This is a genomic window from Stenotrophomonas rhizophila (assembly GCF_007667275.1).
Classification (GTDB): Bacteria; Pseudomonadota; Gammaproteobacteria; order Xanthomonadales; family Xanthomonadaceae; genus Stenotrophomonas; species Stenotrophomonas maltophilia_AE.
In genome coordinates, this window is record NZ_VDQT01000001.1 from 1,359,784 (window position 1) to 1,415,220 (window position 55,437).

A 55,437-nucleotide genomic window follows, 5' to 3' on the forward strand; every position below is an offset into this window, starting at 1 on the left:
CAGTGCGTCGCGGCCGGCATCGTCGGCCTGGCGCAGGCACGTGTTGAAGGAGCGGCCGTTGTCGCCCAGGACCAGCGAGGCATGGCCGCTGCCGATCACGTGCGGCACGTTTACTCCCTGGGCCTGCAGCTCGGCCAGGCGCCGCGCTTCGGTCTCACGGGCGGCATCGCCGCCGCGATGCGGCGGTGGGCGCAGGGCGTCCAGCTGGAAACGGTTGGCCACGAACCTGAGCAGGCCCAGCGCGACCGCGCGGCTGCTCTCGCCGTACTGCTTCAGCCAGGCGCGCTGGCCTTCGATGACGATGGGTTCGACCATGACACATCTCCAGAAATGCAGAACGGCCCCATCGGGGCCGTTTCGTGTGAACCGATTAACGCATTAATAACGCAGCAGCGCCGAACCCCAGGTGAAGCCGCCACCGAAGGCTTCCAGCAGCAGCAGCTGGCCGCGCTGGACCCTGCCGGAGCGCACTGCGACGTCCAGCGCCATCGGCACCGACGCCGACGAGGTGTTGCCGTGCCTGTCGACGGTGACCACGACCTGGTCCATCGACATGTCCAGGCGCTTGGCGGTGGCTTCGATGATGCGCAGGTTGGCCTGGTGCGGGATCAGCCAGTCCAGGTCGGCCTTGCTCAGGCCGTTGGCATCGAGGGTTTCATCAACGACCGAGTCCAGCGCCTTGACCGCGTACTTGAACACGTCGTTGCCCTTCATCAGGATCGCGCCGCGGGCCTGCTCGCCTTCGCCGAAGCCGGCCGAGACGCCCACCGGGTTCCACAGCAGTTCCTTCTTGCTGCCATCCGAATGCAGGTGGGTGCTGAGGATGCCGGTGTCTTCATCGGCCTTCAGCACCACCGCGCCCGCGCCATCGCCGAACAGCACGCAGGTGGTGCGGTCGTTCCAGTCGACGATGCGGGTGAGGGTTTCCGCACCGATGACCAGCACATGGCGGGCATCACCGGAACGGATGAATTTGTCGGCCACGCCCAGCGCGAACACGAAGCCCGAACAGGCGGCGTTGACGTCGAAGGCAGGGCAGCCGCTCGCACCGAGCTTGGCCTGGATCAGGCACGCGGTGGAGGGAAAGATCAGATCGGGGGTGGTGGTACCCACCACGATCATGTCGAGCTGGGACGCATCGATACCGGCCGCTTCCAGCGCACGCACCGCGGCGTGGTAGCCGAGGTCGCTGGTGGTTTCCGTGTCGGCGGCAATATGCCGTTCACGGATGCCGGTACGCGTCTGGATCCACTCATCGCTGGTGTCGACCATTTTCTCCAGATCCTGGTTGGTCAACACTTTTTCGGGCAAATAACTACCAGTGCCCGCGATCCTCGAGTAGATCCGCTTGCTCATTGCATTTCCTGTAAAAGGTAAAGGCCGCTGTCCGGCGGACAGCGGCCCTCACGAATCAATCTTCTTCGACGGCCGAGTTCGACTTGGTCGCGATCACCTTCTTGCCACGGTAGAAACCGTCGGCGGTGATGTGGTGACGCAGATGCACTTCACCGGTGGTCGGATCGGTGGACAGCTGCTTGGCGCTCAGGGCGTCATGCGAACGGCGCTGGCCGCGGCGGGACGGGGTAACACGGGATTTCTGCACAGCCATGGGATTGCTCCAAACTCGGTTCGATTTGCTTCGTCGTATCGTCGCGCAGGACGCCAGCGCCCAGCACATTCTTCGCTTTCGCCGCAGCCGCCGACGACAATCCGGCTGCTATTGTTTCTTCAACGCCGCCAATGCCGCGAACGGATTGGCCTTGCTCTGTTCTTCTTCGGTCGGTGCCCAGTCCCGGTTCACCGCCTCGCCCTCGGGCGACAGCGGTACCACGGGGACGGCCAGGACCAGTTCGTCCTCGACCAGGTCCAGCGGACGCAGGTTGCCGTGTTCCGGCACCAGCATCGCCTCGTACTCCTCCGGCAGCGCGGACTCCTCGTCTTCGCTGCGGATCAGGCCGAGACGCTGCTTCACCGACACCGGCAGCAGGAAGCGCTGCAGGCTGCGCTGACAGATCAGCGGCAGCGCGGTTTCGATGGACAGGTCCACATAGGATACCTTCAGCACCTCGTCGTGACCGAACTCCAGCGCAAAGCTGCACTTTCCTTCGGTATCGGCAACAAGGCCCTGCAGGCGGGTCATTTCAGCCAGTTCTACCTGACCGTCGAAGCACCTTCGTGCTGCGACCATGCGCCAGGCATCCAGCGTTTCGGGCACGTTCGCGGACATAAGCCGCTGAATGTTAAGGACGCTTTGGGCCGTTGTCAAATGCCTCCGCCCCAAGGCGCACGCCCGGTGCGGTAGAGTGCGCCCCACTCTCCCTGCTGCCCGGTATTGTCGCATGCTTCCCCTGCTGTTGGCGTCCACCTCCCGCTATCGCCGTGAACTGCTGGAACGGCTGGGCCTGCCGCTGGAGACGGCGCGGCCGGACGTGGACGAGTCCCCTGCCCCCGGCGAGGCGCCGCGGGCCCTGGCAGTGCGGCTGGCGCGGGCCAAGGCGGCCGAGGTGGCAGCGCGGCACCCGGACCGCTGGGTGATCGGCTCGGATCAGGTCGCCGACCTGAATGGAACCCCGCTGGGCAAGCCCGGCGATGTCGCCGGCGCCGAGGCCCAGCTGGCTGCCATGTCGGGCCAGACCGTAGCCTTCCACACCGCGATCTGCCTGGTCCGCGACCAGCAGGTGCTGGAGGCCTGCGACCTGACCCAGGTAAGGTTCCGCGCCTTGGAGCGCGACGAGATCGCCCGCTATGTCGCTGCTGAACGACCGCTGGACTGCGCCGGCAGCTTCAAGTGCGAGGGGCTGGGCATCACCCTGTTCGAGGCAATCGAGAACCGCGATCCCACCGCGCTGATCGGCCTGCCGCTGATCGCGCTGGCCGGGCTGCTGCGCGAGGCCGGCTACCGGCTGCCCTGAGCCGGGCGACGCCGCCGGCTCAGCGGGACGGGACGGTGAACGCCTGTTCCTGCCACTGCTCCACGCTGCCGTCGTTGCCGTACAGCGTCATGCCCAACCAGTGTCGGCCCGGTGCGAGTGCGCGGGTGTCGAGCGTGGCATCGAAGGCCACGTTCGGGTGCTGCGGATCGGTGGAGATCTTCCACGCGGGGGTGATGTCGTAGGCACGCCCGTAGGCGGCATCGCCCACCGGCGCGCCGTCGATCAACAGCTCGACCCGCGACAGCCCCACCCCGTCCTTGAATGCCCAGCCGCGCACGTCCATGCGCTCGCCGACGCGGGCGTCCTGCACCGGCGCGTCGATCCAGGCCATCGCCGGGGTCACGCAGGGGCCCTCGACGCGCTGCGCGGGCAGCTTGAACAACAGGAAGCGCTGGTAGCCGTGGTCCTGGCTGACCACGCGCGGCGGCGGCAACGGACCGACCTGCCGGCAGATGTCGTGGTAACGCTCGAGCAGGTCGCGGTAGCGCTGGTCGCTGGGCGACAGCACCAGCAGCATCGGCGCATCGCGCTGCCCATCGTGCAGCAACCCCCACAGCCCGAGCTGCGCGGTGCGGCCGTGCTTGTCGTTGAGCGGGTGGCGCAGCACTTCGATGCGCGGATCGCGCAGCTGGAAGCCGAGCTCGGCCCCCACTTTGAAGTTCCCCGCCAGCACCCGCGTGCCTTCCGGCATGCCGGCCAGCTCCGCACGCACTTCATCGGCCAGTGGTGCCCAGCCGGCGAAATTTCGCGGGTAATACTTGTCGCCCGCCAGCTGCGCGCGCAGGGTCGGGCTGGACGCCATCAGGTAATAGCCGAAGGCCAGTGCCAGTCCCGTGCCGGCCAGCCACCAGCCGGTGCGGCGCAACCAGCGCGGCCAGCCGTTGAGCACGACCGGCACCGCCACCAGCAGGGCCAGGTAGCCGGGCAGCGGCCAATGGAAACTGATGCGTTCGACGTCGGTGAAGAAGCCCAGCGCGAAGATCGCCAGCGTGGACACCGCCCCGACCAGGCCGAAGTAGCGCCACTGCTCGCGGGCACCGCCGCCCGGACGGGTGCCGGCCAACGCCACCTTCCACATCGCCACGCACAGGATCGGCGTGACCAGCATCGGCTGGATCACCAGGAACCACAGGCCACTCCATTGGAAGGCCCACGGATGCCGTTCCACCACCTGGAATTTCAGCCCGGCGTCCTGGTTGTCGGCATTCCAGGCCAGCAGCGGCAGCCAAGCCATCACGCCCACCGCCAACGCCACCCACACGCGCGGATCGCGCAGGCTGCGCCGCCCCTGTGGCAGCAACAGCAGGGCGACGAAGCCGACCACGATCACGCCGATGAAGCGGTAATGGCTGAGCGCACCGATCGCCAGGCCCAGCGACAACTTCACCGCTGCGGCAGCGTCGACGTTGCGCAGCAGGCGCGCGCCGGCATCCAGGCACAGCACGGCGGCCAATGCCATCGGCACGTCGGGCACGGCCAGCATGCCCAGCGTCGCGGACAACGGCATCAGCAGGGTCAGGCTGCCGGCCTGCCAGCCGGCCACCGCGCCGAACCAGCGCGTGGCGATGCGCGATACCAGCCATGGCAGGGTGGCGCCGATCGCCAGGAACGGCAGGCGCAGTGCCAGCACGTGATTGCCGCCCAGCTCAACGCCCAGCCGGGCCAGCCAGGCAGTCAGTCCAGGAAGATCCGAATAGGCTGCGGCCAGGTGCTGGCCTTCCTGCCAGTAAAACGCTTCGTCCACGAACAGGGGCAGACGCGCGGCCACCACCAGCTTGACCGCGGTGATGAGCGTCCACAACATCAGAAAAATCGTGCGTGCGCGTTGTTCGCCCTGCATTGCTCTATAGAATCGAAGGAATCATCGAGACGAGACGGACATGGAAAATTCGCCCCGCGTGCCCGCCATGCTACCCGAAGAACTGCGACAGGCTTTGCAGAATGCCCAGCAACAGGTCAACGGACTGGTGCTCGGCAAGGCCCATGAAGTCCGCCTGGCGTTCGTTGCGCTGCTCTCCGGCGGCCACCTGCTGATCGAAGACCTGCCCGGCCTGGGCAAGACCACGCTCGCCCACGCGCTGGCATCCAGCCTGGGGCTCGGCTTCCAGCGCGTGCAGTTCACCTCGGATCTGTTGCCGGCAGATGTGCTCGGCGTCTCGGTTTACGAAGCGAGCAGCCGACAGTTCCAGTTCCATCCCGGCCCGGTCTTCACCCACGTGCTGCTGGCCGATGAAATCAACCGCGCACCGCCGCGCACGCAGAGCGCGCTGCTGGAAGCGATGGCCGAACAGCAGGTCACCCTGGACGGAGTGACCCATCCACTGCCGGATCCGTTCTTCGTCATCGCCACGCAGAACCCGGTGGACCTGTCCGGCACCTTCCCCCTGCCTGATTCGCAGCTGGACCGGTTCCTGCTGCGGCTGGCGCTGGGTTACCCGAACCCGGAATCCGAACGCGAGCTGCTGCGCGGCACCGATCGCCGCCACCTGATCGCGCAGGCCACCGCGTGCCTGGACGATCACCAGGTGCGCGCGCTGCGCGATGCCGTCAACCAGGTGCATGCCAGCGAAGCGCTCATCCAGTACGTGCAATCGCTGCTGGCACGCAGCCGCCAGCACGCCGGGGTACGGGTCGGATTGTCGCCACGTGCCGGCCTGGCGCTGCTGCGCGCGGCCAAGGCGCACGCGCTGCTGCTGGGCCGCGGCCATGTAGTACCCGAAGACATACAGACCCTGTTCGTGGCGGTAGCCGGGCACCGCCTGGTGCCCGAGGCCGAAGCCAGCAGCGGGCCGGCGCTGGCCCGCGCGATCCTGCAGACGGTTGCGGTGGACTGAGTGCGCAGCGGCTGGGGAGACCGCCTGAAGCACACGCTTGCGGCCAGTGGCCGGGCCTTTACGCGGCCGCGGCAACCAGAAAGCCTGCCGCAGCGGTTGGGCCGACGCCGCATCTACGTGCTGCCGACCCGCTTCGGCATGTTCGTCACCGTGTTGCTGGTGGTGATGCTGCTGGGCGCGCTGAACTACAACAACAATCCCGCGCTGCTGCTGGCGCTGCTGCTCGCGACGGTGGCGATCGCCAGCACTTTCAGCGCGCACCTGCAGTTGTCCGGACTGCAGGTCGATGCCGTGTCCGCCGAGCCGGTGATAGCCGGGGCAACAATGCGCCTGCGCATCAACCTCTCCCGCGCCGATACGCGCGTGCGCCGTGGCCTGGCGGTGTCGCTTGGCGATGTCGTGGCCCATGGCCACCTGGTCGATACCGACCGGATCGAAGTCGACCTGCCGCTGCCCACCGAGCGCCGCGGCTGGATGGACCTGGACCGCATCCGCCTGTCCACGACGCAACCGTTGGGACTGGTGCGGGCGTGGTCGTGGGTATGGCCGGACGCACCGCTGCTGGTCTACGCCGCGCCCGAACCGCAGGCACCGCCGCTGCCCGAAGGCGACGGCGATCCCCTGCATACCCGCGTGCATGCCAGCGGCGACGAGCTGCACCAGCTGCGGCCCTACCGTGCCGGCGATGCGCCGCGCAGCATTTCCTGGAAGCACTCGGCGCGCCGCGACACGCTGCTGGTCCGCGAGTATGAGAAGCCGGTCGGCGTGGACATCCTGCTCGACTGGCGGCAGCTGGCGCCGCTGCCGGGCGAAGCGCGCATCGCGCGGCTGGCGCGCTGGGTCGACCTGGCCGAGCGCGAAGGCCGCCGCTACACGTTGCACCTGCCGGGACAACCGGCGCTGGGCCCGTCCCAGGGCAGCAGCCACCACCATCTCTGCCAACGCGCACTGGCGCTGATGCCGCATGGCTGACCGTCCCACCGCCCTGCTTTCCCCTGTGGCCCGGCGCTGGACGCTGGCCAGCGGCGCGCTGGCGCTGCTGCCGCTGCTGCTGCAGTTGCCGCCACTACTGGCAGGCGTGTTCGCGCTGGTCGCGGTGCTCACCGCGCTCGCCTCCGGTCAGCGCGTGCTGGCCGCGCCGGTACGCGTGCTGATGGTGCTGGCCATGCTGGTGGCGGTCTATTGGCAACTCGGCGCGCGGCCGGGCCGCGATACCGGCTGCGCGCTGCTGGCGGCCATGCTGGCCCTCAAGTCGAGCGAGCTGCGCAGCCTGCGCGACGCGCGCAGCCTGCTGGGGTTCGCACTGTTCGCGCCGTTCGCCGCCTTCCTGCTCGACCAGGGCCCGGTCACCATGGGCCTGGCGGTGCTGGCCGCGCTGGCCATCCTGCTCACCCTGCAACGCCTGGCGCATGCCGAAGGCGAAGCGCCCGATGCGGCATTGGGCGGCCAGCTGCGCGGGATCGGCAGGTTGCTGGCCCTGGGCCTGCCGCTGGCGCTGGCCGCGTTCTGGCTGTTCCCGCGCCTGAGCGAGCCGCTGTGGGGCCTGCCCGACCGTGCCGTGGGCAAACCCGGCCTGTCCGACCAGATGGACCCCTCCGAATGGCTGGACCTGATGGCCGACGATGCCACCGCATTGCGGGTGACCTTCTTCGGCGCCGTGCCCGCGCCGGAACAACGCTACTGGCGTGGCCCGGTCATGACCCATTTCGACGGTCGTCGCTGGGAACGCCAGCCTTTCAGCGACCGCCGGCCACCCGCCGCAATACCCCGCGCCGGGCAGGGGTGGGACTACCAGATCGATTACGAGCCCACCGACCGGCGCCAGCTGGTCGCACTGGACCTGCCGCTGCGCGCCCCGGCCGGCGCCACCCTCGGCGGCGACTACAGCCTGCGCAGCGACCAGAACCTGTCATCGCTGACCCGCTGGCGCCTGCAATCGGCAGCGCCTGCGGCCCATGTCGAACCGCTCGACCGGTTCCAGCGCCGCGAGGCGCTGCAGCTGCCGGAAGGCTTCAACCCGCGCACGGCGGCGCTGGGCCGGCAGTGGCGGCAGGAGGCGGGCGACAACGACGCGGCAATCGTGTCGCGTGCTCTTGAATGGGTGCGCTCGTCCTTTGCCTACACCCTGGAAACCGAGGAACCCGGCCGCGACAGCGTGGATGAATTCCTGTTCGACCAGCAGGCCGGCTACTGCCAGCACTTCAGCTCCTCATTCGTGGTGCTGATGCGCAACGCCGGCATCCCCGCCCGGGTGGTGACCGGCTTTGCCGGCGGCCAGCGCAACCCGTACGGCGACTACTTCGTGGTGCGCCGGATGGACGCGCATGCCTGGGCCGAAGTGTGGTTGCCGCAACGCGGCTGGGTGCGGGTGGACCCGACCGCCGCCGTGGCGCCCGAGCGCATCTACGACACCCTGGAAGACCGCCTAGGCGCCGGCGCCGGCACTGCCCTCGAGGACCGCTGGGTGCAGCTGGGCCAGGTCAGCGATCTGCTGCGCCGTGGCTGGAACGACCTGGTGCTTTCGTTCGACGCTACCCGGCAGCGCCAGCTGCTGCGGCCCTTGGGCATCGACAACCTGCAGCCGGCGCAGCTGGTGGGCATTTTCATTGCCTTCGCAGGCGGTGCGCTAGGGTGGATGGCATGGCTGCTGGCCCGCGGGGAACGCGAACGCGATCCGCTGCTGCGGGCCTGGCACCGGCTGGGGCGGCGTTACGCGCGGCATGGCCTGGCCAGGGATACCGCGGAGACCGCCACGGACTGGGCGCAGCGCGTCCATCGGCAGCGCCCCGACCCGGCGCTGATTTCGCTCAGCCACCGTTTCGTCCAGGCGCGCTACGCTGGCGCTGAGCTCGACCCTTCACTCGTGCGCGACCTGCACAGGCATCGCCCGTCCACCGGAGCAACCTCATGAACGTCAAGATCCTGCTTCCCCTTGCCGCGTCGCTGGCGCTGGCCGCCTGTGCCACCGCGCCCAAACCACTGCAGGGACAGTTCAGCGTGGTCAGCCCGCGCGATTCGGTCGCCACCCAGCAGGTCGGCACCCCGGTCCGCTGGGGCGGCCGCATCATCGAAACCACCCCGGGCCAGGGCCAGACCTGCTTCCAGCTGCTGTCGCGCCCGCTCAATGGCAGCGGCCGACCCAACACCTCCTCCAACGACGCCAGCGACGGCCGCTTCGTGGCCTGCCGCGCCGGGTTCTACGACCCGGCGGTGTTCGAAGCCGGGCGTGACGTGACCTTCATCGGCAAGATCGCCGGCTATGAGAACACCCGTATCGGTGACTATGACTACCGCCTGCCGAAGCTGGAAGCGGACGTGGTCTACCTGTGGCCGGAACAGCGCGAAGTCGATGTGGTGCCGGTCTACCCGTACGGCCCGTGGGGCCCGGGCTGGGGTCCGGGCTGGGGCTACCGCGGCTGGGGCTGGTGGTAGTACAAGCCCTGGTAGGTGCCGACCGTTGGTCGGCACGCGATGAAAAAGCCGCCCCGAAGGGCGGCTTTTTCATGCGCCGAAATGCCCCAGCGGCGCACCCGCCAACAGATGCATATGGATATGGAACACCGTCTGCCCGGCATGCTCGCGGCAGTTCATGACGATCCGGTAGCCGTCTTGGGCAAAGCCCTCGCGGCGCGCGTACTCCGCCGCGGCCAGCGCCAGCTTGCCGATCAGGTGCGCCTGCCCGGGCTGCACGTCGTCCAGCGTGGGAATGGCGTCGTTCTTCGGAATGAACAACACGTGCACCGGCGCCTGCGGCGCGATGTCCTTGAACCCCAGCACCTCATCGTCTTCGTAGACGATGGTGGCGGGAATCTCGCGGCGGATGATCTTTCCGAACAGGGTGTCCTGGGTCATTGCGTCACCTGATGTGTGCGTGCGCCGGCCAACGGCCGGCGCTACCGGTTAGGTTGCTTCGGTCCGGGTGCCGAACGCGTGCGACAGCGTGCCGCGATCGACGTACTCGAGTTCGCCGCCGAGCGGCAGCCCCTGCGCCAGCCGGCTGGGCCGCACCTTGTGCGCGCGCGCCAGCTGCGCCAGGTAATGCGCGGTCGCCTCGCCTTCCACCGTCGCGCTGGTGGCGATGATCAGCTCCTGCACCTCACCCTGCCCCAGCCGCGCTTCCAGCTGGTCCAGGCCAAGTTCGCGCGGGCCGACGCCATCCAGCGGCGACAAGCGCCCCTGCAGCACGAAGTACACGCCGCGGAAGCCGGTGGCGGTTTCAATCGCCAGCCGGTCGGCGGGCGATTCCACCGCGCACAGTTGCTGGCGCTCGCGGCTGCCATTGGCGCACACCGCGCAGACCTCGGTTTCGCTGAAGTCGCGGCACTGCGCGCAGTGGCCGATGCGTTCGATCGCCTTGGCCAGCACCTCGGCCAGCTTCTGGCCACCGGCGCGTTCGCGTTCGAGCACGTGGTACGCCATGCGCTGGGCGGTCTTCTGGCCCACCCCCGGCAGCACCCGGAAGGCCTCGATCAGCTGTTCGAGCAGGGGCAGGCTCACGCTTAGAACGGCAGCTTCATGCCGGGCGGCAGCTGCATGCCGGCGGTTGCCGAACCCATGCGGTTCTTCGACTCGGCGTCGATCTTGTTGGACGCGTCGTTGAACGCGGCCGCCACCAGGTCTTCGGTCATTTCCGCATCGGACAGGATCGACGGGTCGATGCGTACCTTGCGGCACTCCTTGGCGCCGGTCAGGGTCACGCTGACCATGCCGCCACCGGCACTGCCGGTCACTTCCAGCTTGGCGAGTTCTTCCTGGGCCTTCTGCAGGTTTTCCTGCATCTTCTGGGCCTGCTGCATCAGTTGGGCGATGTTGCCGCGCATGTCGTATTACTCTTCAAAAGGACGGATGGAATCGGTCACGACCCGGGCGCCATGCTGCTGGATCAGCAGCTGCACCGATGGGTCGGCCATGAAAGCAGCTTCGGCCGCCTGCTGGCGTTCGCCGCGCTGGCGGTCGGACCGCTGGTGCAGCGTTTCTGCCTCGGCACTGCCGTGTTCGATCACGATCCGCAGGGTCATCCCGAGCGGGCCGGACAGCGCCTCGGTCAGCGCCGCCAGCGAACGATCCGAACACAGGTACTCAAATCCGGGCGATACGGCCAGTTTCAAGACGCCGCGCTCGAATCCGACGAACGCCGCATGCGCGGCCAGCTGCCGCGATGGGCCGTTCAGCTGGCTCTGCGCGACCAGCTCCAGCCAGGTTTCGGCGGACTGCAGCGTGACCGTGCCGGTGGCCGCAGCGGCGACCGCCGGCGGCGGCGGCACCGCGAAGCCCTGCGGACGCTGTGGCGGCGCGGGCGCCGGGCGCACCGGCGGCGCTTCCCACGGTGCGGCCATGGCCGCGTCCGGGGTGGCCAGCTCCACCGCCAGCGCTTCGTCACGCTCATCCGCGCCGGCCTGGTGCCAGGGCGGCAGGTCGTCGTCGGTGGACGGTTCGGCGACCGGCGCAGGTGTCGGTGCGGACTTGGCGGGTGCGACCGGGGCGACCGGTGCAACGGCGGCGCGGATCGGCGACGACACCGCCGCCGCAGCGACGACGGGGGCGGCCACGGCAGCCGGCGCGGCGGCCATGCCGCCCTGCCCGGCCCCGTGCGATTCCGTGCCCCGCTCGGTGCCGGTGCCCGGGTCGCGCGGCACCGGCGGGACGGCAGCGGCCGGACGGAACGCCAGCATGCGCAGCACGGCCATTTCGAAGCCGGCGCGCGGGCTGGGCGCCAGGTGCAGGTCGCGGCGGCCACTGAGCGCCATCTGGTACCAGAGCTGCACCACTTCCGGGCGCAGGCGCTGGGCAAATGCGGCGGCGTCGATGCCGTCGCCATCGGCCTGGGCGCCGGGCACCAGCTGCTGCACCTGGATGCGGTGCAGCGCTTCGGCGAGCGCTTCGAGGACCCCGCTCCAATCGGGCGAGAACTCGGCCAGCGCGGCCACCACCTGCAGCAGGCGCACGCCATCGCCGTCGGCCAGGGCCTCGAGCATGGCCGCGACCTGGGTGCGGTCGACGGTGCCCAGCATGGTGCGCACCACGTCTTCGCGCAGTGCACCGCCGGCGTAGGCGATGGCCTGGTCGAGCAGCGACAGGCCGTCACGCAGGCTGCCGTCGGCCGCCTTGGCCAGCTGCACGATCGCGGTCGGATCCGATTCGATCTCCTCGGCGGCCAGGATCCGGGTCATCTGGCCCTGGATCTGGTCCTCGTCCAGCCGCTTGAGGTTGAACTGCAGGCAGCGCGACAGCACCGTGACCGGCAGCTTCTGCGGGTCGGTGGTGGCGAGCAGGAACTTCACGTGTTCCGGCGGTTCTTCCAGCGTCTTCAGCAGCGCGTTGAACGCGGCCTTGGACAGCATGTGCACTTCGTCGATCAGGTAGACCTTGTACTTGCCACGCGAGGGCATGTACTGGGCGTTCTCGATCACCTCGCGGACATCGTCCACGCCGGTATTGGACGCGGCGTCGATTTCCAGCAGGTCGATGTAACGCCCGGAATCGATGTCCAGGCAGGCCGGGCACTGGCCGCAGGGATCGGCACTGGTGCCCTGCTCGCAGTTGAGCGACTTGGCGAAAATACGCGCGATGGTGGTCTTGCCGACCCCGCGGGTGCCGGTAAACAGGAACGCATGGTGCACCCGGCCGCTGTCCAGCGCATTGCTGAGCGCACGGACCACGTGTTCCTGGCCCACCAGCTCGGCAAAACGCTTCGGACGCCACTTGCGGGCAAGGACGAGATAGGACATCAGGCCACCGTCTTCATCGGGACGTCCATTGTGCCACGCCTGTCCAGCCCCCCTGCCCCTGCGTGAAGGCGCTTGTGCACGGCGCGTTACCCAGCTAGAATCTGCGCCCCTGCAGCGGGTTCGCAGCAGGTCCGGAGAGGTGTCCGAGTGGTTGAAGGAGCACGCCTGGAAAGTGTGTAAGCGTCTAAACCGCGCTTCGGGGGTTCGAATCCCCCTCTCTCCGCCAGACAAACGCAAAAGGCCGCCCAATGGGCGGCCTTTTTTAACTGCGGTTACGCGCTCGACACCTTCATCAACACCAGCCCGCTCACGATCAACACCGCCGCGCCAATCCGCATCGCGCTCACCTGTTCCCCAAGGAACACGATGCCGACGATGAACGCGCCGACCGCGCCGATGCCGGTCCAGATCGTATAGGCGGTGCCCAGCGGCAAGGTGCGCATGGCCAGGGCGAGCAGCCAGAAGCTGGCGGCCATGGCGGCGAAGGTGATGAGCGACGGGGTGAGCCGGGTGAAGCCCTCGGATTGTTTCATCGAGAACGCCCAGACGATTTCCAGTACACCGGCAACGAGTAGATATATCCAGGCCATGGTGGCCCTCCTTATGGGGCCAGGTCGTCCTGGTCATTGTTGCCCGATATGGGGGAGGCCGTTCCTCCTGGGGTGCGTGCAGCGGGGCAGAGCCCCGCTCTACGTTGGGGGGATTTTAGGTGATGGATGGCCTTGGATGGGGCTGTAGGTGCATTGGGGTTATGCGATGGTCAGGGTGGTCGGGGACACGCGTGGCGTGTCGCTGCTCGGGAGGTTTTGCGCCAAAGGCCGAATCCGACTAACAGTCGGATCTACCGCGCTTGCGGATCTACGGCGCTTGCGGATCTACCGCGCTTGGCTGCGCCGCGCTATACTGGGTGACTGCACTTCGGTGCAACGTCTCTATGGCGGCCCCGTCGGCCCCTCGCGACGCTAGGTCGAAAATCCCGCCAGGGCCGGAAGGCAGCAACGGTATCGATCGACGCGGGCGCCGAGGTCAGCCGGCGGGGCCGTCACCCGTTTTGGGGTCTGCGAACAAGTTCGGGTCCGCGCAGCCACGCACTGAACCACGCTACGTCGCGATGCGATCAGCACAATGGCGCGTGGCGACGCGTTCCTGGGACTGGCGCGCACCGTTCAAGGGGCGCGGCGTGGCTCTACGTCGGCATTCCCGTTGGCGCCGAGAGAGTTACGCACTCGCCCGGCGTCGCTACGCGGTGACCACGTTGGCGCAAGGCGTCGCCGTCGGCTTCGCTCGCGTAGTGATACAGCATCATGCGCGCCTGCAGTTCGGGCGAATACTCCCGCTCGAGATCCTCCACGCCGGTATGCGACGGGTTGCCGTGCAGGCCGCAGTCGTGGGCGATCAGTTCGTTGTCGCTGGCGTAGCGGGCCAGCATTTCCGGAATCGGACGGGTGTCGCCACTCCACACCAGCGCGCCCTGCAGGCGCAGGCCGTACGCGGTTTCCGGCCAGTGATGGCGTACCGGGAACACTTCCAGGCGCACGCCGTCATGCCAGAACGCATCGCCGACCACGATCAGCTGGAATGCATCCCAGAAATTGGCGCCGCCCTCGGCCAGGACGTTCGGGTAGTCGGCCACCCGCCGATGCAGCAGCGGTACCACGGTCGCAGGGACGTACACGCGGATGCGGCCCCGGCGCTGCGGCGAGAAATAGGCGTCCACGAACAGGCGCTCGAATCCGGCCACGTGGTCCAGGTGCACATGGGTGACGAACAGGGCCTCGGGCATGCGCCCGTACTGGGCCAGGAACGCGGTGAGGCCTTCGCCGCCACAGTCGATGGTCAGCCAGGGCTGGCCCTCGCGCTCGATCACCGCCATCGGCGAACCCAGCTGTACGGCCGACGCATTGCCGACCCCCATGAAACGCAGCGACCAGGTCATCAGTACCCCCGGTTCCAGGCCAGGTCGTAGGCGCGGCGCAGGCGCGCGAAATCCTTCTCGACCTCGTCATGGCTGCGCTCGCCGCGCAGCTTGACCAGCGAACGGTGCAGGCGCTTGAGGTTGCGCTCGCGCCAGGCGGTGGCCGGGATGCGCTGGACGCCGCGGTCGAAATCGATCAGCCAGCCATGGCCATTGGCGTCGAACAGGATGTTGTGGGCGTTGAGGTCGGCATGGTCCAGCCCGGCGCGGTGGAAGCGCGCGATCAGCCGGCCGGTCTCTTCCCACGGCGCACCGCGCCCGGCGACCAGCGCGCGGTCGGCCAGCGAGCGCACGCCTTCCAGGCGTTCCATCAGCAGCGCGGCACGATAGCGCATGCCGTCGCGCATGTAGAACGCGGCAATCGGGCGCGGCACCGGCAGCTTGAGCGCGCGCAGCGCGCGCATCAGGCGGAATTCGGCGAAACTGCGGGTGCGGTTGGCGCCGCGCCAGAGGTACTGGTCGTGGCTGAGCTTGGCCGCCATGCCACCGCGCAGGTACTGGCGCAGCACGCAATGCCCGAACGGCGCATCGACGAACCAGGCGCCGCCGCGGCCGCCCTCGCCCACCGGCCGCGCCCGCTCGCCCCAGTGGACCGGGGAGAACAGGCTCATGTCGGCTTGCCGCAGCCGTTCGCGGTCGAACAGAATGGCACCCATGCCACGTCCATCGCGGCAGGGCGTCAGCGCTTCAGTGGCGTCGAATGCGACCATTCCTTCGAGTCTAACAACACCATGGCATCAGCGTCCTCTTCCTTGTGTCTTTTGCGTTTGTCCGCGCTGGGCGACGTCACCCACGTGGTGCCGCTGGTGCGGACCCTGCAGCAGGCGCGCCCGGGCGTTGAACTGCACTGGATCATCGACAAGGCCGGGCACAAGCTGCTGGACGGACTGCCCGGCGTGGTCTTCCACGCCTACGACAAGAGGACCGGCCTGGCCGGCATGCGCGCCCTGCGCGCCGAGCTGCCGCCGGGTCGGTTCGAGGCGCTGCTGCAGATGCAGGTGGCCTTCCGCGCCAACGTGCTCTCGGCCTTCGTCCCGGCGCAGCGCCGGATCGGTTACGACAAGGCGCGTTCGAAGGACCTGCACGGGCTTTTCATCAACGAGCGCATCCCCGACCGCCCGGGCATCCACGTGCTGGACGCGATCGGCAGCTTCGGCGAACCGCTGGGGATCCGCCAGACCGAGGTCAGCTGGGACCTGGCGGTGCCAGCGGCAGCGGTGGAATGGGCGCAGGCGCAGTGGCAGGACGATGGCCGGCCGGTGCTGATGATTTCGCCCTGCTCCAGCCACGTGCGTCGCAACTGGTACGCCGAGCGCTATGCGGCGGTGGCCAACCATGCCGTCTCGCGCGGCTGGCGGGTGGTGCTCTGCGGCGGCCGCAGCGAACTGGAGCGTGGCATGGCCGACGCCATCCAGGCCCAGCTGGCCACCCCGGCGCTGGACCTGGTGGGCAAGGACACGCTGAAACAGCTGCCGGCCCTGCTGGCGCGCGCGGCGCTGGTGATGACCCCCGATTCGGGACCGATGCACATCGCCAACGCGATGGGCGTAAAGGTGCTGGGCCTGCATGCAGCCAGCAACCCGCACCGCAGCGGCCCCTACTCGGACCGCCGCTACTGCGTGGACCGGTACGACGATGCGGCGCGGAAGTTCCTGGGCAAGCCGGGCAGCGAACTGAAGTGGGGCACCAAGATCGAGTTCGACGACGTGATGCAGCTGATCACGGTCGAGGACGGCATCGCCGCGTTCGAGCGGTATGTGGCCGATCAGGCGTGAGCACCGCTGCGATTGCGCCGGTAACGCCGGGCGCGCGCGGCCAGATACGCCGGATGCGCTGGATGCGCCGATCGCGCCGATCGCGCCGATCGCGCCGATTGGTAGCGCCGACTGTTAGTCGGCTGCTTGCCCCGGCCAGCCGACTAACAGTCGGCGCTACCGGTCGGCGCTACCGGTACAGCCGTTCGCCCCGGCGTTTCTCAACCGCGGCCGCTGTAGTCCTTGTACGACTTCTCTTCGACGTAGACCGAGCCCAGCGCCAGGTTGATGTCCTTCTTGATCCGCGCGCGCTGGTCGTTCTTCTGGTAGACGCTGCGCGCCAGCGCGATGAACGCGTCGTCGAACTCGCCGGCCTTGTCCTTCAGGCGCACGTTGTCTTCGATGTCCCAGAGCTGCTCGTTGATATCCTTGAGCTCGGCGCGCAGCTTCGCGATGTCCTTGACCCCGGCCGGATGCGCCATCCAGGTCTTTTCAAGCGCGCTCAGCTCGGCGCGGATGTTGACCAGCTTGGCCCGATCGCTGATCCGCTCGGACTTGATCTGCAGGATGGAGATCTTGTCCAGCAGCTCGCCAAACGAGACGGGAACGGAGATTTCTGCGGTCATGGAAGACTTCCGTAGTGGAGGCAGACAGTTTAAGCGTAGAGACACGCCATGCGTGTCCCAGGAACGCCGTGGTTCAGCCAGTAGAGCCACGCCCTGCGTGGCTGCGCGGTGCCCGACGAAGAGCAGCCACGCAGGGCGTGGCTCTACGCGCCGTTGCCCCCCCCCCCTCTCCGCCAGACACGCAAAAAAGGCCACCCGAAGGGCAGCCTTTTTTGCGTGTCTGGCGGAGAGGGGGGGATTCGAACCCCCGAGGCGCTATAAACGCCTGCCTGATTTCGAGTCAGGTACATTCAACCGCTCTGCCACCTCTCCAGATGGTCCCCGGCGAACCGGGGAGCGAATAATACGGTGAGGCGGCGCTGACGGCAAGCCATTCCGGGGATGCCGATGAATTTTTTCTGTATCAACGCCTTGCCGGATGTCCGCAGCGCCGCGATCATGCCGTTATCCCTCAGCAACACACTCCCTGGCCTGCGCGCGACCATGATCGAATTCGGACACCTGACCCACCCTGGCCTGCGCCGTGACCTCAACGAGGACACCTACTACGGGGACGGCGAACTGGCATTGTGGCTGGTGGCCGATGGCATGGGCGGGCACGCCTGCGGCGAGGTGGCCAGCGCGCTGGCGCGCGAAACCATCGTGCGCGAGATCCGCCAGGGCGCGTCGCTGGCCCACGCGATCCGGGTGGCGGACGAGGAAATCATCCGCACCTCGCGCCGTCGCAACGACAGCCTGCCGATGGGCACCACCGTGGTGGCGGCCCGGGTCCAGGGCAACCGCTATGAAGTAGCCTGGGTCGGCGACAGCCGCGCCTACCTGTGGCGCGACGGTGCGCTGGCCCAGTTGAGCCAGGACCACAGCGTGGTCCAGGAGCTGGTGGCCCAGGGCAACCTGACCGCTGAACAGGCGCGCGCGCATCCGCACCGCAATGTGGTGACGCAGGCGCTGGGGGTGACCGATCCGGCGCACCTGAACGTGGCCACCACCACCGGCGAGCTGCGCCCGGGCATGCAGCTGCTGCTGTGCAGCGACGGGCTCACCGAGGAGGTCGAGGACACCGGCATCGCGCGGACGCTGGCCTATGACGATGCGAGTGCGCAGGAATGCGTGGATACGCTGGTGGCGGCCGCGCTGGATGGGGGCGGCTCCGACAACATCACGGTGATCCTGGTGCGTTGCCATTGATGGCAGCGGTCACGACCAACGGTCGTGACCTACCGGGATAGGCGTCACGACCAACGGTCGTCAACCACCCCCATTCGTCCGTCCATGCCGGGCGGTAGATCACGACCGTTGGTCGTGATGCATCTACGCCACCGCCTCTTCCACCTTCGGGCCGTCCCAGATCGCGTGGCCGGCCTTCTTGCGCAGCTTGGCCAGGCGCGCTTCGTGCGCCTCGCGCTCCGAGGCGGTGGCGACCACGCGTGGGCGCGGCAACAGGCGGCTGGTATCGAAGGCCTGGACCTGCGCCGTGCCGGGACGGGCAGCGTCGGCCGAACCGAAGCCGATTTCCTCCTGGCCGGAGGTCAGCGCGATATAGACATCGCCCAGGATCTGGGCGTCCAGCAGGCCGCCGTGCAGCTGGCGGTGCGCGTTGTCCACGCCCAGCCGCTTGCACAGCGCATCGAGTGAATTGCGCTGCCCCGGATACCGCTCGCGCGCCATCTTCAAGGTATCGATCACCGTGCAGCGGTCGGTGATCTTTCCGTACTGGTCGCCCAGCAACGACAGTTCGTAGTCCAGGAAGCCCAGGTCGAACGCGGCGTTGTGGATGATCAGCTCGGCGCCGTCGATATACGCCAGGAACTCCTCGGCGACCTGCGCGAAGGTCGGCTTGTCGGCCAGGAACTCCAGGGTCAGGCCAGTGACTTCCTGCGCGCCCTGTTCGAATTCGCAGTCGGGCTTCAGGTACTGGTGGTAGTTGTTGCCGCTCGGGCGGCGCTCAAGCAGCTCCACGCAGCCGATTTCGACGATGCGGTTGCCCTTGCGCCATTCCAGGCCGGTGGTTTCGGTGTCGAGGATGATCTGACGCATGCGCTCAGTGTACCGGGCCGCCAGCACGGATGCGGATCGCGGCGTCGCGCGCCAGCGTGTCCACGCGTTCGTTGTCGGGGTCGCCGGAATGGCCCTTCACCCAACGCCAGTCGATCTGGTGCTTCTGCGTCGCCGCATGCAGCCGCTCCCACAGGTCGCGGTTCTTGACCGGGTCGCCGCCGGCGGTCTTCCAGTTCTTGCGGATCCAGCCCGGCAGCCACTGGGTCAGGCCCTGGCGTACGTACTGGGAATCGGTGAACAGCACGATCTCGCACGGCTCGGTCAGCGCTTCCAGGCCCGAGATCGCGGCCATCAGCTCCATCCGGTTGTTGGTGGTGTGCGCTTCGCCGCCGCTGAGCTCGCGCTCGTGGCCCTTGTAGCGCATCAACGCGGCCCAGCCGCCCGGTCCGGGGTTGCCCAGGCAGGAACCGTCGGTGTGGATTTCAATGGTTTTCAATACAGCTCCAGATCAGGTCGCCACGGTACCGTGCCAGCGGCGTACCGGCAGTGGCTTGGGTCCCGGCAGGGCCAGGGTGCGTTTTTCGGCGGAGAACAGGCAGGCCGCGCGCAGGGCCGCCACGCTGGCGCGCCCGGGTGCGCGGTCGCCCCACATCGGGCCCAGCCAGGCCAGGTCGTCGCAGGCCAGCCCGGAGCGCTCCAGGGTGTGGCGCAGTCGCTGCGGAGTACGGACCAGCAGCCCGTGCTGCCGCCATTGGCGCCGGAACGGACTGAATGGATTGAGCGTGGACAGCCACAGGCGCCCCCCCGGCATCAGCACGCGTTCGCACTCGGCGATGAGCAGCTCGGCATCGCGCGCGGTCACGTGCTGCAGCACGATCGCGTTGAGGCTTTCGCTGGGGAACGGCAACGGCAGTGCACAGGTCACATCGCCGGTATACCCGCGCGGGGTGCGGTACAGCCGCAGTCCCTGCCCCGGCAGGGTCACCGCATCGAGCCAGGACGCGGTCGGTGCGATCCAAAGCCACGGATTGACCGGGTGCGACGCCAGCAGCGGCTCCAGCGCCTGCCGCTCGAGTTCACGCAGCAGACGCGCCGGTTCAGTATCAAACCAGGATGCGACGGAAGCTTGACGGCGGCTCGGCACGGCGGGCATGGTCCAATTCTATGCGACTGACTGCCCTACCCGCATTCGCGGACAACTACATCTGGGCGCTGGTCGCCGACGACGGCCACGCCATCGTGGTCGACCCCGGCAAGGCCACACCGGTACTGGCTGCGGCGGCGCAGCAGAACTGGCGCCCGCACACGATCCTGCTGACCCACCACCACGACGACCATATCGGCGGGGTGGAACAGTTGCAGGCCCGGTTCTCCGGGCTCGAGGTGGTCGCGCCGGACGATCCACGCATCCCGATGGCCACCCGGCGCGTCACCGGGGGTGAACGCGTTCAGGCATTGGGGCTGGAGATCGACGTAGTATCCGTGCCCGGACACACCCGATCGCATGTCGCGTTTCACACGGCTGAACATCTTTTCAGTGGAGATGCGCTGTTCAGCCTGGGCTGTGGCCGCATGTTCGAAGGTACGCCACCCCAGCTCCTGGCATCCCTGCACAGGCTGGCGTCCCTGCCGCCGCACCTGCTGTTGTGCTGCGGTCATGAGTACACCGTGACAAATGCCGTCTTCGCGCGGCATGTCGACCCCGCCAACGTTGCGCTTGCGCGACGCCAAGAGGAGGCCCTGGCCATGCGCCGCGATGAACGACCCACGCTGCCGGTTGCACTGGCCAGCGAGCTGGAATGCAATCCATTCCTGCGTACCAATACCCCCGCTGTGCGTGCTGCGGTAAGCAAGCACCTCGGCCGCCCCGTCACCGATGAAGTCGATGTGCTGGCGGGTCTGCGGCGCTGGAAAGACGGATTCCGAACATGAGGCGGCGATTGCTGCCGCTCGCGGCGGGCCTGGCGATGGCGCTGGCCGGCACCGCGGGCGCCCAGTCGTTGAGTGCAGGCATGTCGCAGAACGTGGCCGGGCTTTCCCAGCTGCCGCTGGACGCTGCCGCCCTGCCCCCTGCCTCGGTCCGCAACGGCCAGGACATTTTCGCCAGCTTCCGGGACGGCCTGGCCGAACCCACCTGCGACGCCGAGGCCACCAGTCCACGCTGGCAGAAGCAGTTCGCGCATGCGCCCTCGCGCCTGGCTAACCAGGATGACGACGCGCTGGTGCTGTTCGGCTACGTGGTCGAAGAGCTGCGCAAGGCCGACCTGCCGACCGAATTCGCGCTGATCCCGTTCGTGGAAAGCGGCTACCGGCCCAATGCCCGCAACGGCAGTGGCCCCGCCGGTCTGTGGCAGTTCATCGCCAGCACCGCCCGGAACCACCGCGTGCAGATGACCGCCGGTTACGACGGCCGGCTGTCGGCCGCCGACTCGACCCAGGCCGCCGTGCGCTACCTGAAGACGCTGCACGGCATGTTCGGCGGCGACTGGCGCCTGGCCACCATGGCCTACAACGCCGGCGAGTACCGGGTCCTGCAGTCGCTGCGCAAGGCCGGCATGAACGCGCAGAACGCGCGCCCGTCGGCATTGCCGGGGCTGTCGCCGGTCACCTACTCCTATGTCGAGAAGCTGCACGCGCTGGCCTGCGTGCTGGAAAACGCCGAAACCTCGCCCGGGGTGATGGCGTCGCTGGATCGCAGCGTCCCGGTGCTCAAGACCCACACCCTGCCGGCCGGCACCAGCGTGCAGCAGTGGGCCGCACAGCGCGCCCTGGACCCCGCCCGCATCGCCCGGCTCAATCCGGCCCTGGCCGGCGGCAAGGGCCGCCCCAGCGGCCAGGTGTCTCTGCTGGCGCCAGCCACCCATGCGCCGGTCGACGCCACGGCGATGCTGGCCAAGGCCGAGCCGCCGGTTACCGCGACCGTGGCCCCGGGTAACGACGCACCTGCAGCCCGCCGCGCCGTGGCCAGCGCCGATCGTCCGCGTGCGCGCCGCCACACCGTGCGCAATGGCGAATCGGCCTGGACCATCGCCAAGCGCTACGGCATGCCGTTGAAGGCGCTGCTGTCGTTGAACAACATGACCGGCAGCAGCGTGCTGAAGCCCGGCGCCGTACTGCGGGTGGAAGACTGACGTACTGCCGGGCCCTGCCCGGCACCGTGTACAAACAAAAGGGCCCGGCATTGCCGGGCCCTTTTTCGTACAGCCGCCGGGCAGGGCCCGGCGCCGTGCGATCGGTTACAGGTTCGCTTCTTCCACCTGCACCCGGTACGACTTGCGCAGGGACTGCACGAAGTCCTTGGCGGCGGCCATGCCGTCGACCTGGTCCAGCTGCTGGCGGAACTGCTTCTGCTGCTCGGCCGGCACCTCGGCCAGGTTCGGCGGGTTCACCTTGTTGACCGCGAACACCACGTAACGGCCCTGCACGGCGACCTTGCCATGGCTCGGCTTGCCTTCGGCCGGCGCCGGGGCGGCAAACACCGCACGGTTGATTTCCGGGGTCGGCACCGGCTGGGTGCGCGGCAGGCCCGGCAGCGGGGTGAGCTGCAGCTTCTCTTCAGCGGCCAGCGCCTGCAGGCTCTGACCGGCCTTGAGCTTGGCCAGCAGCGCATCGGCGGCCTTTTCCGAGGCCTGGCGGCTGCGGTCGGCGCGGATCGCGGCGATCACCTGCTCTCGTGCCTTGTCCAGCGGCAGGGCCTGCTCCGGGCTGTGGTCGGCAACGCGGATCAGCACGCTGTGGTCCGGGGCCAGGGTGATCGGGTCGCTCACGGTGCCATCCTGGACCAGCACGTCGGAGAACGCGGCGCGCTGCACGGCCGGATTGGCGGCGATGCCGCTGGCAGTGGCGCGGCTGAACGGACCGAGGGTCTGCATCGGCAGCTTAAGTGCGTCGGCAGCGCTCTTGAGCGAGGTCGGGTTCTTGTAGACCTCATCGACCAGGCGGCCGCTCAGTTCCGAGAACGCACCTTCGGTGTCGGCCTTGAGCTGTTCGGCGGCGAGCTGGTCGCGCACCTCTTCGAACGGACGCTCCTGGCCACCCTTGACCTCGCGCAGCTGCAGCACGTGGTAGCCGAACTCGGTCTTGACCGGTGCACTGACGTCGCCGGCCTTCATCGCGAACAGCGCGTCTTCGAACGGCTTGACCATCGAACCGCGCTCGACCCAGCCAAGGTCGCCACCGTTGCCCTTCGAACCGGTGTCGTCCGAATTGGCCTTGGCCAGGGCGGCGAAGTCGGCACCCGCGGCCTTGGCCTGCGTGGCAAGCGCTGCCGCCTTCTGTTCGGCGGCCTTCAGCTTGGCCGGATCGCTGCCGTCGGCGGCAATCAGGATGTGCGCGGCCAGGCGTGCTTCGGGCGTGGCGAAGCGTGCCTTCTCGTCGGCATAGCGCTTACGCAGCGCAGCCTCGTCGGCCGGGGTGGCCGGCGGCAGGGTGGCCGCGTTGAGCTCCACGTACTCCAGCGTGACCGTTTCCGGCTGGCGGAAATCCTTGCCGTGGCTGTCGTACCACTGCTTGATCTGCGCGTCGGTGACCTCGGCGGTGTCGGCCGGCAGTTCCGGCAGCGCGGCGATCTCCACGTCGCGGGTTTCGCCGAGCAGGTTCATCATGCGCGTGGCTTCGGCACTGGTGACGAAGCCGGAGTTCTGCAGCGCGGTCGGGATGACCGACTGCTGCAGGCTGTCGCGCACCAGCGTCTCGAACTGTGCCGGGGTCCGCGGCGGCGTGCCGGTGCTCAGCGCCAGGCGGTACTGGTCCTGGTTGAACTTGCCGTCGGCGCCGACGAAGGCCGGAATGGACGCGATGGTCTCGCGCACCAGGCCGTCGCCGATGACGATGCCGGACTGCTCGCCGGCCAGGCGCACGACCTGTTCGTCGATCATCTGGTCGAGCACGGCGCGCTTGTTTTCGGTGCTTTCGAACTGGCGGGGATCGAAGTCCTCACCCTGCTGCTGGCGGGCCTGCTGGCGCGCCTGTTCGAAGCGGGTACGGAAATCCTGGGCGCTGATCTCGTGGTGCTGCCACAGGAACGACATCGGCCACCACGACGGCGCCGAGCGCCACCAGGTCGGCGGTGCCGCCACCTTGGCCACGTTCTGCGCACCGACACCGCCCAGGTAGCTGGAGTCGATCACGAACAGGAACGGAATCATCAGCAGCCCCAGGATCACGGTAACGATCCAGCCCGAGGTCTTGTCGCGAAGTTTCTGCAGCATGGGAAAAATCAAGGCCCGATTGGCGAATCCGGCAGTGTACCCCGCTTCGCTCCGCTCCCCAACAGGGGCGGGCGACAGGCCAAAAGAAAAGCCCCTGGTTCGCACCAGGGGCCTTCAATGATTGGCGGAGCGGACGGGACTCGAACCCGCGACCTCCGGCGTGACAGGCCAGCATTCTAACCAGCTGAACTACCGCTCCGCGCTTGAAACGTTGCAGGCGATCATTATATCCGAAGATATTCAGAAAACCCACCTCGAAGTACTGCTTTTCGAGGACTTTTTTAAAACTGGCGGAGCGGACGGGACTCGAACCCGCGACCTCCGGCGTGACAGGCCAGCATTCTAACCAGCTGAACTACCGCTCCGTTTTAATTTTTCAAAGTCGGCCGACAGTCGACTAACAGTCGACTAACAGTCGACTCTACAACCGACCATACAACCTTGTTACAGATAACAAGGCCCCCGATCGCTCAGGGGCCTCGTTGAAACTGGCGGAGCGGACGGGACTCGAACCCGCGACCTCCGGCGTGACAGGCCAGCATTCTAACCAGCTGAACTACCGCTCCACATTTCAAACTTTTACTGGCAGTGCCTGGTGGGTGCTGAGGGTTTCGAACCCCCGACCCTCTCCGTGTAAAGGAGACGCTCTACCGCTGAGCTAAGCACCCCAGCAAGCCGCTTAGTTTACGGCATCCTTCAGGGCTTTGCCAGCCTTGAACGACGGATTCTTCGACGCAGCGATCTTGATGGTGTCGCCGGTCTTCGGGTTGCGGCCGGTACGGGCGGCGCGGTCACGCACCTGGAACGTACCGAAGCCCACCAGGGTCACGGCGTCGCCAGCCTTCAGGGCCTTGGTGACAGCAGCGATGACGGCATCGACGGCGCGAGCCGAATCGGCCTTGGTCAGGTCGGCGACTTCGGCAACGGCGTCGATCAATTCGGTCTTGTTCATTCTGTACAGCTCCTTTGGCGGGAATTCCGCATGTTCGACAGTAAAGCATCCGACCCGCAACGTGGCCGGACGCCAGTGAGTTCTCGGTTCGCACCGATCAACGATCTGCTGACCTGCGAGTGGTGCTTTTATACCAGCGCACCCCTACCCGCGCAAGCTGAAAAGCCAATAACGACGCGGGTTTCGGGCAATTCAACGACGCGCGTCAGTGCTTGACGCGCGTGGTGGAAGGTGCCTTGCTCTTGCCGCGCACTGTGACGCGTTGCCCATCCTTCTTCGGCTTCGGCTGCGTCAGCGGCGTTTCCAGTGCCAGGTCCAGCACCTCTTCGATCCACTTGACCGGAATGATCTTCAGGTCGCGGGTGACGTTGGCCGGAATGTCGGCCAGGTCCTTGCGGTTCTCCTCCGGGATGATCACCGTGGTGATGCCACCGCGCAGCGCGGCCAGCAGCTTTTCCTTCAACCCGCCGATCGCGGTGACGCGGCCGCGCAGGGTGATTTCACCGGTCATCGCCACTTCGGCGCGGATCGGCACCTTGGTCAGCATCGACACCAGCGAGGTCACCATCGCGATGCCGGCACTGGGGCCGTCCTTCGGCGTGGCGCCATCGGGCACGTGCACGTGCACGTCGTGCTTCTGCAGGAACTCGGCATCGATGCCCAGCCGTTCGGCGCGCGAACGCACCACCGACAAGGCTGCCGAGGCCGACTCCTTCATCACGTTGCCGAGCTGGCCGGTCAGGATCAGCGCGCCCTTGCCCGGCACCAGCGTGGATTCGATCTGCAGCAGGTCGCCGCCCACTTCGGTCCAGGCCAGGCCGGTGACCAGGCCGATTTCGTTCTGTTCCTCGGCGCGGCCGAAGTCGAAGCGGCGCACGCCCAGGTACTTCTCCAGGTTCTTGCCGTTGACCACCACCAGCGCCTTCTTCTTCGACGCCGCCTTCCTGCCGGCCTTGGCCGGCTTGGCAGCGGCGACCGGACCGGCCAGCGCGATTTCCTTCACCACCTTGCGGCAGATCTTGGCCACTTCGCGCTCGAGGTTGCGCACGCCCGATTCGCGGGTGTAGTAACGCACCACGTCCTGGATGGCGTCGGCCTCGATCTCCAGTTCCTCCGGCTTCAGGCCGTTGGCCTTGAGCTGCTTGGGCACCAGGTAACGCATGGCGATGTTGAGCTTCTCATCCTCGGTATAGCCGGGGATGCGGATCACTTCCATGCGGTCGAGCAGCGGGCCCGGGATGTTGAGCGAGTTCGAGGTCGCCACGAACATCACTTCGGACAGGTCCAGGTCCACTTCCAGGTAGTGGTCGTTGAAGGCGTTGTTCTGCTCGGGGTCGAGCACTTCCAGCAGCGCCGAGGATGGGTCGCCACGGAAGTCCATCGACATCTTGTCGATCTCGTCGAGCACGAACAGCGCGTTCTTGCTGCCCACCTTGTTGAGGTTCTGCACGATCCGGCCCGGCATGGAACCGACGTAGGTACGGCGATGGCCACGGATCTCGGCCTCGTCGCGCACCCCGCCCAGGCTCATGCGCACGAACTTGCGGTTGGTGGCCTTGGCGATGGACTGGCCGAGCGAGGTCTTGCCCACGCCGGGCGGTCCGACCAGGCACAGGATCGGGCCCTTCATCTGCTTCACCCGCGACTGCACCGCCAGGTATTCGAGGATGCGGTCCTTGACCTTGTCCAGGCCGAAGTGGTCGGCGTCCAGCGTTTCCTGGGCGACCTTGAGATCCTTGCGGACCTTGGTGCGCTTCTTCCACGGCACGCCCAGCAGCCAGTCGAGGTAGTTGCGCACCACCGCGGCTTCGGCCGACATCGGCGACATCTGCTTGAGCTTGTTGAGTTCGGCCTTGGCCTTGGTTTCCACCGGCTTGGGCATGCCGGCGTCAGCGATCTTGCGGGCCAGCTCTTCCAGCTCGCCGGGCGCGTCGTCGAGGTCGCCCAGCTCCTTCTGGATCGCCTTCATCTGCTCGTTGAGGTAGTACTCGCGCTGGCTCTTTTCCATCTGCGACTTGACCCGGCCGCGGATGCGCTTTTCCATCTGCTGCACGTCGATCTCGCCGTCGACCAGGCCGACCAGCATTTCCAGGCGTTCGCCGATCTGCAGGGTTTCCAGCAGGCGCTGCTTGTCGGCCAGGCGCACGCTGATGTGCGCGGCGATGGTATCGGCAAGGCGCGCGGGTTCATCGATGCCGGCCAGGGTCTGCAGCAGCTCCGGCGGCAGCTTGCGGTTGGTCTTGACGTACTGCTCGAACAGCGACATCAGCGAACGCGCGATGGCTTCGATTTCGCGCGGCTCGCGCGACTCGTCCGATTCGATTTCCGACGCCACGCCCTGCAGCGCGCCGTCGCGCTCGGTCACCTCGGTGACGTTGACCCGCGACAGCCCCTCGACCAGCACCTTGATGGTGCCGTCGGGCAGCTTCAGCAACTGCAGGACCTGGGCAAGGGTGCCGACCTGGTAGAGGTCGGCAGCGGTGGGGTCGTCGGTTTCGGCCGACTTCTGCGCGAGCAGCAGGATGCGCTTGTCGGCTTCCATCGCCTGCTCCAGCGCGTGCATGGATTTGTCGCGGCCGACGAACAGCGGAATGACCATGTGCGGGAACACCACCACGTCGCGCAGCGGCAGTACCGGCAGGTCGAGAGTCTCAGTTGGGGAACGGGCCATGTGGGCTCCAGTTGAGCAGCGGGGATGGCCTCCGGGCAGCGTCGCCCGGATACAAAAAAGCCGATGGCCCCGTTATGGGGCCATCGGCGTCCAGATGCAAGATGCTCTGAAAAACTTCCATCAATTCAAATGCTTAATGGATTATTCAGCGCCAGCGGCCTTCTGTTCAGGAGCCGGCGGGGTCTGGTAGATCAGGTACGGTTCGGACTTGTGTTCGATCACCGATTCATCCACCACCACCTTGCTGACGTTTTCCGCCGAAGGCAGGTCGTACATGGTGTCCAGCAGCACGGATTCGACGATGGTGCGCAGGCCACGCGCGCCGGTCTTGCGCTTGAGCGCCTTGCGGGCGATCGCCGACAGGGCGTCCGGGCGGAACTCCAGTTCCACGTGCTCCATCTCGAACAGCTTCTTGAACTGCTTGGTGATGGCGTTCTTCGGCTCGGTCAGGATCCTGACCAGGGCGGCCTCGTCCAGCTCTTCCAGGGTCGCCACCACCGGCAGGCGGCCGACGAATTCCGGGATCAGGCCGAACTTGATCAGGTCTTCCGGCTCGACTTCGGCCAGCACCTTGCCCACTTCCTGCTTGCGCTCGGCGCTCTTCACCTTGGCACCGAAACCGATGCCGCCGGCGTCGTTGGAGCGGGCCTGGATCACCTTGTCCAGCCCGGCGAACGCGCCGCCGCAGATGAACAGGATGTTCTTGGTGTCCACCTGCAGGAATTCCTGCTGCGGATGCTTGCGCCCGCCCTGCGGCGGCACGCTGGCCACGGTGCCTTCGATCAGCTTCAGCAGGGCCTGCTGCACGCCTTCGCCGGACACGTCGCGGGTGATCGACGGGTTCTCGCTCTTGCGCGAGATCTTGTCGATTTCATCGATGTACACGATGCCCTGCTGCGCCTTCTCGACGTCGTAATCGCACTTCTGCAGCAGCTTCTGGATGATGTTCTCCACGTCCTCGCCCACGTAACCGGCTTCGGTCAGCGTGGTGGCGTCGGCCATGGTGAACGGCACGTTGAGCAGGCGGGCCAGGGTCTCGGCCAGCAGCGTCTTACCCGAACCGGTCGGACCGACCAGCAGGATGTTCGACTTCGCCAGTTCGACTTCGTCGTTCTTCTGGCGGCTCTCGATGCGCTTGTAATGGTTGTACACGGCCACGGCCAGCGTGCGCTTGGCCCGGTTCTGGCCGATCACGTACTGGTCCAGGACTTCGAGGATTTCCTTCGGCTTGGGCAGCGAACTACGCGCCGACTGCGCCTTTTCCTCGAGCTCTTCACGGATGATGTCGTTGCACAGCTCCACGCATTCATCGCAGATGAACACGCTCGGCCCAGCAATCAGCTTGCGCACCTCATGCTGGCTCTTTCCGCAGAAAGAACAGTAGAGGATCTTGCCGGTGTCCGTGGAACGACCTTGGCGGTCTTCGCTCATGCTTCGCTTACCCAGTTACCCCACCCGCTGAACGGGGGTTCGATTCGAGAATAGCACAGGGCCGGGAGGACGCCAGTCCAGCCCGACCCTGCGGAAACAGGCCGGTTTCCCGGCCCGGCGGCACCATCAGGCCGGGGTGATCGACTCTTCCGGGCGACGCTCCAGGACCTGGTCGACCAGGCCATAGGCCACCGCGTCGGCCGCGCTCTTGAAGTTGTCGCGCTCGGTGTCGCGCGCGATGGTCTCCAGCGACTGCCCGGTGTGCTTGGCCAGCACCTCGTTCAGGCGCGCACGCAGGGTGAGGATCTCACGCGCGTGGATGTCGATGTCGGTGGCCTGGCCCTGGAAACCGCCCAGCGGCTGGTGGATCATCACCCGCGAATTCGGCAGCGCATAACGCTTGCCGGCCGCGCCGGATGCCAGCAGCAGCGCGCCCATCGAGGCGGCCTGGCCGACGCAGATGGTGCTCACGTCCGGCTTGATGTACTGCATGGTGTCGTAGATCGCCATGCCGGCGGTGACCACGCCACCGGGCGAGTTGATGTAGATGCTGATGTCCTTTTCCGGGTTGTCCGCTTCCAGGAACAGCAGCTGCGCCACCACCACGTTGGCCATGTGATCGTCGATCGGGCCCACGAGGAAGATCAGGCGCTCCTTCAACAGGCGCGAATAGATGTCATAGGCGCGCTCGCCGCGGCTGGTCTGTTCGACCACCATCGGAACCATGTTCAGGGCTTTGGTTTGGTTGTCCATTTCTGAGGCACCTATTTGGGGGAAACCACCCCGCGCCAGCGGCGCGGGGCATGAAACGCCGCCCGCTTTACTGGCGGATGGCGTCCTGGAACGACAGCGGCTGCTCGGTGTGCTGGGCGCGCTCGGCGATCCAGTCGATCACCTGCTCTTCCATCACGCGGTTCTGCAGCCCACTCATCAGCTGGGGGTCGTTGCGGTACATCTCAATGACCTGCTCCGGCTCTTCGTAGGTCGAGGCGATGAGGCGCATGGTTTCGTTCAGGCGCTTGGGGTCCAGGCGCAGGTCGTTGCGGCGGGCGACTTCGCCGACCAGCAGGCCGACCAGCACGCGCTTGGCGGCGGCGTCCTTGAAGCCTTCGTGGGCGTCGGCCGGGATCTCGCCCGGGTTGCGGCCGCTGCGGCGGATCTGCTCGACCTGCTGGGCCAGCATGGCGCGGGCTTCGTTGTCGACCAGGCGCGGCGGCATTTCCACCGAGGCGTAGGCGGCGATCAGCTGCTCGCCGACTTCGCGGCGCAGGCGGTTCATCAGCGCACCCTTCAGTTCACGCTCCAGGTTGGCGCGGATGTCCTTGCGGAACTGTTCCACGTCGCCACCCTTCACGCCGAAGCTCTTGATGAAGTCCGCATCGACGTCCGGCAGCACCGGCTCGGAAACGTCCACCACCTTCACGCTGACCTTGACCTGCTTGCCGGCCAGTGCCGGCACGCGCCAGTCGGCCGGGAATTCGACGTCCAGGGTCTTTTCCTCACCCTTGGACAGGCCGACCAGGCCCTGTTCGATCTGCTCGAACATCATGCCCTGGCCCACCACCACGCTGCCCTTTTCGGTGCCTTCGGCCGGCAGGCGCTCATCGCCGGCCTGCGACCAGGTTTCCAGTGCGACCAGGTCGCCGTCCTGGGCGCCACGGGTGACCGGGCTCCAGCTGCGGCGCTGCTCGCGCAGGTTGGTGATCATCTGGTCGATGTCGGCGTCGTTGATCTCGGCGGTGTGGCGCACCACGGTCAGCTTGCTGACGTCGACGTCGCCGAAGTCCGGGACCAGCTCGACGGTGGCCACGAACGAGAACTCGCCGTCATCACCCTTGTCGATGCGCGGCGCGCCGGCGATGCGCAGCTCGTGCTCGCGGACTGCGGCGTCGAAGGTTTCACGCAGCAGGCCGTCGACGGCTTCGCTGCGGACCTGCTGGCCGAAGCGCTGCTCGATCACCTTGGCCGGCACCTTGCCCGGACGGAAGCCCTTGATGCGCGCGGTGCGGGCGATTTCGCCCAGGCGGCCGCTGATGTGGGTCTGCAGGCGGTCTTCCGGCAGCGAGAAGGTCAGGCGGCGTTCCAGATTGCCGGTGGATTCGATCGAAGCTTGCATGTTGACTCCTGCCGCCGGTGGCACTGCCCCCGGCTCGAATGTTTGATGGATGAAGCGGGTGATGGACGCGTCGGTCGTGGACCCACATCCACGCCGCAGCCCTGTAGTTTCGCCGATAACGGCCAGCGCCGCCAGCACGCGGCGGGAAGCGTCAATCGAGGGCCTGTTCAGGGGGGCGCCTCCCACGGCGGGCCCCGGTGCATGGTGCGAAAGGGGGGACTCGAACCCCCACGCCTTGCGGCACTGGAACCTAAATCCAGGGCGTCTACCAATTCCGCCACTTTCGCGAGGGGCGCAGTATAGCCTTTCCTCACCCGTGACCTGGGGGCTTCGGAGACGTTTCAGCCACGCAGGGCGTGGCTCTACGTCCTGGCGACCCGGCAGACGTTTCAGCCACGCAGGGCGTGGTTCTACGTTTTGGCGACCCGGCAGACGTTTCAGCCACGCAGGGCGTGGTTCTACGTCCTGGCGACCCAGCAGTAGAGCCACGCCCTGCGTGGCTGCGCCATGCCGGAATCGCAGGCAAGAAAAAAGCCGCCTGGCGAACCAGGCGGCTTCTGTCTTGGTGGGCTGTCAAGGATTCGAACCTTGGACCTATTGATTAAGAGTCAACTGCTCTACCAACTGAGCTAACAGCCCGAAAATCGGGAGGCGAATTATGACGCAATGCCGCACGGAGGTGCAAGGGGTTCCTGCAATTTTCGTTCAGGCGCCCTGTACGCCCGTAGAGCCGCGCCCTGCGTGGCTGCTCTTCGTTCGGGGGGCGGCGGCGTGTCGGCGCCATGTCGGAATCGCAGGCAAGAAAAAAGCCGCCTGGCGAACCAGGCGGCTTCTGTCTTGGTGGGCTGTGAAGGATTCGAACCTTCGACCTATTGATTAAGAGTCAACTGCTCTACCAACTGAGCTAACAGCCCTGAAAATCCAGGCGCGTAGTCTAACGTCTGCGCCTTTTTTTGCAACCCCGATCCGCTTTCGGCGAACCGGGTTCCTTCAAATCAGTGGGGTGGCTGAGGGGATTCGAACCCCCGACCACCGGAATCACAATCCGGTACTCTAACCAACTGAGCTACAGCCACCACTGAAACCTTGAATTTTTTTGAATCCCCTGGCGTTTGCGCCGATTGGCGCGCCCGACAGGAATCGAACCTGTAACCGCCGGCTTAGAAGGCCGGTGCTCTATCCAGTTGAGCTACGGGCGCTCTGACCGGATTGTCGCATTCCCGTCCCGATTTGAGCAGCGGGACGTGGTCGGGGTAGAGGGATTCGAACCCCCGACATCCTGCTCCCAAAGCAGGCGCGCTACCAGACTGCGCTATACCCCGGTGGTTTTCTTCCCTCGGGGTTCCCCCCGAAAGAGTCGGCTATTGTGGGAAGTGACGAGGGATCTGTCAACGGTTTTCACAGGGTTTTTCACATCCGCTATGCTCGACGCAGTGCCGGATGGACCGGAACCCCACCCCTTCAAGGAGAATGGCAATGCGCAGCGGCAACCCCGCACTTTCCGAGTCGACCTTCCTCGACCTGGCCAGCGGCTCGGTCGTGACCTCGCCCGACCAGGCGATGACCATCAACGGCACCGTCAACAAGACCGGCATCCTGCTGCTGCTGACGGTCCTCACCGCCGCCTTCGCCTGGAGCCAGACCATCGGCGCCGATGGCCAGATCGCCCCGGGCGCGATGATCTACGCCATTGGCGGCGCGATCGGCGGCCTGGTCCTGGCGCTGGTGACGGTGTTCAAGAAGGAATGGTCGCCGGTCACCGCGCCGATGTACGCGCTGGTGGAAGGCTTCTTCCTGGGCGCGATCTCGGCGGTGTTCGAAGCGCGTTTCCCGGGCATCGTGTTCCAGGCCGTGCTGCTCACCTTCGGCACCCTGTTCGCGCTGCTGGTGGCCTACCGCAGCGGCCTGATCAAGGTGACCGAGAACTTCAAACTGGGCGTGGTCGCGGCCACCGGCGGCATCGCGCTGCTGTACCTGGCCTCGTTCGTGCTGGGCTTCTTCAACATCAACGTGCCGGTGATCCATGAAGCCAGCGGCTGGGGCATCGCCTTCAGCCTGTTCGTGGTGGTGGTTGCCGCGCTGAACCTGGTGCTGGACTTCGACTTCATCGAAAACGGTGCCGCCGCGCGCGCGCCGAAGTACATGGAGTGGTACGGCGCGTTCGGCCTGATGGTGACGCTGGTGTGGCTGTACGTGGAGTTCCTGCGGTTGCTGTCGAAGATCCAGCAGCGTTGATGCGTAGCATCAACGCGGGTAGAGCCGACTGTTAGTCGGCTGCTGTTCGACCGCACGTAAACGCAACGAAAAAGGGCACCCGATGGGGTGCCCTTTTTTTGTGGAGCAGCCGACTGACAGTCGGCTCTACCTGTGGAGCAGCCGACTAACAGTCGGCTCTACCGTCGGCTCTAGCGCGCGCTTACAGGCGGCTGGCGATGGCCTGGGCGAAGCCCATGGTGTTGCCGGTGCCGCCGAGGTCGCCGGTCAGCGAATCCTTGGCTTCCAGCGTGGCCACGATGGCCTTGCGCAGGCGCTCGGCGTTCTCGGTCTGGCCGACATGGTCGAGCATCTGCGCGGCCGCCAGCAGCAGCGCGCACGGATTGGCCTTGCCCTGGCCGGCGATGTCCGGCGCGGTGCCGTGCACGGCTTCGAAGATCGCCGCGTTCTCACCGATGTTCGCGCCCGGGGCCAGGCCCAGGCCGCCGACGAGGCCGGCGCACAGGTCGGAGATGATGTCGCCGAACAGGTTGGTGGTGACGATCACATCGAACTGTTCCGGACGCATCACCAGCTGCATGCAGCAGTTGTCGACGATCATTTCCTGGAACTCGATGTCCGGGTACTTGGCCGCCACTTCGCGGGCCACGGCCAGGAACAGGCCCGAGGTCGACTTGATGATGTTGGCCTTGTGCACGGCGGTGACCTTCTTGCGGCCGGTGCTGCGGGCCAGCTCGAAGGCATAGCGCACGATGCGCTCGGAACCCTTGCGGGTGATGCGGGTGCCGGAGAAGGCGGTTTCGCCATCGGCCGAGACTTCCTGGCCTTCGGCCAGGTACGCGCCTTCGGTGTTCTCACGGACGGTGATCAGGTCCACGCCATCGCCGAAACGCGACTTGGTGTTCGGGAACGACACCGCCGGACGCACGTTGGCGTACAGGTCGAAGTGGCGACGCAGGCTGACGTTGATCGAGGTGAAGCCACCGCCCACCGGGGTGGTCAGCGGGCTCTTCAGGGCGATCCGGTTGCGCGCGATCGACTCCAGGGTGGAGGCCGGCATCAGGTCGCCGTGCTTTTCCAGTGCGACCAGGCCCGCGTCGGCGTCCTCGTACTCGAAGCCGGTGTCCAGCTTGCCCAGCACGTACAGGGTGGCGTCCATGATCTCCGGGCCGATACCGTCACCGCGGATGACCGTGATTTTCTGCGTCATGTGATTTGTTTCCGAACCGAGGGGGAGCGCCGTGGGTCCGGGGTCCGGAGCGTCGGCGCAAGGGAAGTTTCACCCGCAATTATGCCCCAGCCGGCCCCCGGACCCCAAATAGACCAAGGTAGCGCCGGCCGTTGCCGGCCCACGGATCGCCTGGGCCCGTACCGACCAACGGTCGGTACCACCGGTGCCATGCCGCGTGCGGGGTCCGTACCGACCAACGGTCGGTACCTACCGGCGCCGTGGCGCGCCCGGGTAGCGCCCGACCGTTGGTCGGGCGGCGCCATCCGTCAGTGTTCGTGCACTGCCGGGGCTTCAGCGCCGCCTTCCAGCTGGTCCAAGAAGTCCACCGCGCGGCGCAGGTGCGGGATCACGATCGAACCGCCCACCACCAGCCCCACCGAGAAGGTCTCGAAGAACTCCTCGCGGGTCACGCCGGCGTCCTTGCACTGGGCGACGTGGTAGCTGATGCAGTCGTCGCAGCGCAGCACCATCGAGGCGACCAGGCCGAGCAGCTCCTTGGTCTTCACGTCCAGCGCGCCGGCCTGGTAGGTCTGGGTGTCGAGCGCGAAGAAGCGCCGCACGACCTGGTTCGGCTCGCCCAGGATGCGCTGGTTCATGCGCTGGCGGAATTCGGTGAACTCGGCGATCCGGTCCTTGCTGCCCTCGTCGGCCGTGCTCATGCCTGGCCCTGCCCGTTCAGCAGCGGCTCAAGCTTTCCCTCGCGATGCAGCGCCATCATGTCGTCGTACCCGCCCACGTGGACGTCGCCGACGAAGATCTGCGGCACGCTGGTGCGGCGGGTCCGGGCCATCATCTTCTCGCGCTCGGCCGGGTCCAGGTCGATCCGGACCTCGGTCCAGGACTCGCCCTTGCTCTTCAGGAAGTTTTTGGCGGCCACGCAGTACGGGCAGATCGCGGTCGAATAGAGGGTGATGGGCGGCTTCCCACCCGGGTTGGAAGCGACATCTTGGCTCACGGGAAACTCCACAGCGGAACGAGTGTCTGTATATGGTAGCCCTGCACCCGGATTTCCATGTCATCGGCGCAACACTGTGGGTTAACCGCAGATTTGCCCGCGGCCTGTCACTCTGGCGCGCTTCCCCACCCCACAGGCCCACCAGGAGCCCCGCTTTGCGCACCCTGCTGCTCACCGCCGCATTGACCCTGGCCCTGGCCGCCCCGCTGGCGTCGGCCCAGGACAGCAAGCTGCCGGACATCGGTTCGTCGGCCGGCGAGCTGCTGACCCCGGCGCGCCAGGCCGAGTACGGCGGGATGATGCTGCGCGAGCTGCGCAACTACGGCTATCTGCTGGACGATCCGCTGGTGGACGACTGGCTGCAGACCATGGGTGCCCGGCTCGGCTCCAACAGTGCCCAGCCCCGACAGTCCTACACGTTCTTCATGCTGCGCGACCGGCAGATCAACGCCTTCGCCACCCTGGGCGGCTACGTCGGGGTCAACGCCGGCCTGGTGCTGACCGCCGAGCGAGAGGACGAGGTGGCCGCCGTGCTGTCCCACGAAATCGCCCACGTCACCCAGCAGCACGTGCTGCGCGGGGTGGAACGGGCGCAGCGCGACCAGATCCCGATCCTGCTCGGCATGCTGGCCGCGGTGGTGGCCGCGCAGCAGGCGGGCGGCAATTCCTCCGGCGATGCGACCATGGCCGCGATCACCTCGGGCATGGGGCTGATGCAGCAGCGCCAGATCAACTACACGCGCAGCAACGAATCCGAGGCCGACCGCCTGGGCATCCGCACCCTGGCCCGCAGCGGCTACGACGTGGACGCCATGGCCGGCTTCTTCGAGCGCATGTCCGCGTCCATGCGCGGCAATGCCGGCGGCTATTCGGTGCCGGACTTCCTGCAGACCCATCCGGTCAACACCACCCGCATCAGCGAAGCCAAGGCCCGCGCCGAGCAGATGAAGAAGGACACGGTGCTGCTGACCACGGCCGTGCCGGGCGGGATCCGCCAGGAGCGGGTGAACCCGGCCGACCCGTCGTTGTCCGAGCCGGTGGTCCAGCGCAACAACCCGCTGTTGCCGGCCTCGATGCAGATCTCGGTCAACGCGCTCAGCCGCGGGGCCACGGGCCAGTTCGACTGGGCCCGCGAGCGCCTGCGGGTGCTCAGCGCCGACACCCCCGGCGAACTGGCCACCGAGTACCAGAACCTGCAGCGCGCGCAGAAGAACGGCCTGACCGACCCGCAGCGCTATGGCCTGGCATTGGCGCGGCTGCGCAACAGCGGCGCTGCCGAGGCGCGGCGTGACCTGGCCGCGCTGCTGCAGGACCATCCGGACAACCTGTGGGTGGCGCTGGCACTGGGCGAGGCCGAATCGCGCTCCGGCCAGCGGGCCGAGGCCAACGCCCGCTTCGACACCCTGCTGCGCCAGCACCCGGGCAGCCGCCCGGTGGCGCTGACCTACGCGGAAATCCTCAACGAGCAGGGCGGTCGCGAAGCCGGTCAGCGTGCCCAGGCCATGCTGCGGCCGTTGATGGCCCAGAGCGGCAACGACCCGGTGTTCCAGCAGCGCTTTGCCCGTGCCAGCGAGCTGGCCGGGGACACCGTCAGGGCCAGCGAGGCGTATGCCGAAGCGGCGTTCCTGAACGGCCGGCCGGAGCAGGCGCTGATCCAGCTGCAGGCGCTGAAGAAGCAGCCGGCGCTGGACTATGTGGGCCGTGCGCGGGTCGATGCCCGGATCGAGACCATCACCCCGCTGGTGCTGGAGATGCGACGGCAGGGCATTGATGATCCGGAGCTGGAGCGGCGGTAAGGGTGCGGCTGGGCCGGCAGTGCGTTGGCCGGAGCCCCGACTGCGTGAAGATGACATGAGGGCGACACCGCGATGAACCCGCCGGCGGCATAGTCACAAACATGTCATGAAACCGTAGTCTACTGGGATCATTCCCGGTCTGATGAGCCTTACGGTAGCCACGTGCAGAAACGCATCCTGATCGTCGATGACGAACCCGCGATCCGCGAAATGGTCGCCTTCGCCCTGCGCAAGGGCGACTACGACCCCATCCACGCCGGTGACGCCCGCGAGGCGCAGACCGCCATCGCCGACCGCGTCCCGGATCTGATCCTGCTCGACTGGATGCTGCCGGGCACCAGCGGCCTGGACCTGGCCCGGCGCTGGCGCAAGGAGGCGCTTACCCGCGAGGTGCCGATCATCATGCTGACCGCCCGCGGCGAGGAAAACGACCGGGTCGGCGGCCTGGAAGCAGGCGTTGACGATTACGTGGTCAAGCCGTTCTCGGCGCGCGAGCTGCTGGCGCGGATCCGCGCGGTGATGCGCCGGGCGCGCGACGATGACGAAGACGGCAGCGTGGCCGTGGGCAGCATCCGCATCGACGGCGCGGCGCACCGCGTGTTCGCCGGCGACCAGCCGGTGCCGATCGGCCCGACCGAATACCGCCTGCTGCACTTCTTCATGACCCACCCCGAGCGCGTCTACACCCGCGCCCAGCTGCTGGATCACGTGTGGGGCGGCAGCGTGTACGTGGAAGAGCGCACCATCGACGTGCACATCCGCCGCCTGCGCAAGACGCTGGAACCGTTCGGCGCGCAGGACATGGTGCAGACCGTGCGCGGCGCGGGGTATCGTTTCTCGACGTCCATGTAAGTCAGCGGGGCAGAGCCCCGGACAGCGGGGCAGAGCCCTGGACAGCGGGGCAGAGCCCCGCTCTACGCCAATCCATTGAGAGTGCAATGCCGCGCCACATCCGTTCTGCCTGGTTGAAAACGCTCGCCGCCCTGGCCGTGCTGCTGCTCGCCGCCGTGGGGGTGGGACTCGCCAGCGGCCATGTGTGGATGTGCATCGCGCTGGCGTCGATTGCCGCGCTGGCCTGGCACTACTGGCGCCTGCGCAAGGTGCTGCGCCGGCTGACCGCCCGCCAGCGCTGGGACATGCGCGCCGGCGATGGGGTCTGGAACGAGCTGGACCGCCTGCTGTACCGCAACCAGCTGGAAATGCGCACGCGCAAACGGCGCCTGCTGGACATGCTGCGCAGCTACCGCGCCGCTGCCGCGGCGCTGCCCGATGCGGTGGTGGTGGTGGACCGCAACAGCCAGCGCGTGCAGTGGTTCAATGAATCGGCCACCACGCTGCTCGGCCTGCACCATCCCGGTGACCTGGGCGAGGCGCTGGTCGAGCGCCTGCAACCGATGCCGCTGGCGCACTGGCTGGCCGGCGGCCGCAATGCCGAACCGATCCTCGACGTGCCCTCGCCGGTCGACCCGGCGATCCGCCTGAACCTGCGCCTGATCCCCTACTCGCCCGACTACTGGCTGCTGATCGCCCGCGACGTCAGCAAGCTGCTGCGGCTGGAACAGGTACGCCGCGACTTCGTGGCCAATGTCTCGCACGAGCTGCGCACGCCGCTGACCGTGGTGCACGGCTACCTAGACATGATGGAACCGGAGGACTTCCCCGGCACCGGCCCGATGCTGGAGGAAATGCGCAGGCAGTCGCAGCGCATGGCGCAGCTGGTCGAAGACCTGCTGACCCTGTCGCGACTGGAATCGCAGGAACACACCGAAGAAGAAACCGTGGCGATGGCGCCGATGCTGGCCACGCTGCGCCGCGAAGCCGAAGCGCACAGCCAGGGCCGCCACCAGATCAGCGTGGTCGACAACGCCGGGGTCGACCTGCTGGGGTCCAACAAGGAACTGCACAGCGCCTTCTCCAACCTGGTCACCAACGCGGTGCGCTACACCCCCGCCGGTGGCCAGGTCGAGGTGGAGCTGGCGCGCGAAGGCCAGGGCGTGGTGCTGGCGGTGCGCGACACCGGCTACGGCATTCCCGCCACCCACCTGCCGCGCCTGACCGAACGTTTCTACCGCGTCTCCAGCAGCCGTTCGCGCGAAAGCGGCGGCACCGGGCTGGGGCTGTCGATCGTCAAGCACATCCTGGGCCTGCACCACGCGCGCCTGGAGATCCAGAGCGAGGTCGGCAAGGGCAGCGTGTTCTCGTGCCATTTCGACGCCGACCACGTGCGCATGCGCACCGACACGGCCCTCCTTCCTTCAGCAGAAGATTCTTCCGCATGAGCACCCTTGTTCCCATCGCCGTGCCGGCGGACACCGACCCGCTGCGCGACCCTGCGCTGTACATCAACCGCGAGCTGTCGCAGCTGGATTTCAACTTCCGGGTGCTGGCCCAGGCCATGGATCCGCAGGTGCCGGTGCTGGAACGGCTGCGCTTCATGTGCATTTCCTGCACCAACCTGGACGAGTTCTTCGAGATCCGCGCGGCCGCGGTGCGCCACGCCCAGGAGTTCGGCCTGCCGCCGGCGCCGGACGGCATGGCGCCGCAGGCCATCCTCAACGCCATCCATGACCGTGCCGCCGAACTGGTGGACCAGCAGTACCGCTGCTGGAACGAAACCCTGCGTCCGGCGCTGCACGAGGCCGGGATCGACGTGCTCGGCCGGCACTCGTGGAACCACCGCCAGAAGCGCTGGCTGCGCGCGTACTTCCGCAACGAGATCATGCCGGTGCTGTCGCCGCTGGGCCTGGATCCGTCGCACCCGTTCCCCAAGATCCTCAACAAGTCGCTGAACATCGTGGTGGTGCTCAAGGGCACCGATGCGTTCGGCCGTGCCGGCCATCTTGCGATCGTGCGCGCGCCGCGCTCGCTGCCCCGCATCATCCAGCTGCCCGAGTCGCTCGGCGGCGTGCAGACCTTCGTGTTCCTGTCCTCGGTGCTGTCCACCTTCGTCGGCGAGATGTTCCCGGGCATGGAAGTCCAAGGTGCCTACCAGTTCCGCGTCACCCGCAATTCCGAACTGGTGGTGGACGAGGAGGAAGTGGAGAACCTGGCCCTGGCCCTGCGCGATGAACTGGTCGACCGCGGCTACCGGCCCGCGGTACGCCTGGAGATAGCGCACGACTGCCCGGCCGACATCACCCGCACCCTGCTGCAGAATTTCGGGCTGACCGAGAACGCGGTGTACCGCATCGACGGGCCGGTCAACCTCAACCGCGTGATCCAGCTGTACGACCTGCTGTCGCGACCGGAGCTGAAGTATCCGCCGATGAGCCCGCGCACGCTGCGCGACAGCGACGGCATCTTCGAGGTGGTCCGGCGCAAGGATGTCCTGCTGCACCATCCCTTCGATGCCTTTACCGCAGTGCTCGACCTGATCAAGCAGGCCGCGGTGGATCCCAACGTGCTGGCGATCAAGCAGACCCTGTACCGCACCGGCAAGGATTCGCAGATTGTCGACGCGCTGATCCTGGCCGCGCGCAACGGCAAGGACGTCACCGTGGTGGTGGAGCTGCGCGCGCGCTTCGACGAAGAAGCGAACCTTGGCCTGGCCGACCGCCTGCAGGAGGCCGGCGTGCAGGTGGTGTATGGCGTGGTGGGCTACAAGACCCACGCCAAGATGCTGCTGATCGTGCGCCGCGAAGGCCGCAAGCTGCGGCGTTACGTGCACCTTGGCACCGGCAACTACCACAGCGGCACCGCCCGCGCGTACACCGACCTGAGCCTGATCACCGCCGATGCGGATATCGGCAACGACGTGCACCTGCTGTTCCAGCAGCTGTCCGGCCTTGCCCCGCGAACCCGCCTCAAGCGCCTGCTGCAATCGCCGTTCACCCTGCACGACGGGCTGCTGCAGCGGATCGAACGCGAGATGCACCTGGCCGACAGCGGCCGCCCGGGGCGCATCATCGCCAAGATGAACGCCCTCAACGAGCCGCAGGTGGTGCGTGCGTTGTATGCGGCCTCCCAGGCGGGCGTGCAGATCGACCTGATCGTGCGTGGCGCCTGCACGCTGCGCCCGGGCGTGCCCGGGATCTCGGAGAACATCCGGGTGCGCTCGATCGTCGGCCGCTTCCTGGAACACAGCCGGGTGTACTGGTTCGGCAACGACGGCGCATCCGAGCTCTACTGCGCCAGCGCCGACTGGCTGGAGCGCAACCTGCTGCGCCGGGTGGAGACCTGCTTCCCGATCCTGGACCCGGAACTGGCCCGCAAGGTCTACCGGGACGTGCTGCAGAACTACCTGGACGACAACCTCAACGCCTGGGAACTGCACGCCGATGGCGAGTACCGCAAATGCACGCCCGGCCACGACCAGCCCCCGCATTCGGCACAGATGGCGTTGATGCAGGGCCTGTAAGGCCCTGCATCAACGCCATCGGTAGATCCCGACCGTTGGTCGGGATTCCTTCTGTGCGGCCTCCGGTCGCATCATGTGAAGGCGGCGCGGTGACGCCGCGACCCGGCCATCGGCTACCATTCGCCCATGCCGCATACCTCCACCACTCCGCCCGCCCTGCAGGATGGCGACCTGCTCGCCGCCATCGACCTGGGCTCCAATAGTTTCCACATGGTGATCGCGCGCTACACGCTCGGCCAGCTGCGCGTGGTCGACCGCCTGCGCGAGACCGTGCGCATGGCCGACGGCCTGGATGGCAAGGGCGGCCTGTCGGCCGAGGCGCGCCAGCGCGCGCTCGAATGCCTGGCCCGTTTCGGCCAGCGCATCCGCGGCATTCCGTCCGTGCGCGTGCGCGCGCTGGCCACCAACACCGTGCGCCAGCTGCGTTCGCCGCAGAGCTTCCTGATGCCGGCCGAAACCGCGCTGGGGCACGCAATCGAAGTGGTCAGCGGGCGCGAAGAGGCCCGCCTGATCTACCTGGGCGTGGCCCACTCGCAGCCGCCCAAGCCGGACCAGCGCCGGCTGGTGATCGACATCGGCGGCGGCTCCACCGAATTCATCATCGGCCAGGGCATGCAGACCCTGGAGCGCGAAAGCCTGCAGGCCGGCTGCATCGCCAGCACGCGCCGCTTCTTCCCCGGCGGCAAGCTGAGCCGGAAGCGCTGGAAGGACGCGCTGACCGAGATCGGCGCCGAATTCCAGCAGTTCGCGACCAAGTACCGCGCGCTGGGCTGGGACGAAGCGCTGGGATCGTCCGGCACGCACAAAGCGATCAGCGAGATCTGCGCCAGCATGAAACTGAGCAAGGGCGCGATCACCGCCGAGGCCCTGCCGCAGCTGCGCGACGAGCTGCTCAAGGCCAAGCGGATCGAAGACATCGACCTGCCCGGGCTCTCGCCCGACCGCCGCCCGATCATCGCCGGCGGCATCCTGGTGCTGGAAGCCGCCTTCCAGGCGCTGGGACTGCAGAAGCTGCTGGTCAGCAAGGCGGCGATGCGCGAAGGCATCCTCTACGACATCCTGGGCCGCGCCAGCGAAAACGACCTGCGCGACGAGTCGGTCGATGCACTGACCCTGCGCTACGGCATCGACACGGTCCAGGCCGGGCGGGTGCAGCGCACCGCGCTGGACCTGTTCGCCCAGGTCGAGAATAGCTGGTCACTGGATGCGGACGACGCGCGCATGCTCGGCTGGGCCGCGCGCCTGCACGAGCTGGGCCTGATGATCGCGCACAGCGGCTACCACGTGCACGGCAGCTACGTGCTGGAAAATTCCGACATCGCCGGCTTCTCGCGGCAGGAGCAGCAACTGCTGGCGGCGCTGGTACGCAGCCACCGCCGCAACGTCTCCAAGTCGGCGTTCGAGGCACTGCCCGAACGCCTGCTGCAGCCGGCACGGCGCCTGACCGCCCTGCTCCGCCTCGCGGTGCTGCTCAACCGCGCCCATGAAGAGAGCCCGGTTCCCGCGCTGGAACTGAATGCGGATGACAGCAGGCTGTCACTGATCCTGCCGCAGGCCTATATCGACGCCCGTCCCCTGCTGCGCGCCGACCTGATCGGCGAGACCGACGGCCTGGCCGGATTGGGCATCCAGTTCCGCCCCTTCGTGGCCTGAGCCGCACCGCCGGCCAGGGCCGCGCGGTGTCGTCTGCGGGGACACTGCGCAGAACATCATGCTGCATTGCAGCATCCCGATACATTTCGACACGTCAGGACACAGAGCCTGACGTGTGAATTCCGTCACAATTCCTTGATTCTTAATGAAAAGCGCCCTGATGGTTACGGGCGCGTGAATTTTTTTTGGCAAAAGACTTTACATAGGCTTAACGACTGGGACTAAGATCGGGTCACCGCCCCATTTGGAGCGGTTTTCGGGGGACGCGGGGACTTGGGACCCCGCCGACCTCTTTTGATTCAGTTCTGAACCACAGAGAGAGAGCCAATGACTTCACGCATCAACGTACTGGGGCAGGCGATCCGCTTTGCCCTGGTCGCCGGTACCGCTGGCCTGGTGGCCGCACCGGCCATGGCACAGGACGCGCCGAACCCCACCAACCTTGATCGCATCGAGATCACCGGTTCGCGCATCCGTACGGTGGACGTGGAAACCGCGCAGCCGGTGTTTGCGATCAGCCGCACCGATATCGAGCGCCAGGGCTTCAGCTCGGTGGCCGACATCCTGCAGAACGTGACCGCCATGGGCAGCCCGACGATCAGCCGCGCCAATGCGCTGACCGCCGGTGAGAATGCCGGCGGCACCTACATCGACATGCGCAACCTGGGCACCCAGCGCACGCTGGTGCTGGTCAATGGCAAGCGCCTGGGCATCAGCACCTCCGGCTACCAGGACGTGTCCACCCTGCCGGTGTCGGCGGTCGAGCGCATCGAAGTGCTGAAGGACGGCGCCTCGGCGATCTACGGTTCGGACGCGATGGCCGGCGTGGTCAACATCATCACCCGCGGCAACGTCACCGGTACCACCGTGAACGTCTACCACGGCCAGTACAGCGAGGGCGACGGCGCCCGCGACCGCTTCGACGTGGTGACCGGCTGGAGCAACGACCGCATCTCGCTGACACTGTCGGCCGAGCATGCCGAAGAGAAGGGCGTGTGGGCCCGCGACCGCGGCTTCAGCCAGTACGGCATGACCGACCGCCATCCGCTCGATTCCAGCAACTGGACCACCCTCAGCCAGTACGGCCAGATCACCGGCCTGCGCGGCCCGGGCTGCACGGCCACCGCCGGCTGCGGCTACTCGCTCAACCGTGGTTCGGACCCGACCCTGCCGGGCAACTACCACCGCACCGACACCACGCCGTTCACCGGTGATGTGAGCAACGCCAACGACCAGATGCACGTGATGTATCCGCTCAAGCGCGACTCGGTGTACTTCGATGGCCGCTTCGCGATCACCGACAGCATCAACTTCCGCACTGAGCTGGGCTACAACGAGCGCGAGTCGACCCGCCAGATCGCCGGCTACCCGCTGCAGTCCAGCACTGCCGGCGTCGGTTCGATGTCGATCGACAGCTACTTCAACCCGTTCGGCCGCCAGCACGGCTATGCCACCCCGACCGCCGTCGCCTGGAACCGTCGTACCTGGGAAATTCCGCGCGTCACGACCAGCAACCTGAAGACCTACCGCGCGGTGGCCTCGTTCGACGGTTCGTTCGACATCGGCGAGCGCTACTTCGACTGGGAAGCCGGTTACCAGTACAACCGCAACGAGCTGGAGTCGGTGGCCACCGGCAACCTGCACAAGGCGCGCGTCGCCGGCGGCGTGGGCCCGTCGTTCCTCAACGCGTCGGGCCAGGTGCAGTGCGGTACCGCTGCCGCGCCGATCTCGCTGGACGTGTGCAAGCCGTGGAACCCGCTGGTCGCCTACGGCGTGACCGCGCCGAACGGCCTGTATGGCAATGACGCGCTGCAGGCGTGGCTGTTCCCGGAAGAAGTCACCAAGGGCCGCACCACGTCGAAGAACTTCTTCGCCAACATCGCCGGCTCGATCGTGACCCTGCCGGCCGGCGACCTGGGCTTCGCCTTCGGCGTTGAAAGCCGCAAGGAAGAAGGCAAGTACACCCCCGATGCGCTGGCGCAGACCGGTGCCACCACCAACCTGGCCGCTGGCCCGACCGGTGGCGACTACACCGTCAACGAGGCGTACCTGGAGCTGAACGTGCCGGTGCTGGCCGACCTGCCGGGCGCCCGGGAACTGACCTTCAACGGTGCTACCCGCTTCTCGGATTACGACACCTTCGGCAACACGCTCAACAGCAAGTTCGGCTTCAAGTGGAAGCCGATCGATTCGCTGATGGTCCGTGGCACCTGGGCCGAGGGCTTCCGTTCGCCGACCATCAACGACCTGTTCGGTGGCGGTTCGGAAACCTTCGCGCAGTTCAGCGATCCGTGCGACACCGTGTTCGGTTCCTCGCGCAGCAGCGCCGAAGTGCGTGCACGCTGCTCGCGTGACATCGCCAACGCCGCAACCTTCCGCCAGCTGCGCCAGGGCGGTACGCCGGTGACCGTGGCCACCGACGCCACCCCGGTGCCGTTCACCTCCGGCTCCAATCCGCTGCTGACCCCGGAAACCTCGAAGAGCAAGACGCTGGGCCTGGTCTGGAGCCCCGGCTTCATCCAGAACTTCAACGCGTCGCTGGACTGGTGGAAGATCCGCATCGACAACACCATCATTGCCGATTCCCCGAGCCAGATCCTGATCGACTGCTACGAGCAGGGCATCGATGCACGCTGCAGCCGCTTCGATCGCGACCCGGTCACCGGCATCGTGACCAACCTGAAGTTCGGCAACCGCAACGCCGGTTTCCTGGAAACCGAAGGTTACGACCTGGACCTTAGCTATCGCCTGGATACCGACTTCGGCAAGTTCGTGCTGAACTCGGCCACCACCTACGTGTCGAGCAACATCTACCGGTCGACCAACGACGCCAGCGTCGTGCCGACCACCACCAATGGCATCGGCAGCGGCTTCCGCGTCCGTTCCAACCTGGTGCTGGGCTGGGACCTGGAGAACTTCGGCATGAGCTGGACCGCTCGCTACTACTCGGGCGTGAAGGAACAGTGCGCCAACATCGCGCTGTACCCGGAAGAGTGCTCGGATCCGAACCAGTACGCTCCCTGGTACAAGGGTTCGCGCAACTACAACGAGCGTGGTTCGGTCACCTTCCACGACCTGCAGTTCCGCTACAACCTGCCGTGGGACGGCACCGTGTCGGTCGGCGCCAACAACGTCTTCGACCGCCTCGGCCCGATCATGTACAGCAAGCCGAACTCCGCCTTCTCGTACTACGGCGGCTACGACATCGGCCGCTTCATCTACATGAAGTACCAGCAGCGTTTCTGATCGACCTGCACGGTTGATGCCTGACGACCACGGCCCTTCGGGGCCGTGGTTTTTTTGTGCCCGGGCGCCGTCATGCGGTGGTCATGCGCGCGTCATGGCGTCTACATCGCGACCCCCGAGCATGGCCGAAACCGGAGGCCCGCCATGCGCTATGCCATCGTCACTGAAACGTATCCCCCCGAAGTCAACGGCGTTGCCCTGACCGTGCAGGGGCTGGAGCAGGGACTGCGCGCCGCCGGGCATGCGGTGGACCTGGTGCGTCCGCGCCAGGCAGAGGAAGCCGAAGCGGCCGGTGCGCTGCTGGTGCAGGGCGCCGGGCTGCCCCGCTACCCGGGCCTGCGCTTCGGCCTGCCCGCGCCCAAGCGGCTGGCCCGGCAATGGCAGCAGCAGCGCCCGGATGCCGTCTACATCGCCACCGAAGGTCCGCTGGGGTGGTCCGCGCTGCGTACTGCACGGCGCCTCGGCATCCCGGTGGCGACCGGCTTCCATACCCGCTTCGACGAATACCTGCCCGACTACGGCGTGGCCTGGCTGCAGGCCGCCGCGCTGCGCTGGATGCGGCGCTTCCACAACCAGGCCGACGCCACCCTGGTGCCGACGCAGGAGCTGCAGCAGTTCCTTACCGCGCAGGGCTTCGACCGGGTGCGCCTGCTGGCGCGCGCGGTGGACAGCAGCCAGTTCGAGCCGGAGCGGCGCGATCCTGCGCTGCGCGAGGAATGGGGTATCGACGGGACCGGGTTTGCCGCGATTTACGTGGGCCGCATCGCCGCGGAAAAGAACCTGGCGCTGGCGGTGAAGGCCTTCCGCCGCCTGCAGCAGGTGCGCCCGAAGGCACGCTTCGTGTGGGTGGGCGATGGCCCGGCACGCGAGAAGCTGGCGCATGAAAACCCGGACTTCATTTTCTGTGGCGTGCAGCGTGGCGACGCGCTGGCCCGGCACTTCGCCAGCGGCGACCTGTTCCTGTTCCCCAGCCGCAGCGAGACCTTCGGCAATGTCACCCTTGAAGCGATGGCAAGCGGCGTGACCACGGTGGCCTTCGACTACGGCGCGGCGCGCGAACACCTGCGCAGCGGTGAAAACGGGGAGGCCGTGGACGATGACGGCAGCTTCATCGAGGCGGCGGTGCGGCTCGCGGGCAATGATGCCGAACGCGAACGGCTGGGCCTCAACGCGGCCACGGCGATGAAGCGGCTGCACCCGCAGCAGGTGGTGGCGGAATTCGACACCCTGCTCGCCGAACTGGCCAAGGCCCGGAGGCCGCATGCGCACAACGCCGCTTGAGGCCCTGCGCGGGCGTGAAACCCGCTGGTGCCGTCGCGCCAACCACTGCTGCCGGCACCGCCGCATCCGCCGCGGGTTTGCCGTGGTCAGCCGGCTCGGCGATGGCGTGTTCTGGTATGCGCTGATGGGCGCACTGGTGCTGCTGGATGGGTTCGATGGGCTGCGCGCGTCACTGCACATGGCCGCCACCGGGCTGATGGCGCTGCTGCTGTACAAGGGCCTGAAGCGCTGGACGCGACGCCCGCGCCCGTACGCGGCCGACCTGCGCATCCGCGCGTGGGTGGCGCCGCTGGATGAATTCAGTTTCCCGTCCGGGCACACGCTGCACGCGGTGTCGTTCACGATCGTGGCGCTGGCCTATTACCCCTGGCTGGCCCCTGTACTGGTGCCGTTCACGGCCGCGGTGGGGGTGTCGCGGGTGGTGCTGGGGCTGCATTACCCCAGCGACGTGCTGGCGGCGACGGCGATTGCCACGGCGTTGGCCGGTGCGAGCCTGCAATGGTTGCCCCTGCCGGTGTGAGGGATGGCAGATTCCGCGCAGCCACGCAGGGCGTGGCTCTACGGGTCTGACGATCTACAATACGGGCATGACTACGCTGTTCATCTCCGATCTGCACCTGGACCCGACCCGTCCGGCCATCACCGCGCTGTTTCTGGAGTTCCTGCGCCGCGAGGCGATGCAGGCCGATGCCCTGTACATCCTGGGCGACCTGTTCGAGGCCTGGATCGGCGATGACACCCCCTCCCCGGCCGCCGATGCGGTGGCCGATGCGCTCAAGGCCGTGGCCGCCGCCGGGGTTCCGGTGTATTTCATCCGCGGCAATCGCGACTTCCTGGTCGGCGAGGACTACGCGCGCCGCGCCGGCTTCCGGATCCTGCCCGACCCCAGCGTGATCGACCTGTACGGCCAGCCGGTCCTGCTGCAGCACGGTGACCTGTTGTGCACCGATGACGTGGCCTACCAGCAGTTCCGCGCGCAGACCCGCGACCCGGCGTTCCAGGCCCAGTTCCTGGCGCAACCGCTGGCCGCGCGCATCGCCTTCGCGCAGAAGGCGCGCGATGCCAGCCAGGCGCGCCAGTCGGACATGAAGCAGGGCGACCGCGCCACCTTCGAGACCGTGACCGACGTGGCCCCGGATGAAGTCAGCGCCACCTTCGTGCGCTACGGCGTGGACACCCTGATCCACGGCCACACCCACCGGCCGGCGATCCACAGCGTGCAGGCCGGTGGTCGCACCTGCACGCGCATCGTGCTGGGCGACTGGTACGAACAGGGCTCGGTGCTGCGGGTCACCGCGCAGGGCTGGACGCTGGATTCGCTGGCGTAGGAGCGTATCGACCAACGGTCGATACCTACCCGGTAGCACACGACCCGTTGGTCGTGTGCTCCGGAAACCATCAGCGGAACGCGGCGATGGTGGCCTTGGTGTTGACCAGCACGCGCTGGTTGTCGGCGCTGGACGCGATGCCCATCGGGACCCCGTTGTAGCTGATGTTGGGGTTGGACCAGAAGTTCAGGCGCGGGCAGCCCTGCGTGCAGTCGTAGGCCATGATCGTGCGCCAGCGCGCGCCGGTGGTCGGCTGGTAGCGATACCCATGGCCGTACGCATACGGCGACGTGCTCGGGTCGGTGGCGATGTCATGGCGTGCGCTCTGCAGGTGGCCGATCTCATGCGCGAACGAGTAGTAGCCGGTGGCGCAGTCCCAGTACACCGCTGCGAACGCGGTGGACGCCGATGAACCGATTCCCGAGGCCAGCCCGCAATAGCTGCTGTTGTTGATCAGCAGTACCGCGACATCGGCGGCCGTGCTGTTGCGGGTGGTATGGATCGCATCCATGTAACCGTCACTGGTGGAGCGGAAACGCGCCAGGTCGGTGCTGAAATTGCCCGACTCGGTATACGACACCGCCTGGTAGCCGGCCAGCTGCAGGGTGAGGCCCACGTTGCTGTTGACGTAACCCTGGTTGGACTCGGCCACCGCCAGCTGCACCAGCGATTGCATGTTGCCGCCATAGGCGTTCACCGCCGCGTTGGTGGCGGCCACCAGCACCCGGATCGTGGCCGGCGAACCCGACGAGGCCTGCGCGATGCCGACCCGCTCGCTGACCGGAATGTCGATCCGCGGCAGCGTGTTGTAGTCGGCCGGGTGGTCGGCCGGCATGCGCGACTCGTCCACCTGCACCAGTACATGGCGACCGTCGCTGAGCGGGCGCAACCGGTACAGCGTGCCATTGCGCCGGATCGAACCGGTCACGGTGCCGCCGGACTGGACCAGGATCACCGAATTGCCCGGATCGTTGCCCGTTGCGCGGGTCAACCGCGAGCCAGCCTCCTGCACGCTCCCATACCAGATGCTGCCGCCATCGGGCAGGCTTTCCACACGCTGCTGCAGCGCCTTCACCGGCGCACCCAGCAGTTCGAACTCAAGCTGGCGCTGGCCGGCCACCACGGCGCCGGCATCGACCCGGACCTCCTGCACGGCAGCGCTCGACGGTGCAGCCAGCACCGCCTGCGCGGCCGGCTCGCTGGCCGCGCTCGCACGGCTGAGGACCGTTACCGGTTCGAACAGGGGCGCGGCCGTCGCCGTGCCGATCGCCATCAGGGACAACGTGATCGCAACTGCGGTCTTGCTCATCGGACTGGACATCATGTCGCCTCGCTATGAGTGAGATTCAGAGTGAACGTGTTCGCGCTGCCGCCCCTGTCAGCAGGCTGGACCATCTGGCGCCAACTGCCCGCGTGAATTCAATAGAGGCTCTGGATGAGATATCGGAACTGTGACCGTCAACCGAAGCGGTTCAGTTACGTCGCACCCGTGTCGTTTTCGCGCTACCTTGACCCGCATCGACAGGGGAAAGCGAGGCCATGGCTGGGCAGCCCGATCCGATCACGCTCTTGCCGGTCGCGCTGCAGATCGGCCTGTTCTTCGATGGCACCCGCAACAATGCCGACAACCTGCGGCGCGCCTCGCACCCGGCCGGCAGCACCACCCCGGAAGCGCGGCCGCCCGCGTCCGCCGTCCTGGCCGACGATGCCTCGCCGTACCAGAGTCGGCTGACCAGCAGTTTCAGCAACGGGCTGACCAACATCGCCCGGCTGCACGCGCTGTACCCCGACCACCGCCGCACCACGCCAACCCGGCCGGGCCCGCTGTCGCTGGCGATCTACATCGAGGGCGCCGGCACGCGTACCGGCAAGGAAGACGACCTGATGGGGCTGGCGTTCGGGATCGGGCCCAGTGGGGTCACGGCCAAGGTCCGGCAGGCCTTGGACATACGCCTGCCCGAGGCCCTGCGGGCACTGGCACGAACCGTGCCGGCGCACGCGCTGGGCAGCGTGCGGCTGGACCTGTTCGGTTTCTCGCGCGGTGCCGCGTCGGCGCGCGATGCGGTCAACCGCCTCAACGCCACCGACGGCCCTGCGTGGCTGCTTGAGCAGCTGCGCCGCACCGGCTGGCAGCCCGCCGCCGGCGCGGTGGATCGCCCGGTACGTTTCGTCGGTCTGTTCGATACGGTGGTCGCGATCGATGCGCGGCAACGCGAGGCGCTGCCGCGTGTGGGCCTGGCGCCCGACTGCGCGGACAAGGTCGTGCAGCTGGTGGCCCGCGACGAGCACCGGCACCACTTCGCACTCACCAGCGTGGCACCCGAGCATGAAGAGATCGCCCTGCCCGGCGTGCACGCCAACATCGGCGGCGGCTACGACCAGCGCATCGAAGGTCCGAAGCTGCTGACCCGTCCGCACGGGCAGCGGCTGCGCAACCATGGCGTGGCCGACACCGCGCCCCCGCCGCTGGCCGTGTTGCGTGCCAGCCAGGCGTACGCACGGGCGCAGGCCGACTGCGTGCGCTGGCAGGCCGCACTCGGGCTGGACGAGGACAGCGTCTGGGTCGACGTCTGGCATCGCTGGCAGCAGATGCGCGTAGCCGGCAGCGACAGTGTGTTGCCGCAGTGGGTGCTGTTTGCGCACGCGGCCGTGGTGCTGCGCCGCGAGATCGACTGGCGCTACCAGCTGGTCGCGCTGCGGCTGATGCAGCAACGCGCCACGGCGGCGGGGGTGTCGTGGACACGTGCGGCGGACAGCGATCCGGCGTTGGCGTTGCCGAGCGAGCTGCAGCTGATCGCCGCGCGACTGCTGCGCGGGCAGGCACTGGAGGCGGCGCAGGAAAACCTGCTGAGGCAGCGTTACCTGATGCAGTCGGCGCATTGGAACTTCGATGCACTTGGGGATACCGCGCTGCTGTATGCCGCCGACGATGCGACGCGCGAGCTGCCGTACCGGCCCGGGCCGGGGTTGTTCTACATCAACCGGCCGACGGACGACGGGAAACGCGTTGTGCTGCGCAACGTGTAGCGCGGCCACGCCGGGCGTGGCGCTACCGGCCTGCCTGTTCGAGCAGGTCGGCCAGTTCGTCCTTGTCGAACCCGGCCAGCAGCCGCGCTTCCAGGTTGAATGGACCGTTGAGGTAACCGCTGGCGTATTCGCGCAGCAGCGCGATGAAACGCGTGCGCGGCTCGACACCTTCGCGTGCGCAGTACCAGCGGTACCAGCGCGTGCCGGCGGCAACGTGCGCCACCTCTTCGCGCAGGATGATCTCCAGCACGTCGGCGGTGGCGTGGTCGTTGGAGGAGCGCAGCTTGGTGATCATGCCCGGGGTGACGTCCAGTCCGCGCGCTTCCAGCACGCGCGGCACCAGCGCCATCCGCGACAGGCCGTCGTGCGCGGTTTTCTCGCACATCTCCCACAGCCCGTTGTGCGCGCCGAAGTCGGCATAGTCGAAACCGTAGGCCTGCAGCCGCTCACGCAGCAGCAGGAAGTGGCGCGACTCGTCATCGGCCACGCCCACCCAGTCGGCATGGAACGACGCCGGCAGCCCGCGGAAGCGGTACACCGCATCCCAGGCCAGGTCGATCGCGTTGAGTTCGATGTGCGCGATGGCATGGATGAACGCCGCGCGGCCTTCGGCGTTGCCCAGCCCGCGCCGGGGAACATCGCGCGGGTGCACCAGCTGCAACCGGGGTGGCCGACCCGGCATGCGGATCGGCTCGGGCGGCGGCGCGTCGGCGTCCGCCTTCAACTGCCCCGCCCGGTACTGCGCTGCGTAATGCCGGGTCAGCGCGACCTTGCGCAGCGGATCCGCCTCGGCCATGCACTGCTGCGCGGCGCGCAGCAGGTCACCAGCCGCTTCGTCCTGCGGCAAGCACGTGCTCACCGACAGGCCTCAGGCGCGGCGCTTGTGCTTGGCATCGTCCGAACGCAGCTGCTGGATGCGTTCGAAATAGCCCGGCTCGATTCCGGTCGGGTAGACCCCGTTGAAGCACGAGGAATCGAACGACTTCAGCTCCGGGTTGCCTTCGCGCACCGCCGCTTCCATGTCCTCGATGTCCTGGTAGATCAGCCAGTCGCAGCCCAGGTGCGCTTCGATTTCTTCCACGCTGCGGTTGTGCGCTACCAGTTCCTCCGCCGCCGGCATGTCGATGCCGTAGATGTTGGGGTAGCGCACCGGCGGCGCGGCGCTGGCCAGGTACACCTTGCGCGCGCCGGCGTCGCGCGCCATCTGCACGATCTGCTGGCTGGTGGTGCCGCGCACGATGGAATCGTCGACCAGCAGCACCACCCGGTTGCGGAACTCCAGGTGGATCGGGTTGAGCTTGCGGCGCACCGACTTCACCCGCTCACCCTGCCCCGGCATGATGAAGGTGCGGCCGATGTAGCGGTTCTTGATGAACCCTTCGCGGTATTTCACCCCGAGCACGTTGGAGATTTCCAGCGCGGCGTCGCGCGAGGTATCCGGGATCGGGATGATGGTGTCGATGTCGTGGTCCGGGCGCAGGCGCAGGATCTTCTCGCCCAGCTTGATGCCCATGCGCATGCGCGCCTTGTGCACCGAGACGTTGTCGATCATCGAGTCGGGACGCGCGAAGTACACGTATTCGAAGATGCACGGGCTGTGCTCGGCCGGCTCGGCGCAGACTTCGGAGAACAGCTCGCCGCGCGCTGTGATCACCAGCGCTTCGCCGGGGCGCACGTCACGCACGCGCTGGAAGCCCAGCACGTCCAGCGCCGAGGATTCGGAGGCGACGATGTATTCATCGCCTTCGGCGTGGGCGCGCTTGCCCAGTACCAGCGGGCGGATCCCGTGCGGGTCGCGGAAGGCGACCAGGCCCAGGCCCAGCACCACGCTGATCACCGCATAGCCGCCCTTGCAGCGACGGTGCACGCCGGCCACGGCGCGGATCGCCGCTTCCGGGGTCAGCTGGCGCTGCGCGTCCAGTTCGAAGGCGAACACGTTCAGCAGCACTTCGCTGTCCGAATCGGTGTTGACGTTGCGGCGGTCCTGTTCGAACACCTGCTGGCGCAGGGCTTCGGTATTGATCAGGTTGCCGTTGTGGGCCAGCGCGATGCCGTAGGGCGAGTTGACGTAGAACGGCTGCGCTTCGTCCATGCCTTCCGAACCGGCGGTCGGGTAACGCACGTGCGCGATGCCGACCCGGCCTTCGAGGGTGGACATGGTCTTGGCGTCGAACACGTCGCGGACCAGGCCATTGGCCTTCTGCACGCGCAGACGGGTGCCATCGGCGGTGGCGATGCCCGCCGCGTCCTGGCCGCGATGCTGGAGGACGGTCAGGCCGTCATACAACTGCCCGGCGACGTTCTGGTTGCCGACAATACCGACGATGCCACACATGGTGCGAATCTCCGCTGGGCTGGGCCCATCTACTGTGAAGGTGGCCGTACCTGGCCGGGGGAACCGTTCCGTGCCGGAACGGTGTCGTCCGCACGCACGCGCGCCGGATCGGTGTTCTGGGGGGAGCCTGGTCGTGCCTGGTTGGCCCACACGTCGGCGGGGTCCACCGCCTGCGGCGGGGTTTCATCCAGTGGTCGCGGCCATCCGCGCCCACCCAGCAACTGGCCAAGGACGCCATTATCGCTTGTCGCGCCCGGCTTGCCCAACTCCCCGACCGGCAGTTGCGCCGTGTTCACCTCGGGCAACGCTGCAGGCAGGGCCTGAAGGCCCTGCATGTCCTTCAGGTCGGGCAGCTGTGGCAGTTCCGGCATGCGCGGCATCCTCGCCTGCATCCAGCCCACCCCGGGGTCGAGCGCGGCACGCAGGTGCGAGGTGTGCCAGGCCGGTTCACGGGTCAGCGGTGTATAGGAGGCCAGCAGCAGCAGCACGCACGCGATCAGGCCGCCGCGGGCGACGCCGAGACCGCCGCCGAGCAGGCGGTCCGCGCCGCTCAGGCTGGTCGAACGCACCGCCTGGCGCACGACCAGGCCGATCGCCCAGACCGAGACCATGACCAGCAGGAACACCGTGAGGTAGCCGGCGACATAGTGACCACTGCCGGGTGCGGCCGGGGCCGACCACCAGGCCGCCGCGCTGGCCCCGAACAGCAGGGCGGCCCAACCGCCCAGCAGCCAGGACAGCGTGCTGATCACGATGCTGACAAAGCCCCGCATCACCCCGAGCAGG

General features: G+C 67.3%; 50 protein-coding genes, 12 tRNA genes and 1 other RNA gene (2 of these 63 cut by a window edge). 22 read left to right on the forward strand and 41 right to left on the reverse strand.

Features of this window, described 5'->3' with window-relative positions; translation table 11 throughout:
* The 4 genes from FSZ13_RS05910 to FSZ13_RS05925 all read right to left on the reverse strand — a co-directional run.
* Positions 1–315: the 5' end (the start) of a serine/threonine protein phosphatase gene (locus FSZ13_RS05910; RefSeq protein WP_145478438.1), read on the reverse strand. 468 nt of this gene lie to the left of the window's left edge; 315 of the gene's 783 nt are visible here — the first part of the coding sequence; its start codon is at positions 313–315; its stop codon lies off the left edge, out of view.
* Positions 316–378: 63 nt separating this feature from the next.
* Positions 379–1,356 carry a beta-ketoacyl-ACP synthase III gene (locus tag FSZ13_RS05915; RefSeq protein WP_145478439.1) on the reverse strand — a complete coding sequence of 326 codons (978 nt, stop codon included), beginning with the start codon at positions 1,354–1,356 and terminating at the stop codon, positions 379–381.
* Positions 1,357–1,411: 55 nt separating this feature from the next.
* Positions 1,412–1,609: a 50S ribosomal protein L32 gene (gene rpmF, locus FSZ13_RS05920; protein ID WP_070207941.1), complete on the reverse strand. Its 198-nt coding sequence runs from the start codon at positions 1,607–1,609 to the stop codon at positions 1,412–1,414.
* A 108-nt stretch (positions 1,610–1,717) separates the two neighbouring features.
* Positions 1,718–2,227, reverse strand: a complete 510-nt coding sequence (locus FSZ13_RS05925) for a YceD family protein (RefSeq protein ID WP_145478440.1) — start codon at positions 2,225–2,227, stop codon at positions 1,718–1,720.
* Positions 2,228–2,339: 112 nt separating this feature from the next.
* On the opposite strand from FSZ13_RS05925, the gene FSZ13_RS05930 reads away from it, so the two are divergent.
* The gene (locus tag FSZ13_RS05930; RefSeq protein ID WP_145478441.1) at positions 2,340–2,912 is read left to right on the forward strand and encodes a Maf family protein; all 573 of its coding nucleotides are present in this window, start codon (positions 2,340–2,342) and stop codon (positions 2,910–2,912) included.
* Between the two features lie 19 nt (positions 2,913–2,931).
* Here FSZ13_RS05930 and FSZ13_RS05935 read toward each other — a convergent pair whose 3' ends face one another.
* Positions 2,932–4,773, reverse strand: coding sequence for a glycosyltransferase family 39 protein (locus tag FSZ13_RS05935; RefSeq protein ID WP_145478442.1), 1,842 nt, complete (start codon positions 4,771–4,773; stop codon positions 2,932–2,934).
* Positions 4,774–4,813: 40 nt separating this feature from the next.
* On the opposite strand from FSZ13_RS05935, the gene FSZ13_RS05940 reads away from it, so the two are divergent.
* From FSZ13_RS05940 to FSZ13_RS05955, 4 genes are read left to right on the forward strand one after another with little or no spacing between them, the layout of a single operon-like run.
* Positions 4,814–5,767 carry an AAA family ATPase gene (locus FSZ13_RS05940; RefSeq protein ID WP_145478443.1) on the forward strand — a complete coding sequence of 318 codons (954 nt, stop codon included), beginning with the start codon at positions 4,814–4,816 and terminating at the stop codon, positions 5,765–5,767.
* A 24-nt stretch (positions 5,768–5,791) separates the two neighbouring features.
* Positions 5,792–6,739: a DUF58 domain-containing protein gene (locus tag FSZ13_RS05945; protein ID WP_260844108.1), complete on the forward strand. Its 948-nt coding sequence runs from the start codon at positions 5,792–5,794 to the stop codon at positions 6,737–6,739.
* Complete coding sequence (locus tag FSZ13_RS05950; RefSeq protein WP_145478444.1) at positions 6,732–8,678, forward strand: transglutaminase TgpA family protein; 1,947 nt, start codon at positions 6,732–6,734, stop codon at positions 8,676–8,678. The genes FSZ13_RS05945 and FSZ13_RS05950 overlap by 8 nt, the downstream gene beginning before the upstream one ends.
* The gene (locus FSZ13_RS05955) at positions 8,675–9,199 is read left to right on the forward strand and encodes a Slp family lipoprotein (RefSeq protein WP_145478445.1); all 525 of its coding nucleotides are present in this window, start codon (positions 8,675–8,677) and stop codon (positions 9,197–9,199) included. Before FSZ13_RS05950 ends, FSZ13_RS05955 begins: the two co-directional genes overlap by 4 nt.
* A 69-nt stretch (positions 9,200–9,268) precedes the next feature.
* On the opposite strand, the gene FSZ13_RS05960 is transcribed toward FSZ13_RS05955, so the two are convergent.
* From FSZ13_RS05960 to dnaX, 4 genes are read right to left on the reverse strand one after another with little or no spacing between them, the layout of a single operon-like run.
* Positions 9,269–9,619: a histidine triad nucleotide-binding protein gene (locus FSZ13_RS05960; protein WP_145478446.1), complete on the reverse strand. Its 351-nt coding sequence runs from the start codon at positions 9,617–9,619 to the stop codon at positions 9,269–9,271.
* A 48-nt stretch (positions 9,620–9,667) separates the two neighbouring features.
* Positions 9,668–10,264, reverse strand: coding sequence for a recombination mediator RecR (gene recR / locus FSZ13_RS05965; RefSeq protein WP_145478447.1), 597 nt, complete (start codon positions 10,262–10,264; stop codon positions 9,668–9,670).
* Between the two features lie 2 nt (positions 10,265–10,266).
* Positions 10,267–10,587 (reverse strand): YbaB/EbfC family nucleoid-associated protein, encoded by a 321-nt coding sequence (locus tag FSZ13_RS05970; protein ID WP_145478448.1) that lies wholly within the window; start codon positions 10,585–10,587, stop codon positions 10,267–10,269.
* Between the two features lie 6 nt (positions 10,588–10,593).
* Positions 10,594–12,495, reverse strand: coding sequence for a DNA polymerase III subunit gamma/tau (gene dnaX, locus FSZ13_RS05975; protein ID WP_145478449.1), 1,902 nt, complete (start codon positions 12,493–12,495; stop codon positions 10,594–10,596).
* 133 nt (positions 12,496–12,628) lie between these two features.
* Between dnaX and FSZ13_RS05980 the strand changes: the two genes are divergently transcribed.
* Positions 12,629–12,721 (forward strand) — tRNA-Ser (locus FSZ13_RS05980).
* Between the two features lie 46 nt (positions 12,722–12,767).
* Here FSZ13_RS05980 and FSZ13_RS05985 read toward each other — a convergent pair.
* Positions 12,768–13,085, reverse strand: coding sequence for a DMT family transporter (locus tag FSZ13_RS05985; RefSeq protein ID WP_095363676.1), 318 nt, complete (start codon positions 13,083–13,085; stop codon positions 12,768–12,770).
* Positions 13,086–13,438: 353 nt separating this feature from the next.
* Between FSZ13_RS05985 and ffs the strand changes: the two genes are divergently transcribed.
* Positions 13,439–13,535, forward strand: an RNA gene (gene ffs / locus FSZ13_RS05990) — signal recognition particle sRNA small type.
* Between the two features lie 146 nt (positions 13,536–13,681).
* Here ffs and FSZ13_RS05995 read toward each other — a convergent pair.
* Complete coding sequence (locus FSZ13_RS05995; RefSeq protein WP_145478450.1) at positions 13,682–14,431, reverse strand: MBL fold metallo-hydrolase; 750 nt, start codon at positions 14,429–14,431, stop codon at positions 13,682–13,684.
* Complete coding sequence (locus tag FSZ13_RS06000) at positions 14,431–15,180, reverse strand: 3-deoxy-D-manno-octulosonic acid kinase (RefSeq protein WP_145478451.1); 750 nt, start codon at positions 15,178–15,180, stop codon at positions 14,431–14,433. The genes FSZ13_RS05995 and FSZ13_RS06000 overlap by 1 nt, the downstream gene beginning before the upstream one ends.
* Before the next feature lie 21 nt (positions 15,181–15,201).
* Between FSZ13_RS06000 and FSZ13_RS06005 the strand changes: the two genes are divergently transcribed.
* Positions 15,202–16,245, forward strand: coding sequence for a glycosyltransferase family 9 protein (locus tag FSZ13_RS06005; RefSeq protein ID WP_145478452.1), 1,044 nt, complete (start codon positions 15,202–15,204; stop codon positions 16,243–16,245).
* Positions 16,246–16,445: 200 nt separating this feature from the next.
* On the opposite strand, the gene FSZ13_RS06010 is transcribed toward FSZ13_RS06005, so the two are convergent.
* The 3 genes from FSZ13_RS06010 to FSZ13_RS18365 all read right to left on the reverse strand — a co-directional run bounded on the left by FSZ13_RS06010 (position 16,446) and on the right by FSZ13_RS18365 (position 17,290).
* Positions 16,446–16,850: a DUF6165 family protein gene (locus tag FSZ13_RS06010; protein ID WP_145478453.1), complete on the reverse strand. Its 405-nt coding sequence runs from the start codon at positions 16,848–16,850 to the stop codon at positions 16,446–16,448.
* Positions 16,851–17,071: 221 nt separating this feature from the next.
* Positions 17,072–17,162: transfer RNA gene (locus FSZ13_RS06015), tRNA-Ser, on the reverse strand.
* Positions 17,141–17,290 (reverse strand): hypothetical protein, encoded by a 150-nt coding sequence (locus tag FSZ13_RS18365; RefSeq protein ID WP_186308844.1) that lies wholly within the window; start codon positions 17,288–17,290, stop codon positions 17,141–17,143. Before FSZ13_RS18365 ends, FSZ13_RS06015 begins: the two co-directional genes overlap by 22 nt.
* Positions 17,291–17,333: 43 nt before the next feature.
* Between FSZ13_RS18365 and FSZ13_RS06020 the strand changes: the two genes are divergently transcribed.
* Positions 17,334–18,038 carry a PP2C family protein-serine/threonine phosphatase gene (locus FSZ13_RS06020; RefSeq protein WP_145478572.1) on the forward strand — a complete coding sequence of 235 codons (705 nt, stop codon included), beginning with the start codon at positions 17,334–17,336 and terminating at the stop codon, positions 18,036–18,038.
* Between the two features lie 123 nt (positions 18,039–18,161).
* Here FSZ13_RS06020 and dnaQ read toward each other — a convergent pair whose 3' ends face one another.
* The 3 genes from dnaQ to FSZ13_RS06035 are packed head-to-tail and all read right to left on the reverse strand — an operon-like array spanning position 18,162 to position 20,001.
* Positions 18,162–18,887 carry a DNA polymerase III subunit epsilon gene (gene dnaQ / locus FSZ13_RS06025; protein WP_145478454.1) on the reverse strand — a complete coding sequence of 242 codons (726 nt, stop codon included), beginning with the start codon at positions 18,885–18,887 and terminating at the stop codon, positions 18,162–18,164.
* Positions 18,888–18,891: 4 nt separating this feature from the next.
* The gene (rnhA, locus tag FSZ13_RS06030) at positions 18,892–19,344 is read right to left on the reverse strand and encodes a ribonuclease HI (RefSeq protein WP_145478455.1); all 453 of its coding nucleotides are present in this window, start codon (positions 19,342–19,344) and stop codon (positions 18,892–18,894) included.
* A 12-nt stretch (positions 19,345–19,356) separates the two neighbouring features.
* The gene (locus tag FSZ13_RS06035) at positions 19,357–20,001 is read right to left on the reverse strand and encodes a hypothetical protein (RefSeq protein WP_145478456.1); all 645 of its coding nucleotides are present in this window, start codon (positions 19,999–20,001) and stop codon (positions 19,357–19,359) included.
* A gap of 11 nt (positions 20,002–20,012) precedes the next feature.
* On the opposite strand from FSZ13_RS06035, the gene gloB reads away from it, so the two are divergent.
* Positions 20,013–20,780 carry a hydroxyacylglutathione hydrolase gene (gene gloB / locus FSZ13_RS06040; RefSeq protein ID WP_145478457.1) on the forward strand — a complete coding sequence of 256 codons (768 nt, stop codon included), beginning with the start codon at positions 20,013–20,015 and terminating at the stop codon, positions 20,778–20,780.
* Positions 20,777–21,979 carry a lytic transglycosylase domain-containing protein gene (locus tag FSZ13_RS06045; protein WP_145478458.1) on the forward strand — a complete coding sequence of 401 codons (1,203 nt, stop codon included), beginning with the start codon at positions 20,777–20,779 and terminating at the stop codon, positions 21,977–21,979. The genes gloB and FSZ13_RS06045 overlap by 4 nt, the downstream gene beginning before the upstream one ends.
* 105 nt (positions 21,980–22,084) lie before the next feature.
* On the opposite strand, the gene FSZ13_RS06050 is transcribed toward FSZ13_RS06045, so the two are convergent.
* The 16 genes from FSZ13_RS06050 to FSZ13_RS06125 all read right to left on the reverse strand — a co-directional run bounded on the left by FSZ13_RS06050 (position 22,085) and on the right by FSZ13_RS06125 (position 32,550).
* Positions 22,085–24,058: a peptidyl-prolyl cis-trans isomerase gene (locus FSZ13_RS06050; protein WP_145478459.1), complete on the reverse strand. Its 1,974-nt coding sequence runs from the start codon at positions 24,056–24,058 to the stop codon at positions 22,085–22,087.
* Between the two features lie 122 nt (positions 24,059–24,180).
* A tRNA-Asp gene (locus tag FSZ13_RS06055) sits at positions 24,181–24,257 on the reverse strand.
* 89 nt (positions 24,258–24,346) lie between these two features.
* Positions 24,347–24,423 (reverse strand) — tRNA-Asp (locus FSZ13_RS06060).
* A 124-nt stretch (positions 24,424–24,547) separates the two neighbouring features.
* A tRNA-Asp gene (locus FSZ13_RS06065) sits at positions 24,548–24,624 on the reverse strand.
* Between the two features lie 27 nt (positions 24,625–24,651).
* Positions 24,652–24,726: transfer RNA gene (locus tag FSZ13_RS06070), tRNA-Val, on the reverse strand.
* Between the two features lie 11 nt (positions 24,727–24,737).
* The gene (locus FSZ13_RS06075) at positions 24,738–25,010 is read right to left on the reverse strand and encodes an HU family DNA-binding protein (RefSeq protein WP_145478460.1); all 273 of its coding nucleotides are present in this window, start codon (positions 25,008–25,010) and stop codon (positions 24,738–24,740) included.
* A 205-nt stretch (positions 25,011–25,215) separates the two neighbouring features.
* Complete coding sequence (gene lon / locus FSZ13_RS06080) at positions 25,216–27,681, reverse strand: endopeptidase La (RefSeq protein WP_145478461.1); 2,466 nt, start codon at positions 27,679–27,681, stop codon at positions 25,216–25,218.
* Positions 27,682–27,822: 141 nt separating this feature from the next.
* On the reverse strand, positions 27,823–29,112 hold the full coding sequence (clpX, locus tag FSZ13_RS06085; RefSeq protein WP_145478462.1) for an ATP-dependent Clp protease ATP-binding subunit ClpX: 1,290 nt from the start codon (positions 29,110–29,112) through the stop codon (positions 27,823–27,825).
* A 126-nt stretch (positions 29,113–29,238) separates the two neighbouring features.
* A complete protein-coding gene (gene clpP / locus FSZ13_RS06090) occupies positions 29,239–29,865 on the reverse strand; it encodes an ATP-dependent Clp endopeptidase proteolytic subunit ClpP (protein ID WP_102944205.1) in 627 nt (208 codons plus the stop codon).
* Between the two features lie 67 nt (positions 29,866–29,932).
* Positions 29,933–31,228, reverse strand: a complete 1,296-nt coding sequence (tig, locus tag FSZ13_RS06095) for a trigger factor (protein WP_145478463.1) — start codon at positions 31,226–31,228, stop codon at positions 29,933–29,935.
* A 202-nt stretch (positions 31,229–31,430) separates the two neighbouring features.
* Positions 31,431–31,515 (reverse strand) — tRNA-Leu (locus FSZ13_RS06100).
* Between the two features lie 276 nt (positions 31,516–31,791).
* Positions 31,792–31,867, reverse strand: a tRNA-Lys gene (locus FSZ13_RS06105).
* Between the two features lie 199 nt (positions 31,868–32,066).
* Positions 32,067–32,142: transfer RNA gene (locus tag FSZ13_RS06110), tRNA-Lys, on the reverse strand.
* Between the two features lie 85 nt (positions 32,143–32,227).
* Positions 32,228–32,304 (reverse strand) — tRNA-His (locus FSZ13_RS06115).
* Between the two features lie 46 nt (positions 32,305–32,350).
* A tRNA-Arg gene (locus tag FSZ13_RS06120) sits at positions 32,351–32,427 on the reverse strand.
* Positions 32,428–32,473: 46 nt separating this feature from the next.
* Positions 32,474–32,550: transfer RNA gene (locus FSZ13_RS06125), tRNA-Pro, on the reverse strand.
* Positions 32,551–32,704: 154 nt separating this feature from the next.
* Here FSZ13_RS06125 and FSZ13_RS06130 point away from each other — a divergent pair.
* A complete protein-coding gene (locus tag FSZ13_RS06130; protein WP_145478464.1) occupies positions 32,705–33,463 on the forward strand; it encodes a Bax inhibitor-1/YccA family protein in 759 nt (252 codons plus the stop codon).
* Positions 33,464–33,644: 181 nt separating this feature from the next.
* On the opposite strand, the gene FSZ13_RS06135 is transcribed toward FSZ13_RS06130, so the two are convergent.
* From FSZ13_RS06135 to grxC, 3 genes are all read right to left on the reverse strand, one after another.
* Positions 33,645–34,652 carry an isocitrate dehydrogenase gene (locus FSZ13_RS06135; protein ID WP_145478465.1) on the reverse strand — a complete coding sequence of 336 codons (1,008 nt, stop codon included), beginning with the start codon at positions 34,650–34,652 and terminating at the stop codon, positions 33,645–33,647.
* Positions 34,653–34,939: 287 nt separating this feature from the next.
* On the reverse strand, positions 34,940–35,332 hold the full coding sequence (locus tag FSZ13_RS06140; protein ID WP_145478466.1) for a carboxymuconolactone decarboxylase family protein: 393 nt from the start codon (positions 35,330–35,332) through the stop codon (positions 34,940–34,942).
* A complete protein-coding gene (grxC, locus tag FSZ13_RS06145) occupies positions 35,329–35,628 on the reverse strand; it encodes a glutaredoxin 3 (RefSeq protein WP_145478467.1) in 300 nt (99 codons plus the stop codon). Before grxC ends, FSZ13_RS06140 begins: the two co-directional genes overlap by 4 nt.
* A 155-nt stretch (positions 35,629–35,783) precedes the next feature.
* Here grxC and FSZ13_RS06150 point away from each other — a divergent pair, with 155 nt between their 5' ends.
* The 9 genes from FSZ13_RS06150 (at position 35,784) to lpxH (ending at position 49,289) form a co-directional block, all read left to right on the forward strand.
* Positions 35,784–37,424 (forward strand): M48 family metalloprotease, encoded by a 1,641-nt coding sequence (locus FSZ13_RS06150; protein ID WP_145478468.1) that lies wholly within the window; start codon positions 35,784–35,786, stop codon positions 37,422–37,424.
* A 162-nt stretch (positions 37,425–37,586) separates the two neighbouring features.
* Entirely contained in the window at positions 37,587–38,276 is a 690-nt protein-coding gene (phoB, locus tag FSZ13_RS06155; protein WP_145478469.1) for a phosphate regulon transcriptional regulator PhoB, read from the forward strand.
* Positions 38,277–38,362: 86 nt separating this feature from the next.
* Positions 38,363–39,703, forward strand: a complete 1,341-nt coding sequence (gene phoR / locus FSZ13_RS06160) for a phosphate regulon sensor histidine kinase PhoR (RefSeq protein WP_145478470.1) — start codon at positions 38,363–38,365, stop codon at positions 39,701–39,703.
* On the forward strand, positions 39,700–41,781 hold the full coding sequence (ppk1, locus tag FSZ13_RS06165; RefSeq protein WP_145478471.1) for a polyphosphate kinase 1: 2,082 nt from the start codon (positions 39,700–39,702) through the stop codon (positions 41,779–41,781). Before phoR ends, ppk1 begins: the two co-directional genes overlap by 4 nt.
* 126 nt (positions 41,782–41,907) lie before the next feature.
* Positions 41,908–43,434: an exopolyphosphatase gene (ppx, locus tag FSZ13_RS06170; RefSeq protein WP_145478472.1), complete on the forward strand. Its 1,527-nt coding sequence runs from the start codon at positions 41,908–41,910 to the stop codon at positions 43,432–43,434.
* Between the two features lie 327 nt (positions 43,435–43,761).
* Complete coding sequence (locus tag FSZ13_RS06175) at positions 43,762–46,680, forward strand: TonB-dependent receptor domain-containing protein (RefSeq protein WP_145478473.1); 2,919 nt, start codon at positions 43,762–43,764, stop codon at positions 46,678–46,680.
* A 144-nt stretch (positions 46,681–46,824) separates the two neighbouring features.
* Positions 46,825–47,961: a glycosyltransferase family 4 protein gene (locus FSZ13_RS06180; protein ID WP_145478474.1), complete on the forward strand. Its 1,137-nt coding sequence runs from the start codon at positions 46,825–46,827 to the stop codon at positions 47,959–47,961.
* Positions 47,942–48,481, forward strand: coding sequence for a phosphatase PAP2 family protein (locus FSZ13_RS06185; RefSeq protein WP_145478475.1), 540 nt, complete (start codon positions 47,942–47,944; stop codon positions 48,479–48,481). The genes FSZ13_RS06180 and FSZ13_RS06185 overlap by 20 nt, the downstream gene beginning before the upstream one ends.
* Positions 48,482–48,548: 67 nt before the next feature.
* Positions 48,549–49,289, forward strand: coding sequence for a UDP-2,3-diacylglucosamine diphosphatase (lpxH, locus tag FSZ13_RS06190; RefSeq protein ID WP_145478476.1), 741 nt, complete (start codon positions 48,549–48,551; stop codon positions 49,287–49,289).
* 70 nt (positions 49,290–49,359) lie between these two features.
* On the opposite strand, the gene FSZ13_RS06195 is transcribed toward lpxH, so the two are convergent.
* Positions 49,360–50,598: a M12 family metallo-peptidase gene (locus tag FSZ13_RS06195; protein WP_428999969.1), complete on the reverse strand. Its 1,239-nt coding sequence runs from the start codon at positions 50,596–50,598 to the stop codon at positions 49,360–49,362.
* A gap of 230 nt (positions 50,599–50,828) precedes the next feature.
* Between FSZ13_RS06195 and FSZ13_RS06200 the strand changes: the two genes are divergently transcribed.
* Positions 50,829–52,316 carry a phospholipase effector Tle1 domain-containing protein gene (locus tag FSZ13_RS06200; RefSeq protein ID WP_145478478.1) on the forward strand — a complete coding sequence of 496 codons (1,488 nt, stop codon included), beginning with the start codon at positions 50,829–50,831 and terminating at the stop codon, positions 52,314–52,316.
* A 22-nt stretch (positions 52,317–52,338) separates the two neighbouring features.
* Here the strand turns inward: FSZ13_RS06200 and FSZ13_RS06205 are convergent, their stop codons facing one another.
* From FSZ13_RS06205 to FSZ13_RS06215, 3 genes are all read right to left on the reverse strand, one after another.
* Positions 52,339–53,112, reverse strand: a complete 774-nt coding sequence (locus FSZ13_RS06205) for a ferritin-like domain-containing protein (protein ID WP_145478573.1) — start codon at positions 53,110–53,112, stop codon at positions 52,339–52,341.
* A gap of 72 nt (positions 53,113–53,184) precedes the next feature.
* A complete protein-coding gene (gene purF / locus FSZ13_RS06210; RefSeq protein ID WP_068849542.1) occupies positions 53,185–54,651 on the reverse strand; it encodes an amidophosphoribosyltransferase in 1,467 nt (488 codons plus the stop codon).
* A gap of 29 nt (positions 54,652–54,680) precedes the next feature.
* On the reverse strand, positions 54,681–55,437 hold the 3' portion of the coding sequence (locus FSZ13_RS06215; protein WP_145478479.1) for a CvpA family protein. The gene runs 41 nt beyond the window's last position; only the last 757 of its 798 coding nucleotides appear in the window; its start codon lies beyond the right edge, outside the window; the stop codon is at positions 54,681–54,683.

Coding starts and splice junctions, on each gene's coding strand:
- FSZ13_RS06175 (WP_145478473.1), top strand. CDS start 43,762: ATGACTTCACGCATCAACGTACTGGGGCAGGCGATCCGCTTTGCCCTG.
- phoR (WP_145478470.1), top strand. CDS start 38,363: ATGCCGCGCCACATCCGTTCTGCCTGGTTGAAAACGCTCGCCGCCCTG.
- FSZ13_RS05985 (WP_095363676.1), bottom strand. CDS start 13,085: ATGGCCTGGATATATCTACTCGTTGCCGGTGTACTGGAAATCGTCTGG.
- FSZ13_RS05925 (WP_145478440.1), bottom strand. CDS start 2,227: ATGTCCGCGAACGTGCCCGAAACGCTGGATGCCTGGCGCATGGTCGCA.
- dnaX (WP_145478449.1), bottom strand. CDS start 12,495: ATGTCCTATCTCGTCCTTGCCCGCAAGTGGCGTCCGAAGCGTTTTGCC.
- clpX (WP_145478462.1), bottom strand. CDS start 29,112: ATGAGCGAAGACCGCCAAGGTCGTTCCACGGACACCGGCAAGATCCTC.
- FSZ13_RS06185 (WP_145478475.1), top strand. CDS start 47,942: ATGCGCACAACGCCGCTTGAGGCCCTGCGCGGGCGTGAAACCCGCTGG.
- rpmF (WP_070207941.1), bottom strand. CDS start 1,609: ATGGCTGTGCAGAAATCCCGTGTTACCCCGTCCCGCCGCGGCCAGCGC.
- FSZ13_RS06005 (WP_145478452.1), top strand. CDS start 15,202: ATGGCATCAGCGTCCTCTTCCTTGTGTCTTTTGCGTTTGTCCGCGCTG.
- FSZ13_RS06140 (WP_145478466.1), bottom strand. CDS start 35,332: ATGAGCACGGCCGACGAGGGCAGCAAGGACCGGATCGCCGAGTTCACC.
- FSZ13_RS05970 (WP_145478448.1), bottom strand. CDS start 10,587: ATGCGCGGCAACATCGCCCAACTGATGCAGCAGGCCCAGAAGATGCAG.
- purF (WP_068849542.1), bottom strand. CDS start 54,651: ATGTGTGGCATCGTCGGTATTGTCGGCAACCAGAACGTCGCCGGGCAG.
- FSZ13_RS06020 (WP_145478572.1), top strand. CDS start 17,334: ATGATCGAATTCGGACACCTGACCCACCCTGGCCTGCGCCGTGACCTC.
- FSZ13_RS06180 (WP_145478474.1), top strand. CDS start 46,825: ATGCGCTATGCCATCGTCACTGAAACGTATCCCCCCGAAGTCAACGGC.
- tig (WP_145478463.1), bottom strand. CDS start 31,228: ATGCAAGCTTCGATCGAATCCACCGGCAATCTGGAACGCCGCCTGACC.
- FSZ13_RS06130 (WP_145478464.1), top strand. CDS start 32,705: ATGCGCAGCGGCAACCCCGCACTTTCCGAGTCGACCTTCCTCGACCTG.
- gloB (WP_145478457.1), top strand. CDS start 20,013: ATGCGACTGACTGCCCTACCCGCATTCGCGGACAACTACATCTGGGCG.
- FSZ13_RS05960 (WP_145478446.1), bottom strand. CDS start 9,619: ATGACCCAGGACACCCTGTTCGGAAAGATCATCCGCCGCGAGATTCCC.
- FSZ13_RS06195 (WP_428999969.1), bottom strand. CDS start 50,598: ATGAGCAAGACCGCAGTTGCGATCACGTTGTCCCTGATGGCGATCGGC.
- FSZ13_RS05935 (WP_145478442.1), bottom strand. CDS start 4,773: ATGCAGGGCGAACAACGCGCACGCACGATTTTTCTGATGTTGTGGACG.
- FSZ13_RS06000 (WP_145478451.1), bottom strand. CDS start 15,180: ATGGTCGCATTCGACGCCACTGAAGCGCTGACGCCCTGCCGCGATGGA.
- FSZ13_RS05955 (WP_145478445.1), top strand. CDS start 8,675: ATGAACGTCAAGATCCTGCTTCCCCTTGCCGCGTCGCTGGCGCTGGCC.
- FSZ13_RS06010 (WP_145478453.1), bottom strand. CDS start 16,850: ATGACCGCAGAAATCTCCGTTCCCGTCTCGTTTGGCGAGCTGCTGGAC.
- lpxH (WP_145478476.1), top strand. CDS start 48,549: ATGACTACGCTGTTCATCTCCGATCTGCACCTGGACCCGACCCGTCCG.
- lon (WP_145478461.1), bottom strand. CDS start 27,681: ATGGCCCGTTCCCCAACTGAGACTCTCGACCTGCCGGTACTGCCGCTG.
- FSZ13_RS05915 (WP_145478439.1), bottom strand. CDS start 1,356: ATGAGCAAGCGGATCTACTCGAGGATCGCGGGCACTGGTAGTTATTTG.
- FSZ13_RS06135 (WP_145478465.1), bottom strand. CDS start 34,652: ATGACGCAGAAAATCACGGTCATCCGCGGTGACGGTATCGGCCCGGAG.
- ppk1 (WP_145478471.1), top strand. CDS start 39,700: ATGAGCACCCTTGTTCCCATCGCCGTGCCGGCGGACACCGACCCGCTG.
- FSZ13_RS06045 (WP_145478458.1), top strand. CDS start 20,777: ATGAGGCGGCGATTGCTGCCGCTCGCGGCGGGCCTGGCGATGGCGCTG.
- FSZ13_RS06205 (WP_145478573.1), bottom strand. CDS start 53,112: ATGGCCGAGGCGGATCCGCTGCGCAAGGTCGCGCTGACCCGGCATTAC.
- clpP (WP_102944205.1), bottom strand. CDS start 29,865: ATGGACAACCAAACCAAAGCCCTGAACATGGTTCCGATGGTGGTCGAA.
- ppx (WP_145478472.1), top strand. CDS start 41,908: ATGCCGCATACCTCCACCACTCCGCCCGCCCTGCAGGATGGCGACCTG.
- FSZ13_RS05950 (WP_145478444.1), top strand. CDS start 6,732: ATGGCTGACCGTCCCACCGCCCTGCTTTCCCCTGTGGCCCGGCGCTGG.
- FSZ13_RS18365 (WP_186308844.1), bottom strand. CDS start 17,290: ATGATCGCGGCGCTGCGGACATCCGGCAAGGCGTTGATACAGAAAAAA.
- FSZ13_RS06200 (WP_145478478.1), top strand. CDS start 50,829: ATGGCTGGGCAGCCCGATCCGATCACGCTCTTGCCGGTCGCGCTGCAG.
- FSZ13_RS06050 (WP_145478459.1), bottom strand. CDS start 24,058: ATGCTGCAGAAACTTCGCGACAAGACCTCGGGCTGGATCGTTACCGTG.
- FSZ13_RS05930 (WP_145478441.1), top strand. CDS start 2,340: ATGCTTCCCCTGCTGTTGGCGTCCACCTCCCGCTATCGCCGTGAACTG.
- dnaQ (WP_145478454.1), bottom strand. CDS start 18,887: ATGCGTCAGATCATCCTCGACACCGAAACCACCGGCCTGGAATGGCGC.
- FSZ13_RS05995 (WP_145478450.1), bottom strand. CDS start 14,431: ATGACCTGGTCGCTGCGTTTCATGGGGGTCGGCAATGCGTCGGCCGTA.
- FSZ13_RS05940 (WP_145478443.1), top strand. CDS start 4,814: ATGGAAAATTCGCCCCGCGTGCCCGCCATGCTACCCGAAGAACTGCGA.
- FSZ13_RS06075 (WP_145478460.1), bottom strand. CDS start 25,010: ATGAACAAGACCGAATTGATCGACGCCGTTGCCGAAGTCGCCGACCTG.
- FSZ13_RS06035 (WP_145478456.1), bottom strand. CDS start 20,001: ATGCCCGCCGTGCCGAGCCGCCGTCAAGCTTCCGTCGCATCCTGGTTT.